This is a genomic window from Ramlibacter aurantiacus (assembly GCF_016722895.1).
In the GTDB taxonomy this organism is placed as follows: Bacteria; Pseudomonadota; Gammaproteobacteria; order Burkholderiales; family Burkholderiaceae_C; genus Ramlibacter; species Ramlibacter aurantiacus.
This window is the reverse complement of record NZ_JAEQNA010000007.1, coordinates 54845-109907: the sequence shown is the minus strand read 5'-3', so window position 1 is coordinate 109907 and position 55063 is coordinate 54845. Positions and strand designations below refer to the sequence as shown.

General features: G+C 68.7%; 55 protein-coding genes and 1 tRNA gene (2 of these 56 cut by a window edge). 38 read left to right on the top strand and 18 right to left on the bottom strand.

Translation table 11 applies throughout. From position 1 onward, the window contains the following. Positions 1-255, bottom strand: the start of a protein-coding gene (locus tag JI739_RS17705) for an exodeoxyribonuclease III (protein WP_201685265.1). Its footprint begins 540 nt before the window's first position; only the first 255 of its 795 coding nucleotides appear in the window; its start codon is at positions 253-255; its stop codon lies off the left edge, out of view. Positions 256-365: 110 nt separating this feature from the next. Here JI739_RS17705 and JI739_RS17700 point away from each other — a divergent pair, with 110 nt between their 5' ends. The 3 genes from JI739_RS17700 to JI739_RS17690 all read left to right on the top strand — a co-directional run bounded on the left by JI739_RS17700 (position 366) and on the right by JI739_RS17690 (position 2929). Further along, the gene (locus JI739_RS17700) at positions 366-1202 is read left to right on the top strand and encodes a TIGR02587 family membrane protein (RefSeq protein WP_354003748.1); all 837 of its coding nucleotides are present in this window, start codon (positions 366-368) and stop codon (positions 1200-1202) included. A 3-nt stretch (positions 1203-1205) separates the two neighbouring features. Beyond that, on the top strand, positions 1206-1640 hold the full coding sequence (locus JI739_RS17695; RefSeq protein WP_201685263.1) for a hypothetical protein: 435 nt from the start codon (positions 1206-1208) through the stop codon (positions 1638-1640). A gap of 68 nt (positions 1641-1708) precedes the next feature. Continuing rightward, complete coding sequence (locus tag JI739_RS17690; protein WP_201685262.1) at positions 1709-2929, top strand: multidrug effflux MFS transporter; 1221 nt, start codon at positions 1709-1711, stop codon at positions 2927-2929. Here the strand turns inward: JI739_RS17690 and JI739_RS17685 are convergent. From JI739_RS17685 to JI739_RS17675, 3 genes are all read right to left on the bottom strand, one after another. Continuing rightward, entirely contained in the window at positions 2926-3930 is a 1005-nt protein-coding gene (locus JI739_RS17685) for an SDR family oxidoreductase (RefSeq protein WP_201685261.1), read from the bottom strand. The genes JI739_RS17690 and JI739_RS17685 overlap by 4 nt on opposite strands. A gap of 150 nt (positions 3931-4080) precedes the next feature. Beyond that, positions 4081-4560: a YqaA family protein gene (locus JI739_RS17680; protein WP_201685260.1), complete on the bottom strand. Its 480-nt coding sequence runs from the start codon at positions 4558-4560 to the stop codon at positions 4081-4083. A 48-nt stretch (positions 4561-4608) separates the two neighbouring features. After that, positions 4609-5592 (bottom strand): LysR family transcriptional regulator, encoded by a 984-nt coding sequence (locus JI739_RS17675; protein WP_201685259.1) that lies wholly within the window; start codon positions 5590-5592, stop codon positions 4609-4611. A gap of 125 nt (positions 5593-5717) precedes the next feature. Here JI739_RS17675 and JI739_RS17670 point away from each other — a divergent pair, with 125 nt between their 5' ends. The 5 genes from JI739_RS17670 (at position 5718) to purH (ending at position 10854) form a co-directional block, all read left to right on the top strand. After that, positions 5718-6728: a dihydrodipicolinate synthase family protein gene (locus JI739_RS17670; protein ID WP_201685258.1), complete on the top strand. Its 1011-nt coding sequence runs from the start codon at positions 5718-5720 to the stop codon at positions 6726-6728. A 13-nt stretch (positions 6729-6741) separates the two neighbouring features. Then, positions 6742-7716 carry a Bug family tripartite tricarboxylate transporter substrate binding protein gene (locus tag JI739_RS17665; RefSeq protein ID WP_201685257.1) on the top strand — a complete coding sequence of 325 codons (975 nt, stop codon included), beginning with the start codon at positions 6742-6744 and terminating at the stop codon, positions 7714-7716. Positions 7717-7874: 158 nt separating this feature from the next. After that, positions 7875-8933 (top strand): tRNA dihydrouridine synthase DusB, encoded by a 1059-nt coding sequence (gene dusB / locus JI739_RS17660; protein ID WP_201685256.1) that lies wholly within the window; start codon positions 7875-7877, stop codon positions 8931-8933. Next, positions 8930-9166, top strand: a complete 237-nt coding sequence (locus JI739_RS17655; RefSeq protein WP_201685255.1) for a Fis family transcriptional regulator — start codon at positions 8930-8932, stop codon at positions 9164-9166. Before dusB ends, JI739_RS17655 begins: the two co-directional genes overlap by 4 nt. 116 nt (positions 9167-9282) lie before the next feature. Then, a complete protein-coding gene (gene purH / locus JI739_RS17650; protein WP_201685254.1) occupies positions 9283-10854 on the top strand; it encodes a bifunctional phosphoribosylaminoimidazolecarboxamide formyltransferase/IMP cyclohydrolase in 1572 nt (523 codons plus the stop codon). Positions 10855-10881: 27 nt separating this feature from the next. Here purH and hemL read toward each other — a convergent pair whose 3' ends face one another. Beyond that, positions 10882-12195 carry a glutamate-1-semialdehyde 2,1-aminomutase gene (gene hemL / locus JI739_RS17645; protein WP_201685253.1) on the bottom strand — a complete coding sequence of 438 codons (1314 nt, stop codon included), beginning with the start codon at positions 12193-12195 and terminating at the stop codon, positions 10882-10884. Continuing rightward, positions 12179-13117: a bifunctional hydroxymethylpyrimidine kinase/phosphomethylpyrimidine kinase gene (thiD, locus tag JI739_RS17640; protein ID WP_201685252.1), complete on the bottom strand. Its 939-nt coding sequence runs from the start codon at positions 13115-13117 to the stop codon at positions 12179-12181. The genes hemL and thiD overlap by 17 nt, the downstream gene beginning before the upstream one ends. Positions 13118-13231: 114 nt before the next feature. Between thiD and JI739_RS17635 the strand changes: the two genes are divergently transcribed. From JI739_RS17635 to JI739_RS17610, 6 genes are all read left to right on the top strand, one after another. Beyond that, positions 13232-13384 carry a rubredoxin gene (locus tag JI739_RS17635; protein WP_201685436.1) on the top strand — a complete coding sequence of 51 codons (153 nt, stop codon included), beginning with the start codon at positions 13232-13234 and terminating at the stop codon, positions 13382-13384. Between the two features lie 58 nt (positions 13385-13442). Then, positions 13443-13829, top strand: a complete 387-nt coding sequence (locus tag JI739_RS17630) for a response regulator (protein ID WP_201685251.1) — start codon at positions 13443-13445, stop codon at positions 13827-13829. A gap of 5 nt (positions 13830-13834) precedes the next feature. Beyond that, positions 13835-14200 (top strand): response regulator transcription factor, encoded by a 366-nt coding sequence (locus JI739_RS17625; RefSeq protein WP_201685250.1) that lies wholly within the window; start codon positions 13835-13837, stop codon positions 14198-14200. Between the two features lie 7 nt (positions 14201-14207). Beyond that, positions 14208-14738 (top strand): chemotaxis protein CheW, encoded by a 531-nt coding sequence (locus tag JI739_RS17620; protein WP_201685249.1) that lies wholly within the window; start codon positions 14208-14210, stop codon positions 14736-14738. 140 nt (positions 14739-14878) lie between these two features. Beyond that, positions 14879-16987, top strand: coding sequence for a methyl-accepting chemotaxis protein (locus JI739_RS17615; RefSeq protein ID WP_236589851.1), 2109 nt, complete (start codon positions 14879-14881; stop codon positions 16985-16987). Positions 16988-17005: 18 nt separating this feature from the next. Then, complete coding sequence (locus JI739_RS17610) at positions 17006-22873, top strand: hybrid sensor histidine kinase/response regulator (protein WP_201685247.1); 5868 nt, start codon at positions 17006-17008, stop codon at positions 22871-22873. Here the strand turns inward: JI739_RS17610 and JI739_RS17605 are convergent. Then, positions 22843-24339 (bottom strand): cryptochrome/photolyase family protein, encoded by a 1497-nt coding sequence (locus JI739_RS17605; RefSeq protein WP_201685246.1) that lies wholly within the window; start codon positions 24337-24339, stop codon positions 22843-22845. The genes JI739_RS17610 and JI739_RS17605 overlap by 31 nt on opposite strands. Before the next feature lie 32 nt (positions 24340-24371). On the opposite strand from JI739_RS17605, the gene JI739_RS17600 reads away from it, so the two are divergent. The 6 genes from JI739_RS17600 (at position 24372) to JI739_RS17575 (ending at position 29015) form a co-directional block, all read left to right on the top strand. After that, complete coding sequence (locus JI739_RS17600; protein ID WP_201685245.1) at positions 24372-24974, top strand: YqgE/AlgH family protein; 603 nt, start codon at positions 24372-24374, stop codon at positions 24972-24974. Between the two features lie 94 nt (positions 24975-25068). Next, on the top strand, positions 25069-25482 hold the full coding sequence (ruvX, locus tag JI739_RS17595; protein WP_201685244.1) for a Holliday junction resolvase RuvX: 414 nt from the start codon (positions 25069-25071) through the stop codon (positions 25480-25482). Then, the gene (pyrR, locus tag JI739_RS17590) at positions 25479-25994 is read left to right on the top strand and encodes a bifunctional pyr operon transcriptional regulator/uracil phosphoribosyltransferase PyrR (protein WP_201685243.1); all 516 of its coding nucleotides are present in this window, start codon (positions 25479-25481) and stop codon (positions 25992-25994) included. Before ruvX ends, pyrR begins: the two co-directional genes overlap by 4 nt. A 3-nt stretch (positions 25995-25997) precedes the next feature. Then, complete coding sequence (locus tag JI739_RS17585) at positions 25998-26960, top strand: aspartate carbamoyltransferase catalytic subunit (RefSeq protein ID WP_201685242.1); 963 nt, start codon at positions 25998-26000, stop codon at positions 26958-26960. A 2-nt stretch (positions 26961-26962) separates the two neighbouring features. Further along, on the top strand, positions 26963-28267 hold the full coding sequence (locus JI739_RS17580; protein WP_201685241.1) for a dihydroorotase: 1305 nt from the start codon (positions 26963-26965) through the stop codon (positions 28265-28267). A 10-nt stretch (positions 28268-28277) separates the two neighbouring features. Further along, a complete protein-coding gene (locus tag JI739_RS17575; RefSeq protein WP_201685240.1) occupies positions 28278-29015 on the top strand; it encodes a lysophospholipid acyltransferase family protein in 738 nt (245 codons plus the stop codon). Here the strand turns inward: JI739_RS17575 and JI739_RS17570 are convergent. Beyond that, positions 29012-30232 carry an ABC transporter ATP-binding protein gene (locus JI739_RS17570; protein WP_201685239.1) on the bottom strand — a complete coding sequence of 407 codons (1221 nt, stop codon included), beginning with the start codon at positions 30230-30232 and terminating at the stop codon, positions 29012-29014. The two genes, JI739_RS17575 and JI739_RS17570, sit on opposite strands and share 4 nt — an antisense overlap. A 66-nt stretch (positions 30233-30298) precedes the next feature. Here JI739_RS17570 and JI739_RS17565 point away from each other — a divergent pair, with 66 nt between their 5' ends. Next, positions 30299-31915, top strand: a complete 1617-nt coding sequence (locus JI739_RS17565) for an ABC transporter permease (RefSeq protein WP_201685238.1) — start codon at positions 30299-30301, stop codon at positions 31913-31915. Between the two features lie 16 nt (positions 31916-31931). Here JI739_RS17565 and JI739_RS17560 read toward each other — a convergent pair whose 3' ends face one another. Further along, the gene (locus JI739_RS17560; protein ID WP_201685237.1) at positions 31932-32165 is read right to left on the bottom strand and encodes a hypothetical protein; all 234 of its coding nucleotides are present in this window, start codon (positions 32163-32165) and stop codon (positions 31932-31934) included. Positions 32166-32575: 410 nt separating this feature from the next. Between JI739_RS17560 and JI739_RS17555 the strand changes: the two genes are divergently transcribed. The 5 genes from JI739_RS17555 (at position 32576) to JI739_RS17535 (ending at position 35742) form a co-directional block, all read left to right on the top strand. Continuing rightward, entirely contained in the window at positions 32576-32896 is a 321-nt protein-coding gene (locus JI739_RS17555) for a BON domain-containing protein (RefSeq protein ID WP_201685236.1), read from the top strand. Positions 32897-33047: 151 nt separating this feature from the next. After that, a complete protein-coding gene (locus JI739_RS17550; protein ID WP_201685235.1) occupies positions 33048-34145 on the top strand; it encodes a transporter in 1098 nt (365 codons plus the stop codon). A 65-nt stretch (positions 34146-34210) separates the two neighbouring features. Further along, positions 34211-34528: a DMT family transporter gene (locus JI739_RS17545; protein ID WP_201685234.1), complete on the top strand. Its 318-nt coding sequence runs from the start codon at positions 34211-34213 to the stop codon at positions 34526-34528. Positions 34529-34626: 98 nt separating this feature from the next. Beyond that, positions 34627-35430 (top strand): polysaccharide deacetylase family protein, encoded by an 804-nt coding sequence (locus tag JI739_RS17540; protein ID WP_201685233.1) that lies wholly within the window; start codon positions 34627-34629, stop codon positions 35428-35430. 141 nt (positions 35431-35571) lie between these two features. Further along, complete coding sequence (locus JI739_RS17535) at positions 35572-35742, top strand: hypothetical protein (RefSeq protein ID WP_201685232.1); 171 nt, start codon at positions 35572-35574, stop codon at positions 35740-35742. Here JI739_RS17535 and JI739_RS17530 read toward each other — a convergent pair. After that, positions 35682-36638 (bottom strand): LysR substrate-binding domain-containing protein, encoded by a 957-nt coding sequence (locus JI739_RS17530; RefSeq protein ID WP_201685231.1) that lies wholly within the window; start codon positions 36636-36638, stop codon positions 35682-35684. The genes JI739_RS17535 and JI739_RS17530 overlap by 61 nt on opposite strands. Positions 36639-36757: 119 nt before the next feature. Here JI739_RS17530 and JI739_RS17525 point away from each other — a divergent pair, with 119 nt between their 5' ends. The 4 genes from JI739_RS17525 (at position 36758) to JI739_RS17510 (ending at position 41916) form a co-directional block, all read left to right on the top strand. Then, entirely contained in the window at positions 36758-37930 is a 1173-nt protein-coding gene (locus tag JI739_RS17525) for an acyl-CoA dehydrogenase (RefSeq protein ID WP_201685230.1), read from the top strand. Between the two features lie 14 nt (positions 37931-37944). Beyond that, entirely contained in the window at positions 37945-39102 is a 1158-nt protein-coding gene (locus JI739_RS17520) for a CaiB/BaiF CoA transferase family protein (protein WP_236589832.1), read from the top strand. 154 nt (positions 39103-39256) lie between these two features. After that, positions 39257-39718, top strand: coding sequence for a (2Fe-2S)-binding protein (locus tag JI739_RS17515; protein WP_201685228.1), 462 nt, complete (start codon positions 39257-39259; stop codon positions 39716-39718). Continuing rightward, the gene (locus JI739_RS17510; protein WP_201685227.1) at positions 39715-41916 is read left to right on the top strand and encodes a xanthine dehydrogenase family protein molybdopterin-binding subunit; all 2202 of its coding nucleotides are present in this window, start codon (positions 39715-39717) and stop codon (positions 41914-41916) included. Before JI739_RS17515 ends, JI739_RS17510 begins: the two co-directional genes overlap by 4 nt. A gap of 65 nt (positions 41917-41981) precedes the next feature. Here JI739_RS17510 and JI739_RS17505 read toward each other — a convergent pair. The 4 genes from JI739_RS17505 to JI739_RS17490 form a co-directional block, all read right to left on the bottom strand. After that, a tRNA-Arg gene (locus JI739_RS17505) sits at positions 41982-42056 on the bottom strand. Between the two features lie 39 nt (positions 42057-42095). Further along, the gene (locus tag JI739_RS17500; RefSeq protein WP_201685226.1) at positions 42096-43286 is read right to left on the bottom strand and encodes a vWA domain-containing protein; all 1191 of its coding nucleotides are present in this window, start codon (positions 43284-43286) and stop codon (positions 42096-42098) included. Continuing rightward, the gene (locus JI739_RS17495; RefSeq protein ID WP_201685225.1) at positions 43280-43900 is read right to left on the bottom strand and encodes a GNAT family N-acetyltransferase; all 621 of its coding nucleotides are present in this window, start codon (positions 43898-43900) and stop codon (positions 43280-43282) included. Before JI739_RS17495 ends, JI739_RS17500 begins: the two co-directional genes overlap by 7 nt. Positions 43901-43916: 16 nt before the next feature. After that, positions 43917-44759: an AAA family ATPase gene (locus JI739_RS17490; RefSeq protein ID WP_201685224.1), complete on the bottom strand. Its 843-nt coding sequence runs from the start codon at positions 44757-44759 to the stop codon at positions 43917-43919. A gap of 75 nt (positions 44760-44834) precedes the next feature. Here JI739_RS17490 and JI739_RS17485 point away from each other — a divergent pair, with 75 nt between their 5' ends. Then, entirely contained in the window at positions 44835-45581 is a 747-nt protein-coding gene (locus JI739_RS17485; protein ID WP_201685223.1) for a c-type cytochrome, read from the top strand. A gap of 65 nt (positions 45582-45646) precedes the next feature. Here the strand turns inward: JI739_RS17485 and JI739_RS17480 are convergent, their stop codons facing one another. Beyond that, positions 45647-46087 (bottom strand): DUF1841 family protein, encoded by a 441-nt coding sequence (locus JI739_RS17480; protein ID WP_201685222.1) that lies wholly within the window; start codon positions 46085-46087, stop codon positions 45647-45649. 123 nt (positions 46088-46210) lie between these two features. On the opposite strand from JI739_RS17480, the gene pcaF reads away from it, so the two are divergent. From pcaF to JI739_RS17465, 3 genes are all read left to right on the top strand, one after another. Further along, positions 46211-47413 carry a 3-oxoadipyl-CoA thiolase gene (pcaF, locus tag JI739_RS17475; RefSeq protein WP_201685221.1) on the top strand — a complete coding sequence of 401 codons (1203 nt, stop codon included), beginning with the start codon at positions 46211-46213 and terminating at the stop codon, positions 47411-47413. After that, positions 47414-48196, top strand: a complete 783-nt coding sequence (locus JI739_RS17470) for a sulfite exporter TauE/SafE family protein (protein ID WP_354003747.1) — start codon at positions 47414-47416, stop codon at positions 48194-48196. It abuts the gene before it with no gap. A gap of 194 nt (positions 48197-48390) precedes the next feature. After that, entirely contained in the window at positions 48391-49578 is a 1188-nt protein-coding gene (locus JI739_RS17465) for a hypothetical protein (RefSeq protein ID WP_201685220.1), read from the top strand. Positions 49579-49652: 74 nt separating this feature from the next. On the opposite strand, the gene JI739_RS17460 is transcribed toward JI739_RS17465, so the two are convergent. The 3 genes from JI739_RS17460 to JI739_RS17450 are packed head-to-tail and all read right to left on the bottom strand — an operon-like array spanning position 49653 to position 51214. Further along, positions 49653-50105, bottom strand: coding sequence for a universal stress protein (locus tag JI739_RS17460; protein WP_201685219.1), 453 nt, complete (start codon positions 50103-50105; stop codon positions 49653-49655). Positions 50106-50125: 20 nt separating this feature from the next. Continuing rightward, positions 50126-50635: a tRNA (cytidine(34)-2'-O)-methyltransferase gene (locus JI739_RS17455; protein WP_201685218.1), complete on the bottom strand. Its 510-nt coding sequence runs from the start codon at positions 50633-50635 to the stop codon at positions 50126-50128. Positions 50636-50659: 24 nt separating this feature from the next. Further along, the gene (locus JI739_RS17450) at positions 50660-51214 is read right to left on the bottom strand and encodes a ComF family protein (RefSeq protein WP_354003746.1); all 555 of its coding nucleotides are present in this window, start codon (positions 51212-51214) and stop codon (positions 50660-50662) included. A gap of 198 nt (positions 51215-51412) precedes the next feature. Between JI739_RS17450 and JI739_RS17445 the strand changes: the two genes are divergently transcribed. The 4 genes from JI739_RS17445 to ctaD form a co-directional block, all read left to right on the top strand. Then, positions 51413-52300, top strand: coding sequence for a methyltransferase domain-containing protein (locus JI739_RS17445; protein ID WP_201685216.1), 888 nt, complete (start codon positions 51413-51415; stop codon positions 52298-52300). A 76-nt stretch (positions 52301-52376) separates the two neighbouring features. Next, positions 52377-52850 (top strand): DUF2244 domain-containing protein, encoded by a 474-nt coding sequence (locus tag JI739_RS17440; protein WP_201685215.1) that lies wholly within the window; start codon positions 52377-52379, stop codon positions 52848-52850. A gap of 56 nt (positions 52851-52906) precedes the next feature. Beyond that, a complete protein-coding gene (gene coxB / locus JI739_RS17435) occupies positions 52907-54067 on the top strand; it encodes a cytochrome c oxidase subunit II (protein ID WP_201685214.1) in 1161 nt (386 codons plus the stop codon). Positions 54068-54084: 17 nt separating this feature from the next. After that, a protein-coding gene (ctaD, locus tag JI739_RS17430; protein ID WP_201685213.1) for a cytochrome c oxidase subunit I crosses the window boundary here: on the top strand, positions 54085-55063 show its 5' portion. It continues 710 nt past the right edge of the window; 979 of the gene's 1689 nt are visible here — the first part of the coding sequence; its start codon is at positions 54085-54087; the stop codon falls past the right edge of the window.

The window sequence follows — 55063 nt, the reverse complement described above, 5'->3', positions numbered from 1 at the left end:
GGGGCCGCCCGGCAGCCCCCGGCGCAGCTCGCGCGGGCGCTGTCCGCGCGCCAGGATGGCCACCCCGTGCCAGGACGGCTGGCCGTGCCAGACCGCACCGTAGCCGGCGGCGGCAAGCGCGGCGCCGGGAAAGCGCTCATCGCTGGTCTTGATCTCCTGCAGGCAGGCCACGTCCGGCTGGCGCTCGGCCAGCCATTCGAGCAGCCGTGGCAAGCGCCCGTTCACCCCGTTGACGTTGAAGCTGGCGATCCGCATGGCTGCCGTGATGGTGCGGGCATCCGCCGCCAGCAGGTGAACCGTGCAACATCGCGTAATTCAGGTGCCTGCCGACCCCGTGCCCAGCTCGAGCTCGGTACCGTCGGGCCATGAGCGCGCCGGCGTCTTCGATGTCCCCGACCGCGGCCTTCGGTGTCGGGCTGGCGCGCGCCGGCGCTGGGGCAGTGATTTTCGGGCTCCCCATGTTCATGACCCAGGAGATGTGGCACCTGCCGGTGTACATGCCCGAGTGGAAGCTGATCGCGCTGCTGGCGCTGTTCTTTCCCTTCCTGGTCGCGCTGTCCTGGCACGCCGGCTTCGAGAACACTTTCAGCTGGCGTGACGATGTGGTGGATGCGCTGGTGGCCTATGCCGTCGGCTTCGCCATCTCGGGCGCCATGCTGTGGCTGCTGGGCGTGATCGACGAGCGCACCTCCCTGCGCGCCGGGGTGGGCCAGGTCGCCCTGCAGGCGGTGCCGGCCAGCATCGGGGCGCTGCTGGCGCAGTCCCAGCTGGGTGAGCGCGATCCGGCGCGGTCCACGCGAGGCGGCGTGAATCACTGGGGCAGCGACCTGTTCATCATGGCGGTGGGCGCGCTCTTCCTGTGCTTCAACATGGCGCCCACCGAGGAGATGGCCCTGATCGCGATGCAGGTGGGCGAGCCCCTGGCCATCGCGCTGATCGCGCTGTCCCTCGCGGTGATGCACGCCTTCGTCTACGGCGTCGCCTTCCGCGGCCGGCCGCGGCCGGCCCGGGGGCTGGCAGGGTGGCGGCTGTTCCTTCACTCCACGCTGTCGGGTTACCTGGTGGCGCTTGCGATCAGTGCGGGAATGCTCTGGATCTTCGGACGATTGGATGGCCTGTCCGTGTCGGCCGGCATCCAGGCCGTCGTGGTGCTGGGCCTGCCGGCGGCGGTGGGGGCGGCGGCAGCCCGCCTCATCCTGTAAGACATGGCCGACCCCCGACGCGACCAGCGAGCCGAAGACCCGGGAACGGCGCAGCGCGAGGGGCCGCCGCCGCTGCTGGAGTGGGTGGTCGCCGCGATCGGCCTGGTGGGGGTACTGGCCAGCATGGGGGTGCTGGGATGGCATGCCTGGCGCTCACCGGCTGAGGGCGCGCCGGAACCGCGCATCGAGGTGAACCGCATCGAGCCCCAGGGTGGCCAATACCTGGTGCAGCTGACGGTGCGCAACGCCGGCACCCGCGCGGCCGGTGACCTGCTGGTGTCCGGCGAGCTGTGGTCGCAGGACCAGCGGGTCGAACGCAGCGAGATGCGGCTGGACCACCTGCCGGCCGGATCGCTCGCGCGGGGCGGGCTCCTCTTCAGCCGCGACCCGCGCGGGCTGCGGCTGCAGCTGCGGGCCGAGGGCTACCAGCAACCCTGAAGCAGCTGCGGGAGCGCGGCGAGGCGGCCGCTACACTTCGTCGCCGGGCCCTGCCTGCCCTCGCCTTCATGAGTCCCGTTTCCTCTCGGCCGGCGCGTTCGCGCTGGCTCACCCTCAACATCGTCTGCCAGCTGGCCTTCGGGCTGGTGGCCATGACCGTCTGCCTGCCGTCGATGCAGGAGTGGCCGCGCCAGTTCGGCACCAGCCAGGCGATGGTGCAGCTCACGTTCAGTGCCTACATCGCCGCGTACGGGGGCCTGCAACTGGCCTACGGTCCGATCTCCGATCGCGTCGGCCGCAAGCCGGTGCTGATTTTCGGATTGCTGCTGTCGCTGGCCGGGTCGGTGATGGCGGCGCTGGCGCCGGACATCGGCCCGCTGATCGCGGCGCGCGCCCTGCAGGGCGCCGGCACCGCCGCCTGCATGGTGATCGCGCGCGCGCTGGTGCAGGACTTGTACGAGCCGCACGAGCGCACCCGCGTGATGGCCCTGTTCGGCATGGTGCTGGGGTTGTGCCCGCCGCTTGCCACGCTGCTGGGCGGGCAGCTTCACGTGCGCCTGGGCTGGCAGTCCAACTTCGTGCTGATGGCCGTGGTGTCCGGCCTGCTGGCGCTGGCGGCGTGGCGGGGTCTGCCGTCGACCCGCCCGGCCCGCCCGGGTGGCCGCTGGAGTGAGCTGGCCTCGGGCTACGCGCAACTCGCGCGCCTGCCGTCCTTCCTGGCCTATGTCGGCATCCTGGCCATGACCACGGCCACGTTCTACGCCTTCCTGGGTGGCGCGCCCATCGTGCTCGGCAGCTTCGGCGTGCGGCCCGAGCACATCGGCTGGTACATCATGGCCACGCCTCTGGCGTACATGGCCGGCAACATCCTCACCGTGCGGCTGACCGGCCGCGTCCGCGAGCGCCGCCTGATGCAGGTCGGCCAGGCGCTCACGGTGCTGGGGCCACTGATCACGGTGCTGGCGGCATTGGCGGGCGTGCACTCGCCCTGGGCACTGGCGCTGCCGATGATGGTGCTGGGCGTCGGCCACGGCCTGCTGGTGCCGCCGGCGCTGGTTGGCACGGTGGGCCTGGTGCCGACGCTGGCCGGGTCGGCCTCGGCACTGGCGGGGCTGTCACAGCAGTTCGGCGGTTCGCTGGCCGGGTACGCCGTGGGGCTGGTCGAGCACCAGGGCTCGCTCCACCTGGGCCTGATGATGCTGGGCTGGGCAGCCGTGGGCACCGGCTTCCTGGTGTGGATGCACCGCATCCGCAACCGCGACGCGCGGATCCGCGAGCCGGCGCGCTAGAGCCGGCGAGGGCCGCGTTGCGCGGCGATCCAGCCGAGCGCGAGCGCACCCGCCGCCCCCAGCAGCCATCCCTTGTTCAGGCTCAGCCAGAGGCTGGCGCTGCTCGAGCGGGCTTCGCCGTCGAACCGGCCGTGCGCACCCCAGGCTCCGGGCACCGGCTGGAACAGGTTGTCGGGCCGGTCGGGCGAGATGGGTTCGTCCATCTGCTGGCCCTCGTAGGCCGTGCGTGCGAGGTAGCGATCCAGCAGCCCCGGGAAAAGCTTGTCCGCCCAGATGGCCTTGGTGCTGGAGAACGCGACGAACACCTCGCGCCGCCGTCGCTCGACCGTCGCCAGCACGGCCTTGGCGATCACCTCGGGCTGGTAGACCGTGCCCATCGGCCGGGGGTGGCGCGGCATGCGCGTGCGGCACCAGTCGAACTGCGGCGTGTTCACCGCCGGCAGTTCGACCATGCCCAGGTGGATGCGGCTCTTGTCGTGCAGCAGTTCGCAGCGCAGGGCCTCGGTGAAGCCGTTGACGGCGTGCTTCGCGCCGCAGTAGGGCGCCTGCAGCGGGATCGCGCGATACGCCAGGGCCGATCCGATCTGCACGATGCTGCCGCGGTCGCGCGCCCGCATGCGGCGCAGCGCCGCCATGGTGCCCCAGACCACCCCGTGGTAGGTCACGTCGGTCGCCCGGCGGAATTCCTGCGGGGTGATCTCGACCATCGGCGCCACCACGGTGACCATCGCGTTGTTGATCCAGACATCGATGGGCCCGAGTTCCTGCTCCACCCGCTCGGCGGCCGCCTCGACCTGTTCCGGATCGGCCATGTCCAGCGGGATGGGCAGGGCCTGGCCGCCCAGGCCTTCGATCTCGCGCCGCGCCTCTTCGAGCCGGTCGGTATCGCGCGCCAGCAGGGCCACCCGCGCGCCTTTGCGGCCGAAAGCCGTGGCGATCGCGCGGCCCACGCCAGCGCTCGCGCCGGTGACCACCACCACCATGCCGGGTTGGATCTTCATCGTCTCGTGTCCTCGTGTTCGTTGCGGGCGCTCGGGTGGAGCACCCACCGTGAGCATTCGAGAGCCCGCGCCGGCATGGGGGTGCGATGTGCCCACGGGCGATGTAGGCCAATGCCGACTGACAGGCGGCCGCCGAGCGGCCGCGGCCGCTCATCCGATGCGGCCAGGAAAGAACTGCAGCAGCACCCAGGTCATGGTGAGGTAGCGCAGGAACTTGCCGATCAGCATGTAGAAGGTGCATGGCCAGAACGGCAGCTTCAGCCAGCCGGCCACCGCGCACAGCGGATCGCCCACGCCCGGCAGCCAGGACAGCAGGCAGGCGCGGGGGCCGAGCCGCTCGAGCCAGTCGAGCGCCCGCAGGTGGACGCTCGAACGCTTGTAGCGGTCGACCATGTGGTGCGCGCCGTACCCCAGCCACCAATCGACCATGCCGCCGAGGGTGTTGCCCAGCGTGGCGACCACGATGCCGGGCCAGAACATGTCGGGATTGATCTTGATGAGGCCGAACAGCGCCGGCTCCGACCCCATGGGCAAAAGCGTGGCCGAGATGAAGGCCACGATGAACAAGGTGGTGAGCCCGAATTCAGGTAGCGCGAGCCAGGCGAGCAGTGCGTTGAACCAGGCGTCCATGAGGCGCGCAGTATAGGCACCGGGCCCGCGCCGCGCGGTCTTCGCGATTCATCGTTGCGATCGTCCCGCCCCGGGCCGCGGGCCGCGCGCGGCCGCGTGCTCGCGGTCCCACCAGGTGGCCCACGGCTGCTCGGCGATGAGCGATCGCAGGGCCTCCATGAACGACGGCAGCAGCACGTGCTTGTCGCGGGCACGGGCCGTGACGGCATGGAAGGCCAGGCCGGACGGCTGGGCATCGCGGATGCGCCGCACCCGCACGTTGAAGCCGCCGCAGGCGGCCAGGGCGAACGAAGGCAGGATGGATGGGCCTGCGCCCGCGGCCGTCATCCCGATGATGGTTTCCAGGTGGTTCATGACCTGCGCGGGCGCGGCCGCCTGGATGCCGGCTTGCGCCTTGCGGCGGTTGATCACCTGCTGCATGCCGCTGTCCCAGGGCAGCTCCACGTAGGCCACCTTCGGGATCGCATCCCAGGCCACCCAGCGCGGTGCGGCGCCGTCGACGACATGCGGGGTCTCTCCGTGCGTGAGCAGGATGAAGCCGAGGGTGAAGAGCGGGTCGCGCTGCAGGCCGGGCGCGTTCGGACCGAAGATGCCGACCCCGCAGTCATGGTCACCGCGCCGAACCGCCTCGCCCACCTCGTCGCGGGACATCACGGTGAGCTTGAGCTCGACCTGTGGGTGGGCCCGTTGGAAGCGCTGGTACACGGCGGGCATGAGGGCCGACGAGAAGAGCGGGGTGGAGGCCACCGACAAGCGCCTGGCGGCCTGCGTGTCCGCATTCCTCAGGCGCGTGGTGGCGGCCTGGAATTCCTCGAGGATGCGCCGCGCCGAAGGCAGCAGCGCCTGGCCGGCTTCGGTCAGGCGCACCGCACGCGAGCTGCGGTCGAACAGCCGTTGGCGGAAGTGCGCTTCGAACTCGCGCACCATCAGGCTCAGCCCCGGTTGCGAGATGTGCATCTGGGTGGCCGCGTGGGTGAAGGAGCCCAGCTCCGCGATCATCACGAAGGCTTCGAATTGGCGGAGGGAGGCCATCGGATAAGTAATTGAAATCGAACGTTTTCAAAGATAAATTGGACATATTTTCAGCGAATTCCTAGCATCGTCGGCTTTGTGGCGGCACGGGTCCTGTGTGCGGCCACGTGCTCTGGAGGTCATCCATGAATGCAGGTTTTTCGGATCGCAGGGGTTTGAGCCACCGGCTCTACACGGCGCTGGTGCTGCCCTTGAAGGACGGCTACGACATCGATGAAGACGGGCTGCGCCGGCTGGTGCGCTACTACGTGCAGCACCGGTTTGCGCAGGTCGGCGGGCTGATCGCCAACCCGGAGGCGGGTGAGATCTCCTACCTCACGCGGGACGAGAAGCGCCGCGTGCTGGAGATCGTGCTCGAGGAGGCGGCGGGCAAGCTGCCGGTGCTGGCGGGCACCTTCGCCTGGACCACCCGCGAGGTGATCCAGACGGCCCAGGACGCGAAGGCGATCGGCGCCCACGGCATCTTCGTGATTCCGCCGGCCGGATCGATGGACGTGTCGGTGGCATGGGACGCGGCGCGTTACCCCGAGGTGTGGCTCGACCAGATCAAGGACCAGGATCGCGCGGTCGACTTGCCGATGTTCGCGCATCCCATCTCCAACATGACGCCCCAGTGGGGCCTGGGCCTGCCGCTGGAGCCCACGCTGAAGATCTGCCGCGAGGTGCCCAACATGGTGGGTTGGAAGATGACCTACTCGCCCCAGGGCGCGCGACTGATCGGCCGGGCCCTGCGCGAGCACGCGCCGGAGGTCGCCATCCTGCCGTCCAGCGCCCACTTCTTCCACGATTACCTGGCCTCGGGATGGCAGTTCGACGGAGCGATCAGCGGCTCGTTCAACTACGCCATGGAGTCGATGCTGGCCCACATCGAGGCCTTTGGTCGCAACGACCTCGTCGCCGCTCGCGAGGTCTGGAATTCGGGCATGGCCCGCCTGCACGAGTACGTCTACTCCGAGCCGGGCCGCCTGCATGTGCGCTACAAGATCGCGGCCTGGCTCCGGGGCCTGATCGACTCGCCCTTGATGCGGGCACCGATGCCGCGCCCCCGCGAGGAAGAGATCCGCGCTCTTGCCCGCCTGATGTCCGCCAGCGGCATCGAGGTCGTTCGCAAGGACCTCACGTCTTCGGCTTTCTGAACCCATGATGCATATGAACACTCGCCGACTCCTGATCCTGGGCGCGACGCTGTCCGCCGCCCTCTGCGCGATGCCCCTGCAGGCGCAGACCAGCTTCCCCACCAAGCCGATCCGCCTGGTCGTGCCGTTCCCTCCGGGGGGCTCCACCGACGTCGCCGCCCGGGCCTTGGGCGAGCGACTCGGCCGTGACCTGGGCCAGCCGGTCGTGGTGGAGAACAAGCCGGGCGCCGGCACCACCGTCGCCGCCGCGCACGTCGCCAGCTCGCCGGCCGATGGCCACACGCTCTACATCACCGGCACCATCACGCATGGCTCCGCGGCCGCGCTCTACTCGCGGCTGCCGTACGACCCGGTGAAATCGTTCGCGCCGGTGGCGTTGGTCACGCAATCTCCGTTCGTGGTGGTGGTGAACGCCGCCTCCAGGTTCAACAGCCTGGCCGACCTGGTCGCGGCGGGGCGTGCCGAGCCCGGCGGCGTCTCCTACGGCTCCAGCGGCAACGGTGCCGCGCCGCACCTGGCGACCGAAATGCTGGCCCGGTCGGCGGGGGTGAAGTTCCTGCACGTCCCGTACAAGGGCGTGGGGCCGGCGCTCACGGCGCTGCTGGGCAACGACGTGCAGTTCGCCATCTCCGACGTCGGGGCCGTGCCGCACATCAAGGCGGGCAAGCTGCGCGCGCTGGCGGTGTTGAGTGCCGGTCCGTCGCCGCTGATCGCCGGTGTTCCCGGCATGGCCCAGGCGGGCTTCAAGGACGTCGACATCTCGAGCAACCTGGGCATCATGGCGCCGGCCGGCACGCCCGCGGACGTGGTTGCGAAACTCAATGCCGCGATCAACCAGGCGCTGGGCGAGGAGGAGCTTCGGGCACGGCTGGTTCCGCTGGGGCAGGAGCCTTCCCCTCGCACCGCTGAAGAATTCGGCCGCATCCTCGCGGGCGATGTGGCGAAGTACCGCAACATCGTGAGGGACGTGGGAATCAAGATCGATTGATCGATTGATCGACAGCCGGCGGGCGGGGGGGCAAGGTCGCACGGCCCCCTGAGCCGCGGCGCGGGCCTGCTGCACTGCGGCAATAAAGCCGCAAAGATTTCGCAAGCCAAAAAGCGGAGCGCCTACAATCGCGCCTCTTTTTTCAGCACGCCCTTTGCATGAACATCGGCCCCTTCCCCCTGCCGAACAACGTGTTCGCAGCGCCGATGGCGGGCGTGACCGATCGCCCCTTCCGCCAGTTGTGCCGCCGCCTCGGCGCCGGCCATGCCGTGAGCGAGATGGTGACCTCGCGCCGCGAGCTGTGGAACAGCCTGAAGACCTCGCGCCGCGCCGACCACACGGGCGAGCCCGGCCCCATCGCCGTGCAGATCGCCGGCACGGAAGCGGCCGAGATGGCCGAGGCCGCGCTCTACAACATCGAGCGCGGCGCGCAGATCATCGACATCAACATGGGCTGCCCGGCCAAGAAGGTCTGCAACAAGTGGGCCGGCTCCGCGCTGATGCAGGACGAGCCGCTGGCCGTGTCGATTGCCCGCGCCGTGGTCGATGCCTGCGCCCCGCATGGCGTGCCGGTCACGCTGAAGATGCGGACCGGCTGGTCGCAGCAGCGGCGCAATGCGGTGCCGCTGGCGCGTGCCTTCGAGGACGTGGGCGTGCAGATGCTCACGGTGCACGGCCGCACCCGTGAGCAGGGCTACAAGGGGCGGGCCGAGTACGAGACCATCGCCGCGGTCAAGGCCGCGGTGCGCATCCCGGTGGTGGCCAACGGCGACATCGACTCCGCACCCAAGGCCCGCGAGGTGCTGGCCGCCACCGGCGCCGACGCCGTGATGATCGGCCGCGCGGCGCAGGGCCGGCCGTGGATCTTTCGTGAGGTGGTGCATTTCCTGGCCACCGGCCAGCCGCTCGCGCGGCCGCTGGTCGGCGAGGTCAAGCGCCTGCTGCTGCAGCACCTGCAGGACCACTACGGCCTCTACGGCGAATTCAGCGGCGTGCGCAGCGCGCGAAAGCACATCGGCTGGTACGTTCGCACGCTGCCCGGGGGCGAGGGCCTTCGGGAACACATCAACAGACTGGACGACTGCCAGGCGCAGCTTCGGGCAGTGGCCGACTACTTCGACCAGCTGGCGCTGTTCGGCGACCGGCTGCCCGAGGCCGCGGCCGAGGAACCACACGAGGAGAGCGCCGACGATGCGATCGGCGCGCAGGACGCATGAGCAAGAAGCACATCGAGGAGTGCGTGCGCACGAGCCTGGAAGGTTATTTCCGGGACTTGCGCGGCATCGAACCCAGCGACATGTACGAGATGCTGGTCAAGGTGGTGGAAAAGCCGCTGCTGGAGGTGGTGATGTCCAAGGCCGAGCACAACCAGTCCCGGGCGGCCGAGTGGCTGGGCCTGAACCGCAACACGCTGCGCAAGAAGCTACTGGAGCACAAGCTCCTGAAGTAAAGGTGGTCCACCCGGAAGCGCCTTCGGCAAAGCCGGTTCCGCGGTGGCCCTGGTGGTCGGTCACCTCTCGCGTGCCGCGCCGGTGCTCTCGAAGCTTTAAGAACTGAAGTGACCCTATGAACGCTCTGATTTCCGTATCCGACAAGACCGGCGTCCTCGAACTGGCTCGCGGCCTGCAGGCCCTGGGTGTGAGCCTGATCTCCACCGGCGGCACCGCGCGCCTGCTGCAGGACGCCGGGCTGCCGGTCACCGAAGTGGCCGAGGTGACCGGGTTTCCCGAGATGCTCGATGGCCGGGTCAAGACCCTGCACCCGATGGTGCACGGCGGCTTGCTCGCCCGGCGCGACGTGCCCGAGCACATGGCGGCCCTGCGGGCCCACGGCATCGGCACCATCGACCTGCTGGTGGTCAACCTGTACCCGTTCGAGGCAACGGTGGCCAAGCCCGGTTGCGCGCTGGAGGATGCGATCGAGAACATCGACATCGGCGGCCCGGCCATGGTGCGCAGCGCCGCCAAGAACTGGAAGGACGTGGGCGTGCTCACGGATGCCTCGCAATACGAGCCGGTGCTGGCCGAGTTGCGCGAGCACGGCAAGCTCTCGGACAAGACGCGTTTCGCGCTGTCGGTGGCGGCCTTCAACCGCATCAGCAACTACGACGCGGCGATCAGCGACTACCTCTCCGGCCTGCAGGAAGACGGCAGCCGCGCTCTGTTTCCGGCGCAGTCCAACGGCCGCTTCGTCAAGTTGCAGGACCTGCGATACGGCGAGAACCCGCACCAGCAGGCGGCGTTCTACCGCGACCTGTACCCGGCGCCAGGCTCCCTGGTGAGCGCGCAGCAGCTGCAGGGCAAGGAGCTCTCGTACAACAACATCGCCGATGCGGACGCGGCCTGGGAATGCGTCAAGAGTTTCGACACGCCGGCCTGCGTGATCGTCAAGCACGCCAACCCCTGCGGCGTGGCAGTGGGCGAGGGTGTGCTGCAGGCCTACGAGAAGGCGTTCAAGACCGATCCCACCTCGGCCTTCGGCGGCATCATCGCCTTCAACCGCGCCCTCGACGGCGCCACCGCGCAGGCGGTGAGCAAGCAGTTCGTCGAGGTGCTGATCGCCACCGACTTCACGCCCGAGGCGCTGGAGGTGTTCCGAGCCAAGGCCAATGTGCGGCTGTTGCGCATCGAGCTGCCACCCGGCGGGGCCACCGACTGGGCGCGCGGGCGCAATGCCGTGGACGTCAAGCGCATCGGCTCGGGGCTGCTGATGCAGACGGCGGACAACCGCGAGCTCTCGATCGATGAACTGAAGGTGGTGACGCGGCTGCAGCCCACGCCGCAGCAGTTGCAGGACCTGCTCTTCGCCTGGAAGGTGGCCAAGTACGTGAAGTCCAATGCCATCGTCTTCTGCAAGGACGGCATGACCATGGGCGTGGGTGCCGGGCAGATGAGCCGGCTCGACTCGGCCCGCATTGCCAGCATCAAGGCCCAGCACGCCGGCCTGTCGCTGCAAGGGACGGCCGTCGCCAGCGACGCGTTCTTCCCGTTCCGGGATGGCCTGGACGTGGTGGTCGATGCGGGGGCCAGCTGCGTCATCCACCCGGGGGGCAGCATGCGCGACGCCGAGGTGATCGCCGCGGCCGATGAGCGCGGCGTGGCGATGGTGTTCACCGGCGTGCGGCATTTCCGGCACTGAACCGGCGCGGCCGCCCAGCGGCGGCCGTCAGCCCGTGCGCAGGGTGGCGAAGACCTCGCGCGCGGCTTCCACGGTGGTGGCGATGTCGTCCTCGGTGTGGGCCGCGCTCACGAAGCCGGCTTCGTACAAAGCCGGCGCGATGTACACGCCGCGCTCCAGCAGGCCGTGGAACAGCCGGTTGAAGCGCGACGAATCGCTGGTCATCACGGTCTGGTAGTCCTGCGGCAGAGAGGACAGCAGGAAGAAGCCGAACATGCCGCCTTCGCAATCGACGCTGAACTCGACGCCTTCGGACCGGGCCACGATGGACAGGCCGTCGACCAGCGAACGCGTGCGAGCCGCCAGGGCGTCGAAGAAGCCCGGTTGCGCGATCTGCTCCAGGGTGGCCAGCCCGCAGGCGGTGGCGATGGGATTGCCCGACAGCGTGCCGGCCTGGTAGACCGGGCCCAGCGGCGCGAGCTGCTCCATCAGGGCGCGAGGGCCGCCGAAGGCCGCCAGCGGCATGCCGCCGCCAATGACCTTGCCGAGCACGGTGAGGTCGGGACGGAAGCCCGGGATCTGCCGCCCGTAGATCGACTGCGCGCCGCCGAGTGCCACGCGAAAGCCCGTCATCACCTCGTCGAACACGAGCAGCGCGCCATGCTGGTCGCACAGCTCGCGGCAGCGGCGCATGAAGGGCACGCTGGCGCGCACGAAGTTCATGTTGCCGGCGATGGGCTCGATGACCAGGCAGGCGATTTCGCTGCCGTACAGGCCGAAGGCCTGCTCCAGCTGATCGATGTCGTTGTAGGGCAGCACGGTGGTGTGCTGCGCGACCTCGGCCGGCACGCCGGCGCTGGTCGGATGGCCGAACGTGGCGAGGCCCGAGCCGGCCTTCACCAGCAGCGAGTCGGCGTGGCCGTGGTAGCAACCCTCGAACTTGACGATGCGCGAGCGGCCGGTGGCGCCGCGCGCGAGGCGGATCGCGCTCATGGCGGCTTCGGTCCCGGAGCTGACCAGCCGCACCATCTCGAGGCTGGGCATCAGGTGGACGATGGCCTCGGCCAGCTGCACCTCGCGCTCGGTCGGCGCGCCGAACGAAAAACCGTCCTGCACCGCCTGCTGCACGGCTTCGACCACGGCGGGATGGCCGTGGCCCAGGATCATGGGTCCCCAGGACCCGATGTAGTCGATGTAGCGCTGCCCGTTGGCGTCCCAGAAGTACGCGCCCTGCGCGCGCTGCACGAAGCGCGGCGTGCCGCCGACGGCGCGAAAGGCCCGCACCGGCGAATTGACCCCGCCGGGGATCAACTCGCGGGCGCGGTCGAAGAGTTCCTGGTTGCGGTCAATGCTTGGTGTCATGGGCGGGCATGTCGAAGACCTGCAGGGCCTGCGCTTCTTCTGGGGTCACGGACTCGCCTTCCGCAGCTTCCGGTTGCGCCCAGAACAGCCGGTCCGGCACGACGTGGCCCATGCCGGGGCGAAAGCCCGCGTCCAGGGACTGGTCGAGGTATTCGAGCGCTTCGGTGAAGGCGGACGTGAGGTCGGCGCCGTTGGCCACCAGGGCCGCCAGCGCCGCGCTGAGGGTATCGCCGGCGCCGCTGAACACGGCCTCGAAGCGCTCGAACCGCTGGCTGGCCAGCACGGCCACGGGCGTGCACAGCACGTTGTCGATGAACTGGTCGGGCAAGGGGATGCCGGTGACCACGGTGTAGGAGACGCCGGCATCGCCGGCCGCCTTCGCGATGTCGCGTGCGGTGGGGCTGCGCTCACCGCTCCAATCGGGCAGCAGCCAGCGCCACAGGGTGCTGTGGTTGCCGACCAACACGGTCGTCTGCGGTAGCAGGAGCTCCCGGAAGGCGTCGAGATAGAGGTCCGCCTGCGACTCGTCCCACCACGAAAGGCTGGGCATGTAGGCGATCACGGGCAGGTCGGTGTAGTCGGTGGCCACGCCGGCGATGACGCCGACGGCCTCGGGCGTGCCGGCGAAGCCGACCTTGATCACTTGCACCGGCACGTCCTCGAGGATGCCGCGCGCCTGTTCGGCCACGGCTTCATCGTCGAACGGGAAGTGGTCGAAGATGTCCGCGGTGTCGCGTGCGTACGCGCCACAGGTGACCGGCAGCGGATGGGCGCCGACCGACACGATGGCCGACACGTCGGCCGCCAGTCCGGCGGCCCCGCTCGGGTCGCCCGCATTGAAGCAGATCACGCAGGGCGGCCCGGCGTCGATGGACTCGTCGCCGGCAGCATCTTCAGGGGTGGGAGGAGTGGGCGTGGTCATGTGCCTGTGAGCATCACGCTTGTGCGCAACTTGCGAGTGCGAAGAAAGCGCGTCGATACAATCGTTGCATTCTATTGGAAGCCCTTTTAAGCTGTGACCGAAGCAAAAACCTGGATGTGTCTGATCTGCGGATGGATCTATGACGAGGCGGCCGGCGCACCAGACCACGGTATCCCTGCAGGTACCCCGTGGGCCGATGTCCCGATGAACTGGACCTGTCCCGAGTGTGGAGCCCGCAAGGAAGATTTCGAGATGGTCCAGATTTGACGGGGCTGCGCTGTGACGAATCGCGCCCGTTGACAAGAAGACGACAGGAGCGGGATCAGTGAGTACTCAATCGGCCCTGAAGGTGCTGGTGATCGACGACAGCAACACCATTCGGCGCAGCGCCGAAATCTTTCTCAAGCAAGGGGGGCACGAGGTGATGCTCGCCGAAGACGGCTTCGATGCCCTGTCGAAGATCAGCGAGTACCAGCCCCACCTGATCTTCTGCGACATCCTCATGCCGCGGCTGGATGGTTACCAGACCTGCGCGATCATCAAGCGCAACGAACGGTTCGCCGGGGTGCCGGTCGTGATGCTCTCCTCCAAGGACGGTGTGTTCGACAAGGCGCGTGGTCGCATGGTCGGCTCGCAGGACTACCTCACCAAGCCCTTTACCAAAGACCAACTGCTGCAGACGGTGCAGCAGTTTTCCCCCATCCCGGAGTGATTGAGATGCCCATCACCAACGTCCTCGTCGTGGACGACTCGAAGACCGAGTTGATGTTCATGACGGACTTGCTGCAAAGAAACGGCTATTCGGTGCGCACCGCCGAGAATGCCGACGACGCCATGCGGCGCCTCGACGAAGGCAAGCCCGACCTCATCCTGATGGATGTCGTCATGCCCGGGCAGAACGGTTTCCAGCTCACCCGCACCATCACGCGCGACCCGCGGTTCGCCGGCATGCCGGTGATCATGTGCACCAGCAAGAACCAGGAGACCGACCGCGTCTGGGGCATGCGCCAGGGTGCGCGCGACTACGTCACCAAGCCGGTCGACCCAGGCGAGCTGATCGCCAAGATCAAAGCCCTGGGCTGAGTCCGCCGTGGGCAATCGCGACGCGTTGCGCGAACTCCAGGCGCGCCTGGCCGATCGCCTGCAGGCGGCCCGCTCCGAAGGGATCCAGGCCTCCTGGCTTGCCGTCCAGGCGGGCGGCGTCAACTACCTGCTGCCACTCGCGCAATCGGGCGAGATCTTTCCCATGGCCGGTTGGCAGCCGGTGCCCTACACCCGGCCGTGGTTCCTCGGCGTGGCCAACCTGCGCGGTGGCCTCTGGGGCGTGGTCGACCTGGCCAGCTTCGTCTCGGGACAGCCGCCACAGCAGCGGGCCGACCACGTCAGGCTGCAGTCGCGGCTGGTTTCGTTGAACACCATCCTCGACGTCAACTGCGCCCTCCTGGTCGAGCGCCTGACCGGGCTGCGCGGGCTTGACGGTTTCGTTCAGTCGCAGCCGGCCGCTCCGGACGCGCCCGCCTACTTCGCCAGCCGTTACACCGACGCGCAAGGCGAGACCTGGCAGGAAATCAACCTGCAGGCTTTGTCGCAGCAACCGCAGTTCATCAGCATCAGCGCTTAACGAGAGAAGAGACATCCATGGCCTTGCTCGATCCCTTCAAGAGCCTCTTGCGACCTGCCGCGGCCGGCGCGTCGGCTGGCACGGGCGTGCGCGACAGCGACCCGACGCTGCCGGCGCGAACCTGGCGCCACCCCGAGGACATGCCGCTCGATTCCGGCTTCGGCTTCGAGGCCGAGGCGGCCGAACCGATCGAGGTGCCGCTGCTGGGACGGCGCACGGTGGTGGCCCACCAGCGCATGCTGTTCGCCGGGCTGGTGGTCAGCCTGCTCGTGCTGGGCGGCGTGGCCGCCGTGGCCGTCCGCCAGGCCGACCAGGTGGCCCAGCAGGTGGCCGCCACCGGGCAATCATTGATGCAGTCCCAGCGCCTGGCCAAGTCGGCATCGCAGGCGCTGGTGGGCAGCGCGCAGGCTTTTCCCGACGTGAAGGAGAGCGCGCAGGTGCTGGCCCGCACCGTCAAGGGCCTCAAGTCTGGCGACGACGGGCTGCGGCTCAAGCCGGTGGCCGGAAGCTATGCCGGCAACCTCGACACCATCATGCCGCTGATGGAACGCGCCGAGCGCAACGCCGGGGTGATCATGGGGCAGGAAAAGGTGCTGACCCAGGTCGGCAGTGCCTTGCGCATCATCAACCGCCAGACCGCCGATCTGCTGGAGATCAGCGAAACCGTCTCGTCCATCAAGCTGCAGCAGAACGCCTCGGCGGCCGAGATCTCTTCCGCCGGCCAGCTGATCATGCTCACCCAGCGCATCGGCAAGTCGGCCAACGAATTCCTCACCATGGAAGGTGTGAGCCCGGAGGCCGTGTTCCTGCTGGGGCGTGACCTCAAGACTTTCCGCGAAGTCGCCCAGGGGCTGCTCGACGGCAGCCCCGAGCTGCGCTTGCCGCCCACGCGCGATGCGCAGGCCCGCGAGCAGCTCAAGAACCTGATCGCCACCTACGAGGGCACCCGCACCGAGGCCGGCGCGATTCTCGACAACCTGCAGGGGCTGGTGGCGGCCCGCGAAGCGCAGCTGGCGGTGCTGGCTGACAGCGAACCCTTGCGCCGTGCGCTGGAAGAGCTCCAGGCGGAGCTGTCCGGGCACACCGGGCTGGGTGCGGGTGCGCTGGCGGCGCTCGTCATCGCGGCCATCATCGCCATCGGCTGCTCGGTCGGACTGGCCTTCGTGCAGTTGCAGGACAGCCGCCGCCGCCAGAGCATCGCCGAGTCGCAGAAGGCGGAAGCCGAGCGGCAGCAGCAGGAAGCGCGGCGGGTGAACGACGCCAACCAGGCGGCGATCCTGCGGCTGATGAACGAGTTGCAGACCGTGGCCGAAGGCGACCTCACGCAGGAGGCGACCGTGACCGAGGACATCACCGGCGCCATCGCCGACTCGGTGAACTACACGGTCGAGGAGCTGCGGCAGCTGGTGGGCAACGTGCAGAGCACGGCGACCCGGGTGGCGCAGACCACCGCACTCGTCGAGAGCACCTCCACCGAGCTGCTGGCCGCATCGACCGAGCAACTGCGCGAGATCCGGGAAACCGGCCAGTCGGTGCTCGACATGGCCAGCCGCATCAACCAGGTGTCCGGCCAGGCGCAGGAGTCGGCCCAGGTCGCGCGCCAGTCGCTGGTCGCCGCCGAATCCGGGCTGCGGGCCGTGCAGAACGCCATCGGCGGCATGAACGCCATTCGCGACCAGATCCAGGAGACCTCCAAGCGCATCAAGCGGCTGGGCGAGTCGTCGCAGGAGATCGGCGAGATCACCGAGCTGATTTCCGACATCACCGAGCAGACCAACGTGCTGGCCCTGAACGCCGCCATCCAGGCCGCGTCCGCGGGCGAAGCCGGTCGCGGCTTCTCGGTGGTGGCCGAGGAAGTGCAGCGCCTGGCCGAGCGCTCCGCCGACGCCACGCGCCAGATCGCGGCCCTGGTCAAGACCATCCAGACCGACACCCAGGACGCGGTGGCCGCCATGGAGCGCTCCACGCAGGGCGTGGTCGAGGGGGCGAAGCTCTCCGACAACGCCGGTGCCGCCCTGACCCAGATCGACCAGGTCTCGCGCCGGTTGGCCGAGCTGATCGAGCAGATCTCGGCCTCGGCCTCCAGGGAGGCCGATTCCGCCAACGTGGTGGCCGGCAGCATCCAGCACATCTTCGCGGTCACCGAGCAGACCGGGGAAGGCACCCGTTCGACCGCCCAGCAGGTGCGCGAGCTCTCGCGCATGGCCGACGAGCTGCGCCAGTCGGTCGCGCGTTTCAAGATCGTCTGACGCGGCGCGTCCCCTGCCATGCAAGCCCAAGACACCGGACACGATCTCGCCATTCACGACCTGGGTCCGTTGGCCTGGGTGCTGGATGAACTGCGCAAATCGCTCGAAGCCTCTTGTTCGGCGCTGCGACGGTTCCTGCGCGAGGCCGCCCAGGCCCAGGCCGAGCAGGCCGAGCAGGGGCCGGTCGACTCCGCGCAGTTGCGCATCGCGCGCCAGCACCTGCACCAGGCGTTGGGCGCCCTGGAGATGGTGGGGCTGCGCGCCCCCGCGCAGGTCCTGCGGGCCATGGAAGCCGCGCTGCAGGCCTTCGTGCAGCGCCCGCAGCAGTGCGATGACGTGGCCTTCCTCAAGATCGAACGCGCCGGTCTGGCGCTGATTGAATTCCTCGAGGCGCTGCTGGCGGGTAAACAGTTGTCGGCCGTGGCCCTGTTTCCGCAGTACCGCGACGTGCTGGCGCTCAGCGGGGCCGAGCGCGTGCACCCGGCGGACCTGTGGTCGCTCGACTGGCGCTGGCACCATCCCGAGCTGCCCGAGGGTGTGCAGCCGCTGGCCTATGCGCCGGCGCTGCGGTCCCGGATGGACCAGGCCGTGCTGCGCATCGTCAAGTCCTTCGACAGCGTGGCGGCGCTAGAGCTCAGTCGAATCACCCTGGGGCTGGCGGCGGCTCAGCCGCAGCGGCAGGCGCGGGTGTTCTGGCAGGTTTGCGCCGCCTATTTCGAGGCGGTGGCCCTGGGCCGGCTGCCGGCCGACCTGTACGTCAAGCGCGCCGCTTCGCGCGTGCTGGTCCAGTACGCCCAGTTGGCCAAGGGCGACCCCGGCGTCTCCGAGCGCCTGGCCCAGGACCTGGTCTTCTTCTGCGGCCAGGCCGGCGTGGCCTCGGCAGACGAGGCACCCCTGCTGCACGCCGTGCGCCGGGCCTGGGGCCTGGAAGCCCTGGCGTCCGTCGACTACGAACGCGAGCAGTTCGGCCGATTCGACACGGCCGGCCTGGCCCAGGTGCGCAAGCGCATTGCGGCGGCCAAGGACATCTGGTCGCAGCTGGCCGGCGGCGAGCCCGTGCGGCTGCGCAGCTGCGCCGATCACTTTCGCCAGCTCGGCGAGGCGCTGGTGCGGCTGCACCCCGGCTCCGCCCGGCTGGCCAAGGCCTTGCAGGCGGTCGGCGAGGAGGTGACGCAGTCCACGGTGTTGCCCGCGCCCGAACTGGCCATGGAGGTCGCGACGGCGGTGCTGTACCTCGATGCGGCCTTCCAGGACCTGGACCAGGACGAAGCGGTGCTGCGCTCGCGTGCCCAGCGGCTCGCCGAGCGGCTGGACCGCGCGCGGCAGGGCGGCTCGCCCGAGGCGCTGGAGACCTGGATGGAGGAGCTCTATCGCCGGGTCAGCGATCGCCAGACCATGGGCAGTGTGGTGGGCGAGCTGCGCGGCGTGCTCGGCGAGATCGAGAAGGACCTGGACGCCTTCTTCCGCGAGCCGCACGAGCGGGCTCCGCTCCAGGCGGTCCCCGCTCGGCTGGTGCAGATGCGTGGCGTGCTGTCGGTGCTCGGCCTGCACCAGGCCGACCAGGCCGTGTTGCGCATGCGGGCGGAGATCGACGCCCTGCTGATGGGCAGCGTGCAGCCGCCCGAAGGCTTCGAGACGCTGGGCAACAACCTTGGCGCCCTGGGCTTCCTCATCGACATGCTGAATTACCAGCCCGTGCTGGCCAAGAAGCTGTTCGTGTTCGATGCGGCGGTGGGCGAGCTGCGGCCGCTGATGGGGCGTGCCGCGCCGGCCGAACGGCGGGTGCCGCGCCCTGCGGCGATACCGGCGGACCAGCGGCCCGGGCTGCCGGCGCCGCCTGCGGCCGACGCTTCGACGACGAGTGCCGAGCAGCCGGTTGCGCAGGTGACGATGCCGTCCGCGCCGGACACCCCCGACACACCGGACACGGCCCCGGATGCCGCGCCGGATACCGGGGTCGACGACGAGCTACTCGAGATCTTCCTGGAGGAGGCTCGCGAAGTGGTGCAGGGCGCCAGCGCCTCGCTGGCCTTGTTGCGTCGCCAGCCAGGCGAGCTGGGCGAACTCACGGGCGTGCGCCGCGCCTTCCATACCCTCAAGGGCAGCTCGCGCATGGTCGGTCTGGCCGAATTCGGCGAAGCGGCCTGGGCGCTGGAGCAGGTGTTCAACGCCTGGCTGGCCGAGCACCCCTGCGCCAGCGAAGACCTGCTGGCCTTGGCCGCGCCCGCCTTGACGGGATTCGGACGATGGGTCGAGGACATCGCGGCCGGCCGCGATTCCGGCTGGCGCGCCGCGATGTTCAGGACGCCGGCCGATGCGTTTCGGCGCGGCGAACCGCTGCAGCCGCTGGTCTTCCCGGAGCAGGCCGAGGGGGCGGGCGAAGCTCCGCCGGCCGTGCTCAGCGACACGCCAGAGATGGTGGACGCCGCCGCATCCGCGCCCGCGTCGCCGTCGGCCGAAGAACCGGCGGTACTCGACTTCGACGGATTCGGCGAGGTCGAAGAGGTCGTGCTGGGCGGCGCCGAGCCGCTGGACGACACCCCTGTCGCCAAGCCGGCGGAGCTCCATGAATTCGAGGCGAGCATCGAGCCGCTTGCCTGGCCCGAGACGGCGGACGAACCCGCCGAGATGAAGCTGTCCGATGCCGGCGTCGAACGGACCCTCCACCAGGAGGGCCTGTCGTCGCACGACATGCACGGCCTCGAGGTGACGGAAGGCCAGGACGACGACGCGCTCGATGCCTGGACAGCCGCGCACCAGGAACCTGCATGGCCGCAGCCTGTCGAAGCGGTCGCCGAGCCGGTGGCGCAGCCGCCCGGACAATGGGTTGGGCAGGCTCTTGCCGAAGCTCCGTTCGCCGAAGCTGCGTTCGCCGAAGAGGCGCCGCCGATAGAGCCGTTGCCGTCGGCGCTGGAACTGCCCGAGCTACCGGCCACCGCAGCCGCTGCACCAGAGGCGCCGGAACTCGCCCAGGCGATCGACGAGTCCTCTGAGCCTGCGCCCGCCGTGAGTTCCGACATGCCTGAAGAGGCGCGGGTTGCAGACCTGCCGGAGGTCTTCGCGGGCGAGCCCGCCGAGGAGCACGTGCGGGTGATCGGTTCGCTGCGGATCGGCATCCCCCTCTACAACGTCTACCTGAACGAAGCCGACGAGTGGTCTCGTCGCCTGCAGCTCGAGCTGTCGGAGTGGGCGCTCGAAACCACCACCGAACTGCCCGAAAGCGCAGTGGCCATGGCGCATTCGCTGGCGGGCAGCTCGGCCACGATCGGCTTCCACGCCCTGTCCGGCGTCGCGCGCACGCTGGAGCACGCCCTGGTGCAGACCCGGGCGCGGGGTGTCGGCTCGGTACGGCACGGTGCGGTCTATAACCGCGCGGCCGAGGAAATCCGCCGCCTGCTGCACCAGTTCGCGGCCGGCTTCTTGAAGCAGCCCGACCTCAGCGTGGTCCAGGATCTCCTGGCGCTGGACACCGAGCCCGGCACGCCGGCCGCGGCCGCACCGGAGGTCACCACGCTGCCGTCCACGGCCGCACCGGTGATGCGCGTTGTGGCCAGCCTCGACGACCAGCGCGACGGGATCGATGCCGTCGACGCCGTCGACTGCGACCTCTTCCCGATCTTCGAGGAAGAAGCCGCCGAACTGCTGCCGCAGCTCGGCGGTGCGTTGCGCCAGTGGCATGCGCGTCCCACCAACCGCAGTGCGCGAGAGGCGGTGCTGCGCTGCCTGCACACGCTCAAGGGCAGCGCCCGCCTCGCGGGCGCGCTGCGCCTGGGCGAAATGGCGCATCGGCTGGAGTCGCTGGTGGAGCAGGTCGGCGCCGATGCGGTGACCGAAGCCGACATCGATCCGCTGTTGCAGCGCTTCGACGCGATGCAGTCCGCCTACGAGCAACTGCGGGTGCCCGCGAGCCATGTTCCGGCGGAGGTGGAGGCATCGGGAACTCCGCCCGAGCCGGCGCAGCCGCAGGAAACCGTCCCGGCGCCGGTTGCGCAGGCGGGCGGGCTGGCCGCGCCGGTCAGCACCTCGCTGGCCGCCCGGCGGGTCTCGGCCAGCCAGCAGGTCCGGGTGCGCTCGCACCTGCTCGATCGCCTGATGAACCAGGCTGGCGAGGTCATGATCAGCCGTTCGCGGCTGGAGGACGAACTGCGCAGCCTGCGTACCTCCCTGCACGAGCTCACGGGCAATCTCGAGCGCCTTCGCGGGCAGCTGCGCGACGTGGAGTTGCAGGCCGAGGTGCAGATGCAGACCCGGCTGGCACAGGCCAAGGACAGCACCTCCAACTTCGATCCGCTCGAGTTCGACCGCTTCACCCGCATGCAGGAACTCACCCGCATGATGGCCGAGTCGGTCAACGACATCGGCACCGTGCAGCGCAACCTGCAGCGCACCGTGGAGGCCACCGAGGACGACCTGGCGGCGCAGGCGCGTCAGACCCGTGAGCTTCAGCGCGACCTGCTGCGCACGCGGATGGTCGAATTCGAGGCGATCGCCGACCGGCTGTACCGGGTGGTCCGCCAGGCCAGCAAGGACACCGGGCGCCCGGTCAAGCTGGACATCGAGGGCGGCTCCATCGAAGTCGACCGCGGCGTGCTCGATCGCATGACGCCTGCCTTCGAGCATCTGCTGCGCAATTGCGTGGCGCATGGCATCGAAGAGCCGGCGATCCGGTCGGCGGCCGGCAAGGACGCGACGGGCCAGATTCGCATCGTGCTGGGCCACGAGGGCAACGACGTGTCCGTCGAGTTCCGCGACGACGGCGCCGGGCTCGACCTCTCGCGTATCCGCCAGCGCGCAGTCGAACAGGGGCTGCTCCCCGCCGACGGCACCCCGGGCGACGACGAGATCGCGCAGCTGATCTTCTCGCCAGGCTTCAGCACCGTGACCCACGTCACCGAACTGGCTGGCCGCGGCATCGGCATGGACGTGGTGCGGGCCGACGTCGACGCCCTGGGCGGACGCATCGAGATCGACAGCCGCCCGGGTGCGGGTGCCAGCTTCCGGCTGGTGCTGCCCCTGACCACGGCGGTCACGCAGGTGGTCATGCTGCGCAGCGGCCAGCTGTCGGTGGGGGTGCCCGCCAACCTGGTGGAGATCGTGCGCCGGGCCGGACCGGCCGAGCTCGAGCGGGCCTACGCCGAGTCGCGCTTCATCCACGACGGCGAGGAACTCCCGTTCTTCTGGGGCGGTGCGCTGCTGCAGTCGTCGGCCCGCAGCGCCGAGACCGGCCGCAGCCTGCCGGTGGTGATCTTCCGAAGCGCCTCGCGCCGCGTGGCGGTGCACGTCGATGAAGTGCTCGGCAGCCAGGAAGTCGTGGTGAAGAACCTGGGGCCGCAGCTCTCGCGCCTGCCGGGCCTGGCCGGCATGTCGGTGCTGCCCTCCGGGGCCGTGGTGCTGATCTACAACCCGGTGGCGCTGGCCGCCGTGTACGGGGAGCAGGCCCTGCAGTTCAGCGCGGGCCAGCCGGTCGCCGGTGAGGCGGGGCCGCTGGCGATGGCCGCGCCCCGCGTGCCCCTGGTGCTGGTGGTGGACGATTCCATCACCGTGCGACGCATCACGCAGCGCCTGCTGCAGCGCGAGGGCTACCGCGTTGCCCTGGCGGCCGATGGCTTGCAGGCATTGGAGCGGCTGGCCGAGGAGACGCCGGCCGTGGTGCTGTCGGACATCGAGATGCCGCGCATGGACGGCTTCGACCTGGCCCGCAACATCCGGGGCGACGTGCGCTGGGCCGAGCTGCCCATCGTGATGATCACCTCGCGCATCGCCGAAAAGCACCGCGAGCATGCGCGCCAGCTCGGCGTGCGCCACTACCTGGGCAAGCCGTACTCCGAAGATGAGCTGCTGGGCCTGGTACGGCGCTACTGCGCGGCCGCCTTGACCACCGCGTAGCGGCGCAGGGTGCGCTCCCGTGCGGCCGCGTGGTCCACCACCGGCCGCGGATAGTCCAGGCCCAGCCGCACACCCGCCTGCGCAAGCTGTGCGGAAGACGCGGTCCATGGGGCATGCAGCGCCGCCCCTTCCAGGCCAGCCAGCTCGGGCACGTAGCGGCGGATGAAACGGCCGTCGGTGTCGAATCGCCGGCTTTGCGTCACGGGGTTGAAGATGCGGAACCAGGGCTGCGCATCGCACCCCGAGGAGCTCGCCCACTGCCAGCCGCCGTTGTTCGACGCCAGTTCGAAGTCGTTCAGCAGGCGGGCGAACCAGCGCTCGCCCGAGCGCCAGTCCAGCCCCAGGTCCTTGCACAGGAAACTGGCGGCCACCATGCGCAGGCGGTTGTGCATGTAACCCGTGCTGGCCAGTTGCCGCATCGCGGCGTCCACCAGCGGGTAGCCGGTGCGGCCTTCGCACCAGGCTGCGAACAGCGCGTCGGCCCCGGGGCCGCGTTCCCATTCGATCGCGTCGTATTCACGGCGAAACGAGTGGCTGCCGCCGGAGGCGTCGGCCACATGCGCGAAGTTGGCCAGGATCTGGAAGTAGAACTCCCGCCAGATCAGCTCCTTGAGCCAGGTGGCGGCGCCGGCGCTGCCCCGTGCGGCGCGCTGCCGCGCCGCGCCTGCCGCCTGCCGGATCGACAGGGTGCCGAAGCGCAGGTGCACACCGAGGTAGCTGGGCCCGCGCAACGCCGGGAAATCGCGCAGCTCGTGGTAGCGGTCGATCCGTTCGGCGAAGTTCTCGAGGAGCTTGGACGCGCCCTCGATCCCCGCCGGGATCGGCAGCGCGGCAGGCTCGAACCCGATCTCGCTGAGCAGGGGAACGGGCCGGCCGTATGTCGCGGGCCGGTCCGCGAGCGCGTGGGCATGCGGCTCGACGGCATGCGGCTCGAAGTCGACATCGTCCGCCTTGGCCAGCCAGGCTCGCTGGTAGGGGGTGAACACCGAGAACGGGGTGCCCGCCTGGGTCAGCACCTCGCGGCGCTCGAAGATCGTGTGGTCCTTGAAGGTGTGCAGCGCGATGCCGGCCGCGGTGAGCGCGGCACGCACCCCGGCGTCGCGGGCCAGCGCGGCCGGCTCGTCATCGTGGTTGGCGAACACCGCCTGCACGCGCAGCTCGCGTGCCAGGCGCGGCACCTCGTCGGCCGCGGCGGCGTGGCGGACGATCAGCCCGGCCTGCGCCGAGCCGGCCAGCGTCCGCAGCGCCTCGTCCAGTTGCACCAGGGATTCGCGGATGAAGCTCACGCGCCGGTCCTGGCGCGGCAAGGGGTCGAGGATGGGGCGGTCGAAGACGAAGACCGCGTGCACGCGCGCGCAGTGGCGCAGGGCCTGGGCCAGCGCGACGTTGTCGTGGGCGCGCAGGTCGCGCCGGAACCACATCAGTCCGGCCGCGTGGGGCTTGTCTGGCGGGCCGGACGGGGGCATCGGATCAAGGGGGGGTGCGTAAAATCCGCATCATGCCCGCAACCGATGCCGACGCGATCAACCTGACGCATCACTTCCTGATCGCCATGCCGGGCATGGAAGACGCCCGCTTCGCGGGCAGCGTCATCTATCTGTGCGAGCACAGTTCGCGCGGCGCCCTCGGCATCGTGATCAACAAGCCCAGCGACATCAACCTCAAGCACTTGTTCGAGAAAGTGGACCTGCCGCTGGGGCGGGACGACCTGATGGCCGCGCCGGTGTTCCAGGGCGGACCCATCGCCACCGAGCGGGGCTTCGTGCTGCACGAGGCGGTCTATGCCGGCGGCAGCGAGCCGAACGAAACGGTGTACGCCTCGACCATGACCATTCCTGGCGGCCTGGAGATGACCACCTCCAAGGACGTGCTGGAGGCGCTGTCCACCGGCGCCGGGCCGCGCAAGGTGCTGGTCTCGCTGGGGTATTCGCAATGGGGCGAGGGGCAGCTCGAGTCCGAGCTCGCCGAGAACAGTTGGCTCACCGTCGGAGCCGACCCCGCCGTCATCTTCGACACACCGGTGGAGCAGCGTTACCAGAAGGCGCTCGGGCTGCTGGGTCTGGAGAGCTGGATGCTCTCGCGCGACGCGGGGCACGCATGAGCGCCGCCCGGCCGCCCGAAGGCGCTCGCCCCCTCCGCTTGCGCAGGGGGGAGGAGCAGCCCGCGCAGCGGGCAAGCCTGGGGGAGGTCACCCCGTGAGCGCCGCCCGGCCCGACGTTCCCCCGCATTTCCAGACCTTCCTTGCTTTCGACTACGGGCTCAGGCGCACCGGAGTCGCCGTGGGCAACCGGCTGATGCGCACGGCCACGCCCCAGCGGACCATCCGCGCCGAAGGGGCGTCGCGCCTGAACGAAGCCGAGGCCCGGGTTCGCGAGTGGCAGCCCGACGCGCTGGTGGTCGGGGTGCCGTTCCATCCCGATGGCGCCAGCCACGAAAATACCGCCCGTGCCCGCAAGTTCGCCCGCCAGCTGCATGGCCGGCTGGGCCTGCCGGTGTACGAGGTCGATGAGCGCTACAGCACGACCGAGGCGCGCTCGGACGGCGCGGCCGATGCCGACGCCGGCGCCGCCTGCGTGATCCTTGAACAGTTTCTGAGGAGTATTGGATGAACCGAACAGGCGAGGGCGCCTTGCTGCTCGACGCCGAGGCGCTGTACCGCGAGCTGCTTCGCGGCGTGCGCGGCCTGATGGGGGCCGACGCCCGCCTGGTGGGCATCACCTCGGGCGGCGCGTGGCTGGCCGAGCGGCTGCAGCAGGACCTGGGGCTGTCCGGTCCGCCGGGGGTCATCTCCTCGGCCATGCACCGTGATGATTTCGCGCGCCGCGGCATGTCGGGCGCGGGCCAGCAGACGCTGCTGCCCTTTGAGGTGAATGACGCGCGCATCGTCCTGCTCGACGACGTGCTCTACACCGGCCGCACCATCCGCGCGGTGCTCAACGAGTTGTTCGACTATGGGCGTCCGGCCCGCGTGCAGCTGGCGGTGCTGGTGGATCGCGGTGGGCGCGAGCTGCCGGTGCAGGCGGACTTCGCGGCTGCGCGCGTGTCGCTGCCGGACGCGCAATCGCTGGAGCTCGCGCGCGATGCGCAGGGCCGGTTCAGCTTCAAGGTGGAAGGCGCCTGACGCATGCTCTTCAAGCGAAACCCGCAACTCAATCGCAACGGCGAGCTGATCCACCTGCTGTCCACCGAAGGCCTGCCGCGCGACATCATCACCCACATCCTGGACACCGCCTCGAGCTTCGTGAGCGTGAGCGATCGCGAAGTCAAGAAGGTGCCGCTGCTGCGTGGCAAGAGTGTGTTCAACCTGTTCTTCGAGAACAGCACCCGCACCCGCACCACGTTCGAGATCGCGGCGACGCGGCTGTCGGCCGACGTCATCAACCTCGACATCTCGCGTTCGTCGGCGGCCAAGGGCGAATCGCTGCTGGACACCATCGCCAACCTCTCGGCCATGGCGGCCGACATGTTCGTGGTGCGGCACAGCGAGTCGGGCGCGCCCTACCTGATCGCCCAGCACGTGGCGCCGCACGTGCACGTGATCAATGCCGGCGATGGCCGGCACGCGCATCCCACGCAGGGGCTGCTCGACATGTACACCATCCGCCACTACAAGAAAGACTTCACGCAGCTCACCGTCGCCATCGTGGGTGACGTGCTGCATTCGCGGGTGGCGCGTTCGGACATCCATGCCCTCACCACGCTCGGCTGCGCCGAGGTGCGGGTGGTCGGGCCCAAGACCCTGGTGCCGGGCGACCTGTCGCACATGGGCGTGCGCGTGTTCCACAGCCTGGAGGAAGGCATCCGCGGTTGTGACGTGGTGATCATGCTGCGGCTGCAGAACGAACGCATGAGCGGCGCGCTGCTGCCCTCGTCGCAGGAGTTCTTCAAGAGCTTCGGCCTCACCCCCGACAAGCTGCGGCTGGCCAAGCCCGACGCCATCGTGATGCATCCCGGACCGATCAACCGCGGCGTCGAGATCGACTCGGCCGTGGTGGATGGCCGCCAGAGCGTGATCCTGCCGCAGGTGACCTTCGGCATCGCGGTGCGCATGGCGGTGATGAGCATCGTCTCCGGCAACGAAGCCTGACCATGAAGATCCTGATCAAGAACGGGCGCCTGATCGACCCGGCGAGCCGGCGCGACGAGACCGGCGACGTGGCCCTGGCCGCCGGCCGCATCGTGGGCCTGGGGCGGGTCCCGGCCAATTTCGCGCCCAACCGCGTGATCGACGCCACCGGCTGCGTCGTGACCTCGGGGCTGGTGGACCTGGCCGCCCGCCTGCGCGAACCGGGCCACGAGCACGAGGGCATGCTCGAGAGCGAAATGGCCGCGGCCGTCGCGGGCGGCGTGAGCTGCCTGGTGTGCCCGCCGGACACCGACCCGGTGCTGGACGAACCCGGCCTGGTGGAGATGCTCAAGATGCGCGCCGAGAAGCTGCACCAGGCGCGCGTGTTCCCGCTGGGTGCGCTCACCCGCGGCTTGCAGGGCGAGGTGCTGACCGAGATGGTCGAACTGGTCGAGGCGGGGTGCGTGGGTTTCAGCCAGGCCGAGGTGCCGCTGGCGAACACGCAGGTGCTGCAGCGCGCCCTGCAGTACGCATCCACCTTCGGCTATTCGGTCTGGCTGCGCCCGCAGGAGCTGCACCTGGGTCGGGGGGTCGCCGCCAGCGGGCCACTGGCCACCCGATTGGGCCTGGCCGGCGTGCCGGTAGCCGCCGAGACCATCGCCCTGCACACGATTTTCGAGTTGATGAAAACCACCGGCGCGCGCGTGCACCTGTGCCGCCTGAGCAGCGCGGACGGGGTGGAGCTGGTGCGCCAGGCCAAGGCGCGCGGCCTGCCCGTCACCTGCGATGTGAGCGTCAATTCGCTGCACCTGACCGACGTGGACATCGGCTACTTCGACAGCCGCGCCCGCCTGAACCCGCCGCTGCGCCAGCAGCGTGACCGCGACGCCCTGCGCCAGGGCCTGGCCGACGGCACCGTCGATGCCCTGGTGTCCGACCACACCCCGGTGAAGGAGGACGCCAAGACCTTGCCCTTCGCCGAGGCCGAGCCAGGCGCCACGGGGCTCGAGCTGCTGCTGAGCCTCGCGCTCAAGTGGGGCCAGGACAGCGGCGCCGGCATGGCTCGAGCCTTGGCCGTGGTGAGTTCAGAGCCGGCCCGCGTGCTGGGCGCGGCCCTGCGCACGCTGCAGGCCAGCTGCGGCCAGCTGGTCGAAGGCGGCGTGGGCGATGTCTGCGTGTTCGACCCGGCCGCGGCCTGGCAGCCGGAGCCCGCAAGCTTGCGCAGCCAGGGCAAGCACACCCCGTTCTCCAGCTATGAGCTGCCGGGGCGGGTGCGATGCACGATCGTGGGCGGCCAGGTCGCCTTCGAGCAGTGGGACCGCGCCTGAGGCGGGGGCGATGAAGGCCGGTCGCGCGGCCGTGCGGCTTTCGCGCACCCTGTGGGGGGTGCTGGCCGGCTACCTCACCGTGCTGCTGCGATTCCCGCGCCTGGATCCGCTGCAGCGCCAGCAGGAGGTGCAGGCCTGGGCCCGGCGCATGCTGCGGGCGCTGGACGTGCGGCTGGAGGTGCGCGGTGCGCCCGCGGCCGGGCCGGTGCTGCAGGTGGCCAACCACCTGTCGTGGCTGGACATCCTGGTGCTGCTGGCCGCCGGGCACTGCCGCTTCGTCTCGAAGGCCGACGTGCGCCACTGGCCCTTCATCGGCCGCATGGCCACCGGCGCCGGCACGCTCTACATCGCGCGCGAGTCGCGCCGGGACGCCATGCGGGTGGTGCACCGCATTGCCGCCAGCGTGCAGGCCGGCGAGGTGGTGGCGGTGTTCCCCGAGGGGGCGACCGGCGACGGTCGCACCGTGCTGCCCTTCCATGCCAACCTGCTGCAGGCGGCCATCTCGACGCAGTCGCCGGTCCAGCCGGTCGCCCTGGATTTCATCGACGCCGCCAGCCGCCGGCGCACCGACATCCCGTGCTTCATCGGCGACGACACGCTGGTCTCCTCGGCCTGGCGAACGATCACCGCCGAACCCCTGGTGGCGGTGGTGCACTATGGCCCCTTGCAGGCCGCAGGGGGCCGCGACCGGCGCGCCTGGGCCGAGGAGCTGCAACACGCGGTTGCAGAGCTGCGTGGGAAAGCCTAATCGGGCTTGCGCGAGCTGTGCGCCGGCATCGGCGCGGTGCGCGGCCGGGCGATGCCGCCGCCGCTGCCCGGCGCCGCAACGACCGTGGCGCGCGGGGCGGGCGGCTGCGCCGCTGCGCAGGGCATCTGGCACAGCTCACGGCCTTGCACGGGGCAACTGCGGTTGAACGTGACCACGTGGTCGACCTGCGGGCGAATGCCGATCCACTCGCCCAGCCGATGGTCGTGGTGGCTGGGCACATGCGCCAGCACCGTATGGCCACTGGCCAGGCGCAGCGTGTAGAGGAACTCCGAGCCGCGGAAGGCCTTGCGGACGATCTCCGCCTTCACGGGCGCGTCGTCGTCGTGGAGGATGTCGTCGGCGCGCAGCAGCACGTCACATTCGCCGCCCGCGTACGCGCAGGGCAGGGGGCATTCGGCCACATCGCTCAAGGGGCCGATGGGGGTGTCGACCACCACCTTGTCGTCGCACTGGCGGATGGTGGCGGGGGTGAAGACGCCGTGCCCGATGAAATCCGCCACGAAGCGGGTGGCCGGGCGGTGATAGAGGCTGTACGCGTCGTCCCACTGGTGCAGGTGACCTTCGTGCATCACGCCGATGGAGTCGGCGATGGCAAAGGCTTCGAGTTGATCGTGCGTCACGAAAAGTGCCGTGGCACCCGCGGCCTTCAGGATGCCGCGGACCTCATGGGCGAGGCGCTCGCGCAGGTCGACGTCGAGGTTGGAGAATGGCTCGTCCAGCAGCAGCAACTGGGGCCGTGGAGCGAGCGCGCGGGCCAGTGCGATGCGCTGCTGCTGGCCGCCCGAGAGCTCGTGCGGCATGCGCCGTTCGATACCCGGCAGGCCGACCAGCTCCAGCACCTCGGCCACCCGGCGTCCCCGGTCGGCACGCCCCAGCCGTGAGATGCCGAAGGCGACATTGCGCCCGATGTCCAGGTGCGGAAAGAGCGCGTAATCCTGGAAAACCATGCCGATCCGGCGGTCCTCGGCGGGCAGGTGCACGCCGGCGGCGCCGACGACCTTGCCCGAGACGCGGATCTCGCCCGCGCTGACCGACTCGAGCCCGGCAATGGCCCGCAGCAGCGTGGTCTTGCCGCAGCCCGAGGGGCCGATGAGCACCCCGATGCCGCCCGCCGGCAGGCCGAAGGACACGCCATCCACCGCCGGGTGGGCGCGACCGGCGTAGCGAACGGACACCTGCGACAGCTCGAGATGCATGAGGCGATTCTAGATGCTTACAATTCTCATTTGCATCGACCGGCTGTCGCAGGCCACTTGTTTTTCATGCAATCGCCTCGGCTTCCGGATTTCCTGCTGCTCGTGCTCGGGCTCGTGATCGTGGTGCCTGTGGGCGGCGTGCTGGCCGCCTGGCTGCAGTGGGACGCGCGCAGCGCGGACATCCTGCGCCAGATGGCGTCGACGGTGCTGGCCGAGTACGCCATGACCAGCTTGCTGCTGTGCACCGTGGTCGCGTTCGGAGTTGCCGTGGTCGGCACCGCATGCGCCGCCTGCGTGACGCTCTTCGATTTCCGCGGCCGGCGCACGTTCGAGTGGGCCTTGCTGCTTCCGCTGGCCGTGCCGGCGTACGTGGTCGCTTACGCCTATACCGACTTCCTGCAGTTCAGTGGCCCCCTGCAAAGCGGCGTTCGTGCGGCTTTCGGGCTCGAAGGGCGGGTCTTCCCCGAGATCCGGAGCCTGCCCGGCGCGGCCTGGGTGTTCGTCTTCGCGCTCTATCCGTACGTCTACCTGCTTGCCAGGGCGGCGCTGGGCGAACGAGCCTCGCACCTGATGGAGGCGGCCCGCCTGCTGGGCGCTCCTTTGGGCCGGCGCATCCGCAGCGTGGCGCTGCCGCTGGCGCGACCCGCTGTGGCGGCCGGGGTGGCGCTGGCGCTGATGGAGACGCTGGCCGACTTCGGCGTGACCAGCTACTTCGGCATCCAGACCTTCAGTGTCGGCATCTACAAGGCGTGGCTGGCGATGGACGACCGGATCGCTGCCGCCCAGCTGGCGACGAGCCTGTTGGCGGTGGTCGCGTTGCTGCTGGCGTTGGAATGGCGTTCGCAGCGGCGGCTTCGCTTCTCCACGGCGCGCGGCGGGCGCGCCGGCTCCTCCGATTCGCAGCCCACGCCGCTGCGCGGTGCGCCGGCACGCCTGGCCCAGGCGATCTGTGCCTTTCCGATCCTGATGGGCTTCGTACTGCCCGTGCTGTTCATGCTGCGCCCGCTGGCAGCGGACTGGTCGGTGCTGCCGTGGGACCGGTTCGTCCTGTGGGCGAGCAACAGTGTGCGACTCGGCTTGATCAGTGCGTCGTTGGCGGTCGCCATCGCCTTGCTGCTGGCCTACCGGTTACGGCGCCGGCCGGATCCCATCACCCGAGGCGTCGTTGGCCTGGCCGGGCTGGGCTACGCGGTGCCTGGGGCGGTCATCGTCGTCGGACTGCTGCTTCCGGTCGGCTGGTTGCAGCAGGTGGCGCCTGGCGTGCCGAGTTCGTATTGGGTCACCGGCACCATCGTGGGTGTGGTCTGGGCCTACCTGGTGCGGTTCATGTCGGTGGCGCTGCAGTCGGTGCAGAGCGGGTATGCGCGGATTCCTCCCAGCCTGGACGACTCGGCTCGCATGCTCGGCACCTCGGGCCTGCGCCTGCTGGCGCAGGTGCATTGGCCTTTGCTGCGGCGAGCCGCGGCAGCCGCGGGACTGCTGGTGTTCGTGGACGTGATGAAGGAGTTGCCTGCGACGATGGTGCTGAGACCGTTCAACACCGACACCCTGGCGGTGGTCGCTTATCAGTTGGCCCGCGATGAACGCCTGGGGGAGGCGGCCCTGCCGTCTCTGGCGCTGGTGCTGGTGGGTCTGCTGCCGGTGGTGTTGCTGAGCAAAACACTGCGCAGCCGGCCCGGGTGACCGGCTGCCGCGGGCTTCAAAGGTCTTCCGAAAAGGCTTCGGAACTTGCCTCTTCCTTGCGGAAGACGATTTCGCCGGTCGGTACATGGATCACGCGGATCTCCTGGCCGGAGCCGGGAACGAAGTTCTTGGCCGCCAACGAGATTGCCAGGCCTCGATCGCCTACCAGGACTTGGCGGCCACCGCCCAGAGCCAGCAGTCGTCCGGCCAAGGGGTGGTTGCTTTCGATCAGGTATTCGGCAGATGTCATGGGGTTCCTCGCTGTTCTCGGTATAGGTGCTTAGCAATATCCGGACCGTATCGGACTACGTGTACCTGCGTAGTACGGCCGAAGTGGGTGATAGGGTAGCCAGCGACCGTCGGGTGTATGTAGGACAAATCCTCAAGGCACTTCCTTCGAGCCGTTCCTGCCGCAGGCTACCTGCGAGGAATGACAAATGCGTGTCGCACCCTTTGCGGCAGGCGATGACGGGCAGCCGCGGCGCCACCTTCCATTGCCCATTCGCGGCGAGGTGCCTGGGGTAGGATGCGCCCGGGCGCTGCCGGAGCCTGCCTACGCGTGTCGGACAGCTGCCCGATTCGTTCGCGGACTTTTGCCTACCGGCCGGCCCAGCATCGCCCTATCGTTGCGGTGTTCAACAACTTCAAAGGAGATCCAAGATGAAGACACTTTTCGTTGCACTGGTCGTGACACTCGGACTTGTCGGCTGCGCCGGCATGGGAGGCGGCCCGGGCTCGGGTTCCCAGACCCGCTCGGTCGGCCAGGCAGTCGACGACGCGGTGATCGTGACCCGCATGAACGCTGCGCTGGCCGCTGACCCGGACCTGAGCGCCATCAAGATCAACGTCGACTCCACCAAGGGCGCCGTGCGCCTGCGCGGTGAAGTCAAGTCCCTGGCCCTGCGCCGGAAGGCGGAAGACCTGGCACGGCGCATGGACGGCGTGCGCTCGGTGGACAACCAGTTGGTCGTCACGGGCTGATCGGGGTCGTAGGGCCGCGCGGCGGCCCTACTCGCCGGCCCTCGGGCGCGGCGGTTTGTTCAGCTGTTTTCTCCTCTCGCCTTGGCGGGCCTGCCCATCTATAGTGGGCCGGCTGGCAATCGGCCGGTGTCGCTCAGCAGAGGAGACCTTCATGTCGTCTATCCGTGTGCGGGCGTTGACCCTCACGATCCTTTGCGCGGGCGCCGCGGCCCCGGGCCTCTCGGCAGCAGCCGAACGTTTCCAACTTCGCCATAACCTCGCCGGCACGTTGCCCGGCGAGCTGGTCGCCATTCCCGCCAGCAGCGGGTGGGTGGGCAGCATGACCTACACCCATTCGAACGTTCACAAGGTGACGGGCGCAGACGGAGAGCGCCTCAACCTGGCGATCCCGGGCGGCGTCGTGCCCTTGCCGGCGCCGGCTCCAGCAGCGCTTTATCCCACTTATCCAGCCACCACCGCGTCGGTCGACTTCCGAGCGAGGCTGCGACAAGTCAATCTGAGCCTGTCGTATGCAACCGAGGCGCGTCCGACCACGGGGCGCTTCGTGGTCGGCGCGAACCTGCCGTACCTGCAGCGCGAGCAAACCACGCGACTGCAGGCGCAGACTCCGGCCCTGAGCTGGCGGCCGGGGGTGCCCGCGGCTACGCAGGCAGCCGTCGGATCTTCCTTCAACCAGTCGTACCAGGCCGGGCTCGCCGCCCAGGCTGCCGCCGAATCGGGAGAGATCAGCGGCTTCGGGGACGCCGAGGTCTACGGTGGCTGGATCGCACCCGAGTCTCCCGTGCGGCTGGCTGCAACCGCCGCGCTCGTCGTGCCGACCGGAAGGTATGACGCGGCTGCCGGCGTCGACGCCGGCCAAGGCGACTTCTTCACTTTCAAGCCCTCGGTGCGAGCGGCCTGGCAGCTGGACGAGAAGCTGGTGACGGCCGGCAAGCTGGTGTTCGGGTTCAACAGCCGCAATCGCGATACCAACGTGCGCAGCGGCCACTGGGCGGGCTTCGAGGCCGCCGTCGCCTATCGGCTGCCGATCGCGCTGGTCGGGGTCAATGGCGTCCACGTGCAGCAACTGCGGGACGATGACAACAATCCTTTCGGCGCCAGCCGATTCCGGGCCACCAGCGCCGGCCTGTTCATCACGTCCGAGCTGCCGGCCATCGGATCCCTGACCTTTCAATACACGGCCATGCTGGAGTCGCGCAACGCCCGACATGGCAACGTGACGCAGCTGCGTCTGACCCGCGCCTTCTGAACGCCCCTGGTCGCGCAGGCGGCAGGCCATACTGGCTGCCGCTTGAGCATCGAGGAGCAGCGAACATGGCGTGGGTGTTGTTGATTGTGGCCGGCTTGTTCGAGATCGGTTGGCCCGTCGGTCTCAAGATGGCGCAGCAAGGCGAGACGCGAGTCACGGGCATCCTGTTGGCGATCACCTTCATGGCGGCGAGCGGCTTCTTTCTGTACCTCGCCCAGCGGGACATCCCCATCGGGACGTCCTATGCCGTATGGACCGGGATCGGTGCCGCTGGCACTTTCATCGTCGGCGTGATGTTTTACGGCGACCCGGGCACGCTGGGCCGCTATCTCGGGGTGGCGCTGATCGTGGCCGGGGTGGCAACCCTGAAGCTTGCGCATTGAGGGCGGTCGCACCGCTGCTGACGAGTGGATGCGGCCCCGGCCTACAAGCGCGGCAGCTCGTAACTGAAACCATCGAATGTTCCAAGAGGTTTCGAGCCATGAGCCACACGCACGATGACGCGGTCCGCATGACGCGCCCGATCCTGATCCTGATGTACCACCAGGTCGGCACGCTCGCGCCACTGGCCGGCAGCCTGGAGGAAGTCCTGATGCCCCGCGAACGCTTCGCGCGCCAGATGGCCGCCATGCACGCGCTGGGCTATCGCGGCCTGTCCCTGACCCAGCTGGAGCCTTACCTGCGAGGGGAGAAGAAGGGGCGCGTGTTCGGCGTCACCATGGATGACGGGTATGTCGACTGCCTGCACCATGCCGTGCCCGTCCTGCAGCGCCATGGTTTCTCGGCCACCTGCTTTGCCGTCAGTGGCGCTGCATTCAACGAGTGGGATGCTTCGGCCGGCGTGCCACGGCTGCAACTGATGGGCGCGCTCGAACTGAAGGCCTGGATCGCGGCCGGCAATGACGTCGGGGCCCACACCCGCACCCACCGCCGCCTGCCGGAACTCGACGACACCACGGCGCGCCAAGAGATCGTCGGCTGCAAGCAGGAACTCGAAGCCATGACGGGCGCCGAGGTGCGCCACTTCTCCTATCCGTTCGGTGACTTCCTTCCGCAGCACGAGGACATGGTCCACGAAGCCGGTTTCGTCACGGCCTGTACCAGCGTCGAGCGGCGCGCCTCCCGCTGGGATCCGCTGCTGGCCCTTCCCAGGATCACGGCCTACCCGGATACGGCGCCGTGGCAGTTGTGGCGCCATGCGCTGCTCGGTACCGAGAATCTGCGCGGATGGGTGCGCCAAGTGCGGGATCGACGCCGCGCGGCCGTGGCCGTGCCAGCGGCGTGAGACGCGTGGTCCAGCCGTGCTGTCGTCCCCAGGCAACTGGAGCCGATTGCCGCTCTTGTCCTACATGTCGGCTCGTCCGACAGCCCGATGCTTGCGACCCATCGAAGCGATGGGGTGGCGCGAACAATGGATAACGGCAGCATGAATCAGGCAACGCAGGCAGGCCGACCCCTGGAGGTGCCCGTGCAGCCCGAACTCGCCGAAGCGCTGTTCGAAAGCTTCCGATGGTCCGACACGCCGCAGGGGCATGCCTACTGGGAGGAGCGCTTCTGGGCCTTGCTGGGCGCGGCCGAGCCCATGGCCGGCGCCTGATCCGCCGCGGCCTCGTCCTTCAACCACTGCCTCAGTCGCGCCACCGCAGGGCGTTCGAGGCCTTCTGGTTCCACCAGGTAGTAGGCCCGCTGCCCGCGCAGGGGGCGGTCGCAGGCAATCGCGAGCAGGCCGGATTGCAACTCCTGCTGCACCAGCAGCGTCGGCACCAGCGCGACGCCCAGGCCGCTCACCGCGGCGGCCACCTGCATGGAAAACAACTCATAGCGCGGCCCTGCCAGCGCGGCCTCGGCCTGCACGCCCTGCGCATCGAACCACTGCCGCCAGGCTTCGGGACGGGTGGATTGCTGCAGCAGCGGCACCTGCGCGAGGCGAGTCGGTGACAGAGGCCTTCCCGCAGCCAGGAAGGCCGGGTTGCACACCGGGATCACGTCTTCGGCCAGCAGGAGCACCGACCGCGTGCCCGCCCATTGCCGAAGCTGCTCGGGTGTTCCGGCGAACAAGGCGGCATCGAAGCCCGCCTCGCTGAACAGGAACGGCCGTGAGCGTGCTTCGATGTGCACCTGCAGTTGCGGATGCAGCCGCGCCAGCCCCGGCAGCCGCGGGATGAGCCAACGCGTGGCGAAGGTGGGCACCGAGGCGATGAGCACCGAGTCGAGCTGACCCTGCCGGCTGCGCAGGTCCAGCGTGCCACGTTCGAGCGCATCGAGCTGGCGGCTGACCTGTCGCGCGTAGTCCGCGCCGGCGGGGGTGAGCTCCATCCCATGCCGCGTGCGGCGGAACAGGGGAACGCCCACCAGCGATTCGAGGGAAGCCACCTGCCGCGACACCGCCCCCTGCGTGAGGGCCAGTTCCTGGGCCGCCCGGGTGAAGCTTTGGTGCCGCGCGGCCGCTTCGAAGCAGGCCAGTGCCTGGGTGGATGGCAGGTGTCGTCTCATTCGTTTGGCCGGGTAGAAATGAGCCTGGAGCATATCTGCATGCGGGATCTTCGCTTGCCACTTCTCAGCAACCGCGCCTAGCATGCGCCCATTCGACGATTACCTTGTGAGGCTCTTGCATGACTTCATTCTCCTGGGAAGACCCGTTCCTCCTCGACCAGCAGTTGGACGCCGACGAGCGCCAGGTGCGTGACGCCGCCAGACAGTACGCGCAGGAGCGCCTGCTTCCGCGCGTCCTCGAGTCCTTTCGGCACGAGCGCACCGACCCCGCGATCTTTCGTGAAATGGGCGAGCTGGGGCTGCTGGGCGCGACCATCCCGGAGGCCTACGGCGGCGCCGGGCTCAACTACGTGTGCTATGGCGTCGTTGCGCGCGAGGTCGAACGGGTCGACTCCGGCTATCGCTCGATGATGAGCGTGCAGTCTTCCCTGGTGATGGTCCCGATCAACGCCTTCGGAACCGAGGCGCAAAAGCAGAAATACCTGCCCAAGCTGGCGCGCGGCGAATGGATCGGCTGCTTCGGCCTCACCGAGCCGAACCATGGCTCCGATCCTGGCAGCATGGCCACGCGGGCGCGCAAGGTGCCTGGCGGCTGGCGCCTGAGCGGCTCGAAGATGTGGATCACCAACAGCCCCATCGCCGATGTGTTCGTGGTCTGGGCCAAGGACGACGAAGGCGCCATCCGCGGCTTCGTCCTCGAGAAGGGCTGGACAGGCCTGAGCGCCCCCGCGATCCACGGCAAGGTCGGGTTGCGCACCTCGATCACCGGCGAGGTGGTGATGGACGAGGTCTTCTGCCCCGAGGAGAACGCCTTCCCCGAGGTGCGCGGCCTCAAGGGGCCCTTCACGTGCCTCAACTCCGCGCGCTACGGCATCGCCTGGGGCGCCCTGGGCGCAGCCGAGGACTGCTACCACCGTGCCCGCCAGTACGTGATGGACCGCCGTCAATTCGGTCGCCCGCTGGCGGCCAACCAGCTGGTCCAGAAGAAGCTGGCCGACATGGTCACCGAGATCTCGCTGGGGCTGCAGGGCTGCCTGCGCCTGGGCCGCATGAAGGACGAAGGCACGGCCTCGGTCGAACTCACCTCCATCCTCAAGCGCAACTCCTGCGGCAAGGCGCTGGACATCGCCCGGGTGGCGCGCGACATGATGGGCGGCAACGGCATCAGCGACGAATTCGGCGTCGCGCGACACCTGGTCAACCTCGAAGTGGTCAACACCTACGAGGGCACGCACGACGTGCATGCGCTGATCCTGGGCCGCGCGATCACCGGTATCGCCGCGTTCTCCTGATGCAGTCCGCCGCCATGCCGCGTCCGCTGGCCGGGGTGCGCGTGCTCGACCTGTCGCGGGTGCTGGCCGGCCCCTGGGCCGCGCAGATGCTGGCCGACTACGGCGCCGAAGTGATCAAGGTCGAGCGCCCCGGCAGCGGCGACGACACCCGCGCCTGGGGGCCCCCCTGGTGGGGGCAAGGCGAGGACCGGGTGGCCGCCTATTACGTCTGCGCCAACCGGGGCAAGCGCTCGGTGGCGCTGGACCTCGCCAGCGCGGAAGGGCTGGCCTGCGTGCGCGAGCTGGCGCGAGACGCCGACATCCTGATCGAGAACTACAAGGTGGGGCAGCTCGAGCGCATGGGCCTGGGCTATGCGGCGCTGTCGGCCCTCAACCCGCGACTGATCTACTGCTCCATCACCGGCTACGGCCAGACCGGACCGATGGCGGCCAAGGCCGGCTACGACTTCGCCATCCAGGCCGAGGCCGGCCTCATGAGCATCACCGGAGAGCCCGGTGGCGAGCCGCAGAAAGTGGGCGTGGCGGTGACCGACCTCATGACCGGCGTGTACGCCGCCAGCGCGATGCTGGCGGCGCTGCACGAGCGGCACGCCACGGGGCGCGGCCGCCACATCGACGCCGCGCTGTTCGACGTGCAGGTGGCCATGCTGGCCAACCAGGCCAGCAATCAGCTGATCGGCGGTCGCACGCCCACCCGCATGGGCAATGCCCATCCCAACATCGTTCCCTACCAGGCGTTCCCGACGCGCAATGGGCAGTTGGTGGTGGCCGTCGGCAACGACAGCCAGTTCGCGAAATTCTGCGACGCCGCGGGCCATCCGGAAGTCGCGCGCGATCCGCGCTTCGCCAGCAACCAGGGCCGTGTCGAGAACCGGAACGAACTGGTTCCCCAGGTCGCGAGCTGGTTGCTCGCGCGTGACGCGGCCGACTGGGTGCGCGCACTCGACGAGCGTGGCGTGCCCTGCGCCCCCGTCCTCGATGTCGCCCAGGTGATGGCCCATCCGCACGTTGCCGCGCGCGGCATGCGCGTCGAAGGGCACGACGGCCAGCCGCCGATGATCGCCAACCCGATGTGCATCGATGGCTGGCGCATGCAGTCGGACCTGCCGCCGCCCCGCTTGGGCGAGGACGCGGCCGCCTGGCAAGACACCGCCGGGCGCCCCCGATCCTGATCGCTTCCTCCATGGGCGCGGCGGCGCCTTGGTGATTTCCATGCTTGACTCGGCCGCGGGCCAAACCGAGACTGCGCGGCGGCGCGGTCCGGGGGTCGTACATCCTCGGTCAGCCAGGCTGGACGCGCCCACACAACCCGAGGAAGCAGTAAAAGTGATTGATCTAAAAGTTAACGGCAAGCCCGTGTCCCTCGATGTCGACGCGGACATGCCCCTGCTGTGGGCCCTGCGAGATGAAATGGGCCTGACCGGCACCAAGTTCGGCTGCGGGCTGGCCCAGTGCGGCGCCTGCACGGTGCACCTGGACGGAGAGGCCACCCGCTCGTGCGTGCTGCCGGTATCGGCTGCCGCGGGCAAGAACGTCACCACCATCGAAGGGCTGTCGCCGCAGGGCGAGCACCCCTTGCAGAAGGCCTGGGTCGCCGAGGGCGTGCCGCAGTGCGGCTACTGCCAGTCGGGCCAGATCATGACGGCGGCCTCGTTCCTGAAGAAGAACCCCAAGCCGAGCGACGCCCAGATCGTCCAGGCCATGAACGGCAACCTGTGCCGCTGCGGCACCTATGGACAGATCTGCGCGGCCGTCGCGCGCGTCGCCAAGGAGGGCAGCCAGGCATGAAGCTCACCATCGACAACCGCTCGCGTCGCTCCTTCTTGCTGCGCACCGGAGGCGTGGCCCTCGGCGTCGCATTCGGCGCTCCCGCGCTGGGCATTGCCGAACAGGCGCTCGCCCAGTCCGCGGCACCGGCCGCCGGGGCCAAGCCGCTCACCGCCTGGGTCGCGATCAGCCCGGACGGTACGGTGACCATCTTTTCGCCGGCCGCCGAAATGGGACAGGGCACCTCCACCGCCATGCCTCGACTGCTGGCCGAAGACCTCGATGCCGACTGGTCGCGCGTGGTGGTGCGCCAGGCTCCGCACCGGCCCAAGGAATTCGGCAACCCGATGTTCGGGGGCGGCCAGATCACCGGGGCCAGCCGCACCACCCGGGGCTACTACACGCCGATGCGCGTGGCCGGGGCCCAGGCCCGCCAGGTACTCCTGCTCAATGCCGCCGAGAAGTGGGGCGTCAGCGCCTCCGAGTTGTCCACCGAACCCGGCGTGGTCGTGCATGCGGCCAGCGGTCGGCGCATGGGGTACGGCGAAGTGGCCGCCTTCGCGCGCGTGCCCGACAACATGCCCGAGATCACCGCCGCGCAGCTCAAGCCGCTGTCGCAATGCAAGCTGATCGGCAAGGACGTCGAGCGCGTCGATCTGCGCGACAAGGTCACCGGCCGCGCCGTCTACGGCATCGACGTGCGGCTGCCCGACATGCTCCACGCCGCCGTGCTGCGTGCGCCCGTGCAAAAAGAGAAACCGCTGTCCGTGGACACCACCGAAGCGGCCAAGGTCAAGGGCTTCGTGCGGGCCGTCACCCTGCCGCACGGCGTGGGCGTGGTCGCCACCAACACATGGGCGGCACGCAAGGCCAAGGACGCGCTCAAGGTGAGCTGGTCCAGCGAGTCCCCTGCGCGGGGCTACTCCTCCGACGCGGTGAAGAAGGACTACCTCGCGGTCGTACGGGATGCGTCCAGGCAGGGCGTGGTGGTTGAGAAGCATGGCGATGCACCGGCCGCCCTGGCCGGCGCCAGCAAGGTGCTGCGCGCTGATTTCGTGGCCGGCCACATCACGCACGCCGCGCTGGAGCCGTTCACGGCCACCGCTCGCTTCCAGGACAACAAGCTCGAACTCTGGGCACCCACGCAGGCGCCCTCCATCCTCACCGGCGCCCTGGCCGGCGGCCTCAAGCTCGCACCGACGGACGTGACCGTGCACAGCACCTTGATCGGCGGCGGCTTCGGCCGCAAGCTCGAGCCCGATGCCGCGCTCGACGCCGCCTTGCTCTCGCGGGCCATGGATGGCCGGGCCGTCAAGGTGACGTGGTCACGCGAGGACGAAATGCGCCACGGCAAGCCGCGCCCGCTCAACGCCCAGCGGGTCGAGGTCGGCCTGGATGCCCGCGGCAACATCGTCGGCGTGCAGCACCGGCTGGCCGGCGAGAGCATCTATGCGCGCGCCAACCCCGCCGCGTTCAAGGCCACGGGCCAGAAAGATGCGCCTTTCCACGAGGGCGCCGAGGCGCTGTACGACCTGCCGGTGCACCACATCGAGTACCTGCGCCAGGAGCGTGGTGTCGATGTCGCGTTCTGGCGTGGCGTGGGCGGCGGCTACACCAAGTTCGCGCTGGAAAGCATGATCGACGAGGTGGCCGCCAGCCGCCGCGCCGATCCGTTGGAAATGCGCGTGCAGATGCTGCACAAGCACCCGCGCGCCCAGGCGGTGCTGCGCGAGGCTGCCAAACTGTCCAACTGGAGCGGCAAGCGTCCGGCGGGACGTGCCCTGGGTGTCGCCTATTCGGAAATCTGGAACACGCACGCGGCCTTGGTGGCCGAGGTCTCGGTCGACCGCAAGGCGGGTGACTTCAAGGTCACCAACCTATGGGCCGTGGTCGATTGCGGCGTGGCCGTGCTGCCGGACAACGTGATCCATCAGGTCGAGGGCGGCCTCATGTGGGGCCTGGAGTCGCTGCGGGCCGAGCTGGTCCTGAAGGACGGCGCGGTGGTGCCGTCCAACTTCCACGACTACCCCCACCTGATGCGCGCGGCCGACATGCCCAAGGTGCAGGTGCGGCTGGTGAAGAGTGAAGCGGGGCCCGGAGGGGTGGGCGAGTGCGGCGTGCCGCTGGTGGCGCCGGCGGTGGCCAACGCCATCGCGCGTGCCACCGGGCAGCGCTTGCGCACGCTGCCCTTCGATACGTCCGCGCTCAAGCGGGCCTGACAAGCGCCACGTGCAAGACGGCCGCCCGATTGAAACCGGGCGGCCGTTTGCTTGGAGTGTGAGCTTGGTACCACCGACAGGAATCGAACCTGTATCTAGCGCTTAGGAGGCGCTCGTTCTATCCATTGAACTACGGCGGCGAAGGGCGCCCATTGTAGTGGCGCCGGTGCGCGGGGCAGCTACTTGGACAGCAGCCGCATGGCCTCTTCCAGCCCCTTGACGGTCAGCGGGTACATGCGCTGCCCCATGAGCTGCTGGATGATGCTGATGCTTTGCCGATAGCCCCAGACGCCGTGCGGTTCGGGGTTGATCCACGCCGACTTGGGGAAGGCGTGCGTGAGGCGTTGCAGCCACTCGGCGCCGGGCTCCGGGTTGTGGTGCTCGACGCTGCCGCCGGGCTGCAGGATCTCGTAGGGGCTCATGGTGGCGTCGCCCACGAACACCAGCTTGTAGTCCTTGTTGAACTTGCGGATCACGTCCTGCGTGGGGAACTTCTCCGCGAAGCGGCGCCGGTTGTTCTTCCAGAGGAACTCGTACACGCAGTTGTGGAAGTAATAAAACTCCAGGTGCTTGAACTCGGAACGCGCGGCCGAGAACAGCTCCTCGACGCGATGCACGTGCTCGTCCATCGTGCCGCCCACATCCATCAGCAGCAGCACCTTCACGTTGTTGTGCCGCTCGGGGACCATCCGCAAATCGAGCCAGCCCGCATTGGCGGCGGTGGAGCGGATGGTGCCGTCCAGGTCCAGTTCCTCGGCGGCGCCTTCACGCGCGAAGCGCCGCAGCCGGCGCAGGGCGACCTTGATGTTGCGCGTGCCCAGTTCCTGCGAGTCGTCGTAGTCCTTGTAGGCGCGCTGGTCCCACACCTTCACCGCGCTCCTGTTGCGTCCCCGGTCCTGGCCGATGCGAATGCCCTGCGGGTTGTAGCCATAGGCGCCGAAGGGCGAGGTGCCGCCGGTGCCGATCATGCGACTGCCGCCTTCGTGGCGCTCTTTCTGTTCCTCGAGCCGCTTCTTGAGCGTCTGCATCAGCTCGTCCCAGCCCATCTTCTCGATGCGGGCCTTCTCCTCGGGGCCGAGTTCGAGTTCGAGGTGCTTGCGCAGCCACTCCAGCGGCAGCTCCCGCGTGAAGTCGGCCACCATCTCCACGCCCTTGAAATATGCGGCGAAGGCGCGGTCGAACTTGTCGTAGTGCTTCTCGTCCTTCACCATCGCGGTGCGGGCCAGGTAGTAGAACGCGTCGAGCGACCAGCCGTCTTCGCTGCGCGGGCCCACCACCCCGGCGGCGAGCGCTTGCAACAAGGTGAGGTACTCGTTCACCGAGACCGGCAGCTTGGCCGCGCGCAGCGTGTAGAAGAACCCGATCAGCATGGCCGTTCCGTGTCGCGGTCCGCCCCGTGGCGGGCCAGCAGGTCGAGCAGTTGCGCCTTCGATTCGGGCCACTCGCCAGCGGTCATGCTGTACATCACCGTGTCGCGCACCGTGCCGTCGCGCCGCGGCGCATGGTGGCGCAACACGCCATCCCGGCGGGCGCCCAGGCGCTCGATGGCGCGTTGGCTGGCGTGGTTGAAGTGGTCGGTGCGCCATCCCACCAGCTTGGCGCCCAGCGTCTCGAAGGCATGCTGCATCAGCAGCAGCTTGCACGAGGTGTTGACGTGGCTGCGTTGCACGCTGCGGGCGTACCAGGTGTAGCCGATCTCCAGGCGCTCGATGGCCGGCACGATGTCGTGGAATCGCGTCGTTCCGCACACGGCCTGGCTGCGCAGGTCGACCACGGCGAAGGGAAGCATGTGACCCTCGCGTTGCCCCGCCAAAGCGGCGGCGACATAGGCCTCGGTCTCACCGGGCGCGGGCACCGAAGTGATTCGCAGCTTCCACAGCTCGCCGTCACGCGCCGCGGCTTCCAGCGCTGGCGCATGGGCCTGCGTCAGCGGCTCCAGCCGCACCAGCCGGGTTTGCAGCGTGCAAGGCTCGGGGATGCGCATGCGAGGGCCCGGACGTTCAGCGGTGGTGCTTCTGCATGAACACCAGTTTCTCGAACAGGGTGAGGTCCTGCTCGTTCTTCAGCAGTGCTCCCACCAATGGGGGTACGGCCACCTGCTCGTCACGGGTTTGCAGCGTGCTGGCCGGGATGTCCTCGGCCACCAGCAGCCGCAGCCAGTCGAGCAGTTCGGAGGTGCTGGGCTTTTTCTTCAAGCCGGGCAGGTTGCGCACGTCGTAGAAGGTCTTCATGGCCGCGGACAGCAGGTCCCGCCGCAGGCTCGGGAAGTGCACCTCCACGATCTGGCGCATGGTGTCGGGCTCGGGAAACTTGATGTAGTGGAAGAAGCAGCGGCGCAGGAAGGCGTCGGGCAGCTCCTTCTCGTTGTTGGAGGTGATGAACACCAGCGGCCGGTGCCGAGCCTGCACCAGCTCGCGCGTTTCGTAGACGAAGAACTCCATGCGATCGAGTTCGCGCAGCAGGTCGTTGGGAAACTCGATGTCGGCCTTGTCGATCTCGTCGATCAGCAGCGCCACCGGCCGATCGGCGGTGAAGGCCTGCCATAGCACGCCCTTGACGATGTAGTTGTGGATGTCCCGCACGCGCTCGTCACCCAGTTGCGAATCACGCAGTCGGCTCACCGCGTCGTATTCATAAAGGCCTTGCTGCGCCTTGGTCGTCGACTTGATGTGCCACTGCAGCAGCGGCATCTCGAGCGCCTGTGCCACCTGCTCGGCGAGCATGGTCTTGCCGGTGCCCGGCTCACCTTTCACCAGCAGCGGGCGCTGCAGCGCAATGGCCGCGTTCACGGCGAGCATCAGGTCTTCGGTGGCGACGTAACTGTCCGATCCTTTGAATTTCATGGGTGCGCGCAAGGGGAGTGGTCCGAAAGCCGAGCCATATAATCGCCGGTTGCTTTGACGATTGTGCTCGCAAAAATGATCAAGTTGTCCACCTCGGGTCCTCGGCTCGCCCAGCTCCTGGCCGCGCTGGCCCTCACGACATCCAGCCTGGCGCTTGCGCAGACTGCTGCCCCGGCACCTGCGGCACAAGCCAAGCCGACCCAGGGCGCCACCGCGCCCGCCGCTCCCACGCAGCAAGCGCCCGTGTCCATCGAGGCGCAGGTGGCCATGTGCATCGGCTGCCACGGCATTCCGGGCTATCAATCGAGCTTTCCCCAGGTGCACCGCGTGCCGTATATCTCGGGCCAGAACGCCAAGTACATTGCCGCCGCGCTGACCGCCTACAAGAACGGCGACCGCAAGCACCCGACCATGCGCAGCGTCGCGGCCGACATGAGCGAGCAGGACATCGCCGCGGTCTCCGCCTGGTACGAAGAGCAGGCCAAGGGCAAGGTCGAGGCCAAGGAACCCAGCCGCCAGCCGACCGCCCAAGTGGCGGCCCTGCTGCAGAAAGGCGCCTGCGTCTCCTGCCACGGCTCCAACTATTCCAACCCCATCGACGCCAGCTATCCCAAGCTCGCCGGGCAGCACGCCGATTACCTCTTCGTCGCGCTCAAGTCGTACAAGGCCGCCCCGGGTAACAGCCAGGTCATCGGCCGCAACAACGCCATCATGGGTGGCATCGCGCGCCAGTTCAGCAATGCCGAACTCAAGGCCATGGCCGACTACATCGGCTCGCTGCAGGGCGAGATGCAGACGCAGCCGCAGGGCCGCTTCCGCTGAGCCTTGTTGCCATCCAGCAAAAAGCCCCGCTGCGCGGGGCTTTTTCACATCGCCGCGAATCGCGGTCAGCCGCGATCCGCCGTCGCCCGGCGCTGCACGCATTCCACATAGGCCTGGCCGTCGGGCGGCCTGCCGGCGCGTTGGCTCTCCCAGAGCATCTGGCCCAGGCATTCCATGGTTTCGTGATGCGCATCGTGCAGCGAGTTGCGGCGCGCGGCGAGCAACTCCACGGCCTGGCGGATGCCCCGCGGCTGGTCGATCGAGCACTGCTCGCTCACCGACAGGTGCATGGCCAGGTGCAGGAACGGATTGGCCTGTCCGTCGCTGCCGTCATAGACGCGGGCCACGGCGGCTTCGGCGTCCGCCAGGTGCGGGTCGTATTCGGGGTGCTGCTGCAACCACTGGCTGGCCAGCGTCTCTAGCGCGTCCATGGGTTGAGCAGCGCGGGCCTTGGCATGCACGCCGCAGAAGAAGCGGCGCACCTCTTCCTGGGAAGGGTTGAACATGCGCGGCAGGGTAGCACGCGGCCACCGACCAGCCGCCCCCCCCCGCGGGCATCGAAGCGGCGGCCGGGCGGTAAGCTACGCCGTTTCGTCCCACGCGCCGCTGCCTCGGCTAGAAGTTCCGCCATGACCCACGCGTTCATCTGCGATGCCGTTCGCACCCCCTTCGGCCGCTATGGCGGCGCCCTCTCCGGGGTGCGCGCCGATGACCTGGCGGCCATCCCTTTGAAGGCGTTGATGGCGCGCCATCCGGGGTTGGACTGGCAGGCCGTGGCCGACGTCATCTTCGGTTGCGCCAACCAGGCCGGCGAAGACAACCGCAACGTGGCGCGCATGGCTTCCTTGCTGGCCGGGCTTCCCGCCGAGGTGCCGGGATCCACCATCAACCGGCTCTGCGGCTCCGGCCTGGATGCGGTGGGCACCGCCGCGCGCGCCATCAAGTCCGGCGACGCCCAGTTCATGATCGCCGGGGGTGTCGAGAGCATGAGCCGCGCGCCCTTTGTCATGCCCAAGGCCGAGTCGGCGTTTTCGCGCAGCCACGCGGTGCACGACACGACCATCGGCTGGCGCTTCGTCAACCCGCTGATGAGGGCGCAGTACGGGGTGGACTCCATGCCCGAGACCGCGGAGAACGTGGCGGTCGAATTCAACATTTCCCGCGCGGACCAGGACCGCATGGCGCTGGCGTCGCAGAACAAGGCCATCGCGGGACAGAACTCGGGGTACTTCGATGCCGAGATCGTGCCCGTCACGATTGCGCAGAAGAAGGGCGAGCCGCTGGTAGTCGACCGCGACGAGCACCCGCGCGAGACCAGCCTGGAGGCGCTGGCCCGTCTCAAGGGGGTGGTGCGGCCCGAGGGCACGGTGACCGCCGGCAACTCCAGTGGCGTGAACGACGGCGCCTGCGCCCTGATCCTCGCCAGCGAAGCCGCGGCCGCGCGCCATGGCCTGACCCCCCGGGCGCGGGTGGTGGGCATGGCCACCGCCGGCGTGCCGCCGCGGATCATGGGCATCGGCCCGGCGCCGGCCACGCAGAAGTTGCTGGCGCTGACCGGCATCGGTCTCGACCGGATCGACGTCATCGAGCTGAACGAAGCCTTCGCGGCGCAAGGCCTGGCGGTGCTGCGACAACTCGGCGTGGCCGACGACGATCCGCGGGTCAATGTGGCCGGCGGTGCCATCGCCTTGGGGCATCCCCTGGGCGCCTCGGGCGCGCGGCTGGTCACGACGGCGGTGAACCAGCTGCACCGGGGCGGCGGTCGGTATGCGCTGTGCACCATGTGCGTCGGGGTGGGGCAGGGCATCGCCGTGCTGCTCGAGCGGGTCTGAGTGACGCAGCCAGAGGCGCTGACCATTCTCGTCACCGACCCCTTCTTCTACGCCGTCGCCATCCCGGCCGTTTTCCTGCTGGGCCTGAGCAAAAGCGGCTTCGGCTCCGGCTTCGGTGCCTTGGCGGTTCCCATGATCGCCCTCGCCGTGCCCGTGCCGCAGGCGGCCGCCATCCTGGTGCCGGTGCTGCTCGTCCTGGACATCCTCGGTCTGCATGCCTGGCGCCGGCACTTCGATTGGGGCCTGATCCGGTTTCTCTTGCCCTTCGGGCTGCTGGGCACCGCCATCGGAACGCTGCTGTTCCGCTCGCTCGATGCGCGGCTGGTGGCCGGAATCGTGGGCGCCTTCACGCTGGCTTTCCTCGCGCAACGCTTGGTGTTTCCGCCCAGAGCCGACGCACCCCCGCCCCCGCGCTGGCAGGGGGGGCTGTTCACCACGCTGGCGGGCTTCACCAGCTTTATTGCGCACGCGGGTGGGCCGCCGCTGAACGCCTATGTGCTCAAGCTGAAGCTGCGGCCGCAGACGTACACCGCCAGCATGGCCGTCTTCTTCTTCGCGATCAACGTGGCCAAGTGGGGGCCGTATGCCTGGCTGGGCCTGCTGGACCTGCGCAATGTCACCACCTCATTGGCGCTGCTGCCGCTGTCCCCGCTGGGCGTATACGTGGGCGTGCGCATCGCCAATCGCATGGACGCCACGCTGTTCTATCGGCTGATCAACCTGGGCATGTTCCTGGCGGGATGCAAGCTGGTGTGGGATGGGTTCCTGGCAGGTCGAATCTGAGGGGACCGGGTGTCGATGGCGATCGCGCCTACCACATTAAACTGACTGTTTACTTACCTGATATTTATTTATAGCTACATTGAACTCACATCAACCGGCTGAGCTGAGTGTCAGTGGTTCGGGCAGCGCCAGGACCCGGTTGGTTGGCGGCTCGATGGTCGCTTTCAGCTCAACGTTGTCGTGAGGAGTGAGTCATGTTCAGTTCGATCAGGAATTCCCTTGGCGCCCTGGCGAGACAGGGTTCTCAGGAAGCAGCCAAGACAACCCCGGCCCTTGCCAGGCAAAGAACGCCTCCCGGCCGCGAGCAGCTGGTCGATCCGCAACAACCTCAGGCCCGGAAGTCGACCGACCGCGGCGTGGAGGAGGCGGGGTTTCTGGCAGACGCCCTGGTCGTCGGACCGCAGAAGCGGGTTCGCGTGAATCTGACTCATTTGTTGAACCATCCCAAGTTCGACGCATCCGCATTGGCGGAGAAGATTGCCTTTGCATCCCCCGGCACGGTTGCGGAAGTAAGGCTTCAACTGCAGAACTTCGCCAGAGAAGACAAATTCAGTCAGCGCGCAACAGCGCTGAGTACGGCCATGAACCAGGGTTCGGCCCCGTTAACGGCGGGCAGTAAAGTGAGCTCCTTGGCCGTACTTCATGAAGGCACTTTTCCAGACAAGAAGTTCACGGGCTTGAGGCAATACAAGGAATTGATTGGTGCGCTGAAGGAACCGGTCAAGCAACTTGTCGCCCACGAAGTTGCCGCCAGCGACATCAAGAGCAAGAAAAACCAAGAGAGCGCCGAAGAAGGAGCCTTGCGGCGGCTGGATTACCCTGGGGCTCGCGAGAAAGCGAAGCAGGCGGGCGTAGAACTTGTCGTCGACAAGTTCTTTAAAAGCGCCGATTTGCCTGATTCGGTCAAGGCTCGGATGATCTGCATTGCAGCTGTCGAGTTGGGCAAGGACGATGCCGGCGCCATGGCCCTGAGTGCGGCTCAGAAGTCACCGGGGCTGGAGAAGATGGCGTACATGATGGGTGCGTACGTGGAGAGGGGCCAGCAGAGGGCAGCGCTGCTGAGCGAGCAAACCAGCATTGCCAAGCTCACGGACGAATACAGGGCCATCAGTGCAACCAGTCCCATTCCGCAGAGTCGTCTTCAGAATCTTCTGCGGCCCCATGGAGAAAATGGATTCGAGAAAGCCAATCTTTCGGCGTTGTCTTTGATGTTGAGTCCCAGTGGTTTGCCGGTGAATCGTCTCGCTGACGAAACGCTCCGGTCTGCGTTGACGAGCATGATCGGGAGCAACGAGGCAAGACTGGCGCAGATCGATGCCCAGCTAGAACAGCTCTCGGGTTCGAATGCCCCCCAGCAAGCAGAGGACCACGCTCGCTTGTGATAGGCGCCCTTGCAACAAGGATCGCTGTGGCGATGGCCGGCCGTCTGCGAGGCGGGAGATGCGCAGTTAGCCTGTCAGTGCGACCGCTGCCTGGCCACCAGCACCGGCACCGGCGCCGTCCGGATGATCTGCTCGGCCCCACTGCCCAGCATCAGCCGGCTGAGTCCGCGGCGGCCGTGCGTGCCCACCACGATGAGGTCGGCGCCCCAGTCCTTGGCGGCGGTGGCGATGGCATCCGGCAAGCGGTCGCCAAAGCGATCCACGAACAAGGTCTCGGCCTGCAGGCCGGCGGCCTGCACCCTGGCGGCGGCGTCCTTGACGATCTGCTCGCCGCTCTCGCGTGTGGCCTGGTACAGCTCGCCGGCGGCGGCGCCGGCGGGGTCGTAGCCGGCCAGGTAGGCCGCGTCTTCCAGCACATGGATCAGCCGCAGCTGTGCCTTGAAGGCCCGCGCCAGGCCAATGGCCGTGTCGAGTGCGTGCAGCGATGCATCGCTGCCGTCGATGGGAACGAGGATGCGTTGGTACATGGCGTCTCCTTGTGGATGGATCATGTGGTGGGCGGGCGCGTGCCGCCACCGTAGTCGGCTTCGGCGGTGGTGGCAAACCCGTTCTGCCGCCAGGCCTCGAACACGGTCACCGCGACCGCGTTCGACAGATTGAGGCTGCGCTGCCCCGGGCGCATGGGCAGCTTCAACCATTGCTGCGCCGGAAACGATTCGCGCAGCTGCGGCGAGAGCCCGCGAGATTCAGAGCCGAACACCAGCCAGTCGCCGGGGCGGAAGGCCACCTCGTGCACAAGGCGCGTCCCGCGCGTGGTGAGCGCGAACAGGCGCTGCGGGTCCGGGTTCATCGCCGCCAGGAACGCCGGCCAGCCGCCATGCCGGCGAACGTCGGCCCACTCGTGATAGTCCAGGCCCGCGCGGCGCATCAGGCGGTCTTCCATCGAGAACCCCAAAGGCTCGACCAGGTGCAGCGTGCAGCCCGTGTTCGCGGCGAGCCGAATCACATTGCCGGTGTTGGGCGGAATCTCGGGCTCGACCAGGACGATGTGGAACATGCGGCGAGTATCGCGATGGCTGCGTCAGGCGGTTCGGGCGAGCACCACGCCCGTGACGCGGGCGGCGCCCGCCTGCCGCAGCGCCCGGGCCGCTGCGGCAAGTGAGGCGCCGCTGGTCATGACGTCGTCCACCAGCAGCACGTGCGAGCCGGCCAGGCAAGCCGCGCGCAGCGGGTCCACGGCGAATGCCTGGGCCACGTTGGCCCGGCGTCGCGACAGATCGAGCGAGGCTTGCGGCAGGGTGTCGCGCACCCGCAGCAGCAGCCGCGCATCGACGCACCCGGCGCCGAGCCTCCGAGCCAGCTCCAGCGCCTGGTTGAAGCCGCGTTCGGACAGGCGCCGGCGCGACAGCGGCATCGGCACCACCCGGTCGGCTGTGGACACGGCATGGGCGATGGCCGGCACGGCCCGCATGAGGTCGGCCAACGGTCTGGCCCAGCCGGGCTCGTCCTGGAACTTGAAGCGGGCGATCAGGCCGGTCCAGGGAAAGGCATAGTCGACGGCCGCATGGCAGGCGTCCAGCTCTGGTGGTTCGCGCAAACAGGAGCCGCAGACCTGCAGGCCACCGGGGAGGATCAAGGCGCACCGTCCGCAGCGCGAAACGGTTTGGGCGAAGCGATATCGACAGGCCTGGCAGACCGGGCGCGCGGGCCATGCGCGGCAGACCTCGCACCGGGACGGCGCGGCGAGTGCGAGTCGGTCGAACCAGGGACGCCACATGCGGCTCAATATACTGGCTCGCTCCCGCGGCAGGCCTTGGCCTGGCCGCGCAGTCTCATGCCCGACACCAGACCCCCCACCATCGACCCTCCCGCTGCCGCACGGTGGCAGCTGCGCGCACCGCCACGTTCACCGTGGTTGCACGAGGAGGTGGGTCGACGCATGCAGGAGCGCCTGCAGTGGATCCGCCTGCAGCCGCGCGTGTGGGCCGACTGGGAGCCGGTGCGCGGTGGGCTGCAGGCGCAACGCCTGGTGGCCGCGCAGTATCCGCAGGCCGAATCCTTGGTGGCCGAGCCCGATCCGATCCGGCGGGAGGTTGCCGCCCGGGAGTTCGCGAAGCCATGGTGGAAAACCTGGGGTGGGGGTCGGGTGCGCGTCGTCGACGGCCTGGCCGATGGACAGGCGCAAATGCTCTGGGCCAACATGGCCCTGCACCCGAGTGCCGATCCCCAGGCCCTGATCTGGCAATGGCACCGAGCGCTGGCAGTCGACGGCTTCCTGATGTTCTCCTGCCTCGGCCCGGACAGCCTGAACGAACTGCGCCAGGTGTATGCCCGCCACGGCTGGCCCCCGCCCGCGCCCGAGTTCACCGACATGCACGACTGGGGCGACATGTTGGTGCACGCGGGTTTCGCCGAGCCGGTGATGGACATGGAGCGGCTCACGCTCACCTGGTCTGACGCGGACGCGCTCCTGGCCGAGCTGCGTGAGCTGGGCGCGAACCTGCATCCAGGGCGTTTCCCTGGTTTGCGGGGCAAGCGCTGGCGCCAGGAGCTTCGGGACGCCCTCACGCACGAACTCGCCGGCCCCGACGGACGGCTCGCGCTCACCTTCGAGATCATCTACGGCCACGCACTCAAGCCCCAGCCGAGGATGCGCCTGGGTGCCGAGTCGTCGCTCTCTCTCGAGGACATGCGCAGCCTGCTGCGCAAGGGGGGCGGCTAGGCCCCGCGCAGGCTCAGGAGCCTCTCGGGCGCACGCTACAATCGCGCGTTGATCTTGTGAGCGGCCAGCATCTTCCATGCGGGGATATCGATTCGCCACGATTCAGGGCCAGTCCATCGAGTGGGCGCTGAAGCGGAACTGCTCGATATCGCCCGCGCAATTGGGCTGGGTTTACGCATCGTTGTGCGTCGTCTCCATGGGCATCGCCATCGGGTTCTGGTTCCAGGGTGCCACCTTCGTCGTGCCCATCGCCGGGCTGGAGCTGCTGGTGGTGGGCCTGGCCTTCCTGGCGTATGCCCGGCATGCCGGAGATGGCGAACGCATCAGCCTGACCGGGCCCCTGCTGGTGGTCGAGCTGGAGAGTGCGGGCCGCCGCGAGCGAGCGGAATTCAACCGGGAGTGGGTCCGCGTGGGGCCACGCCTGGACGAGCGGTCGCTCATCGAGTTGTCGGCGAACGGCCGCTCGGTGTGCATCGGCCGCTACGTGCGCCCCGAATTGCGCGCGCAGCTCGCCCAGGAGATCAGAAGAGCCTTGCGCGAATCTGCGTGAGGCAGCGGGTCGCGATGCTGGCGGTTTGTCTTGAAGGTGGATACGAAGTGAAAACGATGAAGAGCATTTACCAGAAGCTGGCCGCCTTGCTGGCTGCCGGGGCCGCTGGTGGCAGTGCGCTGGCGCAGGTGCAAGACCTGCCGGGTGGTCCCGGCGTTCGCCAGCTGAACCTTCACGAAGCCGTCACCCGGATTGCCGCCGAGCAAGCCTGGCTGCACTGGTTCATGCTGATCACCTGCATCGTGATCTTCCTGCTGGTCTTTTCGGTGATGTTCTATTCCATCTGGAAGCATCGCCGCTCGAAGGGTGCCAAGCCGGCCAACTTCCACGAGTCGGTCACGGTCGAAGTGATCTGGACCGCCATCCCCTTCCTCATCGTCATCATCATGGCCCTGCCAGCCACCAAGGTGCTGGTCGCGGCCAAGGACACGAGCAACGCCGACCTCACCATCAAGGCCACCGGCTACCAGTGGCGCTGGGGTTACGACTACCTCAACGGCGAAGGCGCCGGCATCTCGTTCCTGTCGTCGCTCGATGCGACCCACCGCCAGATGTCCGACGAGGGTGCGAAGGGCCAGATGCCCAACGACTACCTGCTCAAGGTGGACAACCCGCTGGTCGTGCCCGTGGGCAAGAAGGTTCGCATCATCACCACCGCCAACGACGTCATCCACGCCTGGGGCGTGCCGGCTTTCGGCGTCAAGCAGGACGCCATCCCCGGCTTCGTGCGCGACACCTGGTTTCGCGCTGAGCGGGTGGGTGATTTCTACGGCCAGTGCTACGAACTCTGTGGCAAGGAGCACGCCTACATGCCCATCCACGTGAAGGTGGTCTCGAATGGCGACTACGCCGCGTGGGTCGAGGCCGAGCAGAAGAAGATGGCCGCCCGCATGGACGACCCGAACAAGGTCTGGGAGCTGGCCGACATCACGGCCCGCGGCGAGAAGGTGTACGCCGCCAATTGCGCCGCCTGCCACCAGGCCAACGGCAAGGGCGCGGGCCCGATCAAGGCGCTCGACGGTTCGCCCATCGTGACCGCCGCCGACAAGACGCCCGCGATCGAGATTGTCCTGAATGGCAAGGGAGCCATGCCCGCCTGGAAGCAGCTGTCCGACACCGACATCGCGGCCGTGATCAGCTACACCAAGAACGCCTGGGGCAACAAGACCGGGCAGGTGGTGCAGCCCGCCGAGGTGCAGGCGATCCGCGCCAAGTAATCGCAGAGGTAATCAAGATGAGCGCAGTCCTCGACAACCACCCCCACGGCGGCGAGCACGCCCACGACCATCACCACGACCACCACCCGGCCGGGTGGCGGCGCTGGGTCTATGCGACCAACCACAAGGACATCGGCACGATGTACCTGTTGTTCGCGTTCTTCATGCTGATGTTCGGTGGCGTGCTGGCCCTGGGCATCCGCGCCGAGTTGTTCCAGCCCGGGCTGCAGTTGGTGAACCCCGAGCTGTTCAACCAGCTCACCACCATGCACGGCCTGATCATGGTGTTCGGCGCCATCATGCCGGCCTTCGTGGGCTTCGCGAACTGGATGATCCCGCTGCAGATCGGGGCGTCCGACATGGCCTTCGCGCGCATGAACAACTTCAGCTTCTGGCTGATGGTGCCCGCTGGCGCGATCCTGGCCGGCTCGTTCTTCACGCCCACCGGCGCGCCTTCGGCCGGCTGGACCCTGTACGCGCCGCTCACCCTGCAGATGGGGCCTTCCATGGACCTGGCGATCTTCGCCATGCACATCCTGGGTGCCAGCTCCATCATGGGCTCGATCAACATCATCGTCACCATCCTCAACATGCGCGCCCCCGGCATGACGCTGATGAAGATGCCGATGTTCTGCTGGACCTGGCTCATCACCGCCTACCTGCTGATCGCCGTGATGCCCGTGCTCGCCGGCGCCATCACGATGACGCTCACCGACCGTCATTTCGGCACGACCTTCTTCAACCCGGCCGGCGGTGGTGACCCGGTGATGTACCAGCACATCTTCTGGTTCTTCGGCCACCCCGAGGTCTACATCATGATCTTGCCGGCCTTCGGCATCGTCAGCCAGGTGGTGCCGGCCTTCGCCCGCAAGCGCCTGTTCGGCTACGCGTCCATGGTGTACGCCACGGCTTCCATCGCCATCCTGTCGTTCATCGTGTGGGCGCACCACATGTTCACGACCGGCATGCCGGTGACCGGTCAGCTGTTCTTCATGT

Excerpts from the sequence above, each read along its gene's own strand:
- JI739_RS17700 (WP_354003748.1), top strand. The coding sequence starts at position 366 with ATGAGCGCGCCGGCGTCTTCGATGTCCCCGACCGCGGCCTTCGGTGTC.
- JI739_RS17695 (WP_201685263.1), top strand. The coding sequence starts at position 1,206 with ATGGCCGACCCCCGACGCGACCAGCGAGCCGAAGACCCGGGAACGGCG.
- JI739_RS17690 (WP_201685262.1), top strand. The coding sequence starts at position 1,709 with ATGAGTCCCGTTTCCTCTCGGCCGGCGCGTTCGCGCTGGCTCACCCTC.
- JI739_RS17685 (WP_201685261.1), bottom strand. The coding sequence starts at position 3,930 with ATGAAGATCCAACCCGGCATGGTGGTGGTGGTCACCGGCGCGAGCGCT.
- JI739_RS17680 (WP_201685260.1), bottom strand. The coding sequence starts at position 4,560 with ATGGACGCCTGGTTCAACGCACTGCTCGCCTGGCTCGCGCTACCTGAA.
- JI739_RS17675 (WP_201685259.1), bottom strand. The coding sequence starts at position 5,592 with ATGGCCTCCCTCCGCCAATTCGAAGCCTTCGTGATGATCGCGGAGCTG.
- JI739_RS17670 (WP_201685258.1), top strand. The coding sequence starts at position 5,718 with ATGAATGCAGGTTTTTCGGATCGCAGGGGTTTGAGCCACCGGCTCTAC.
- JI739_RS17665 (WP_201685257.1), top strand. The coding sequence starts at position 6,742 with ATGAACACTCGCCGACTCCTGATCCTGGGCGCGACGCTGTCCGCCGCC.
- dusB (WP_201685256.1), top strand. The coding sequence starts at position 7,875 with ATGAACATCGGCCCCTTCCCCCTGCCGAACAACGTGTTCGCAGCGCCG.
- JI739_RS17655 (WP_201685255.1), top strand. The coding sequence starts at position 8,930 with ATGAGCAAGAAGCACATCGAGGAGTGCGTGCGCACGAGCCTGGAAGGT.
- purH (WP_201685254.1), top strand. The coding sequence starts at position 9,283 with ATGAACGCTCTGATTTCCGTATCCGACAAGACCGGCGTCCTCGAACTG.
- hemL (WP_201685253.1), bottom strand. The coding sequence starts at position 12,195 with ATGACACCAAGCATTGACCGCAACCAGGAACTCTTCGACCGCGCCCGC.
- thiD (WP_201685252.1), bottom strand. The coding sequence starts at position 13,117 with ATGACCACGCCCACTCCTCCCACCCCTGAAGATGCTGCCGGCGACGAG.
- JI739_RS17635 (WP_201685436.1), top strand. The coding sequence starts at position 13,232 with ATGTGTCTGATCTGCGGATGGATCTATGACGAGGCGGCCGGCGCACCA.
- JI739_RS17625 (WP_201685250.1), top strand. The coding sequence starts at position 13,835 with ATGCCCATCACCAACGTCCTCGTCGTGGACGACTCGAAGACCGAGTTG.
- JI739_RS17615 (WP_236589851.1), top strand. The coding sequence starts at position 14,879 with ATGCCGCTCGATTCCGGCTTCGGCTTCGAGGCCGAGGCGGCCGAACCG.
- JI739_RS17610 (WP_201685247.1), top strand. The coding sequence starts at position 17,006 with ATGCAAGCCCAAGACACCGGACACGATCTCGCCATTCACGACCTGGGT.
- JI739_RS17605 (WP_201685246.1), bottom strand. The coding sequence starts at position 24,339 with ATGCCCCCGTCCGGCCCGCCAGACAAGCCCCACGCGGCCGGACTGATG.
- JI739_RS17600 (WP_201685245.1), top strand. The coding sequence starts at position 24,372 with ATGCCCGCAACCGATGCCGACGCGATCAACCTGACGCATCACTTCCTG.
- pyrR (WP_201685243.1), top strand. The coding sequence starts at position 25,479 with ATGAACCGAACAGGCGAGGGCGCCTTGCTGCTCGACGCCGAGGCGCTG.
- JI739_RS17585 (WP_201685242.1), top strand. The coding sequence starts at position 25,998 with ATGCTCTTCAAGCGAAACCCGCAACTCAATCGCAACGGCGAGCTGATC.
- JI739_RS17580 (WP_201685241.1), top strand. The coding sequence starts at position 26,963 with ATGAAGATCCTGATCAAGAACGGGCGCCTGATCGACCCGGCGAGCCGG.
- JI739_RS17575 (WP_201685240.1), top strand. The coding sequence starts at position 28,278 with ATGAAGGCCGGTCGCGCGGCCGTGCGGCTTTCGCGCACCCTGTGGGGG.
- JI739_RS17570 (WP_201685239.1), bottom strand. The coding sequence starts at position 30,232 with ATGCATCTCGAGCTGTCGCAGGTGTCCGTTCGCTACGCCGGTCGCGCC.
- JI739_RS17565 (WP_201685238.1), top strand. The coding sequence starts at position 30,299 with ATGCAATCGCCTCGGCTTCCGGATTTCCTGCTGCTCGTGCTCGGGCTC.
- JI739_RS17560 (WP_201685237.1), bottom strand. The coding sequence starts at position 32,165 with ATGACATCTGCCGAATACCTGATCGAAAGCAACCACCCCTTGGCCGGA.
- JI739_RS17555 (WP_201685236.1), top strand. The coding sequence starts at position 32,576 with ATGAAGACACTTTTCGTTGCACTGGTCGTGACACTCGGACTTGTCGGC.
- JI739_RS17550 (WP_201685235.1), top strand. The coding sequence starts at position 33,048 with ATGTCGTCTATCCGTGTGCGGGCGTTGACCCTCACGATCCTTTGCGCG.
- JI739_RS17545 (WP_201685234.1), top strand. The coding sequence starts at position 34,211 with ATGGCGTGGGTGTTGTTGATTGTGGCCGGCTTGTTCGAGATCGGTTGG.
- JI739_RS17540 (WP_201685233.1), top strand. The coding sequence starts at position 34,627 with ATGAGCCACACGCACGATGACGCGGTCCGCATGACGCGCCCGATCCTG.
- JI739_RS17535 (WP_201685232.1), top strand. The coding sequence starts at position 35,572 with ATGAATCAGGCAACGCAGGCAGGCCGACCCCTGGAGGTGCCCGTGCAG.
- JI739_RS17530 (WP_201685231.1), bottom strand. The coding sequence starts at position 36,638 with ATGAGACGACACCTGCCATCCACCCAGGCACTGGCCTGCTTCGAAGCG.
- JI739_RS17525 (WP_201685230.1), top strand. The coding sequence starts at position 36,758 with ATGACTTCATTCTCCTGGGAAGACCCGTTCCTCCTCGACCAGCAGTTG.
- JI739_RS17520 (WP_236589832.1), top strand. The coding sequence starts at position 37,945 with ATGCCGCGTCCGCTGGCCGGGGTGCGCGTGCTCGACCTGTCGCGGGTG.
- JI739_RS17510 (WP_201685227.1), top strand. The coding sequence starts at position 39,715 with ATGAAGCTCACCATCGACAACCGCTCGCGTCGCTCCTTCTTGCTGCGC.
- JI739_RS17500 (WP_201685226.1), bottom strand. The coding sequence starts at position 43,286 with ATGCTGATCGGGTTCTTCTACACGCTGCGCGCGGCCAAGCTGCCGGTC.
- JI739_RS17495 (WP_201685225.1), bottom strand. The coding sequence starts at position 43,900 with ATGCGCATCCCCGAGCCTTGCACGCTGCAAACCCGGCTGGTGCGGCTG.
- JI739_RS17490 (WP_201685224.1), bottom strand. The coding sequence starts at position 44,759 with ATGAAATTCAAAGGATCGGACAGTTACGTCGCCACCGAAGACCTGATG.
- JI739_RS17485 (WP_201685223.1), top strand. The coding sequence starts at position 44,835 with ATGATCAAGTTGTCCACCTCGGGTCCTCGGCTCGCCCAGCTCCTGGCC.
- JI739_RS17480 (WP_201685222.1), bottom strand. The coding sequence starts at position 46,087 with ATGTTCAACCCTTCCCAGGAAGAGGTGCGCCGCTTCTTCTGCGGCGTG.
- pcaF (WP_201685221.1), top strand. The coding sequence starts at position 46,211 with ATGACCCACGCGTTCATCTGCGATGCCGTTCGCACCCCCTTCGGCCGC.
- JI739_RS17465 (WP_201685220.1), top strand. The coding sequence starts at position 48,391 with ATGTTCAGTTCGATCAGGAATTCCCTTGGCGCCCTGGCGAGACAGGGT.
- JI739_RS17460 (WP_201685219.1), bottom strand. The coding sequence starts at position 50,105 with ATGTACCAACGCATCCTCGTTCCCATCGACGGCAGCGATGCATCGCTG.
- JI739_RS17455 (WP_201685218.1), bottom strand. The coding sequence starts at position 50,635 with ATGTTCCACATCGTCCTGGTCGAGCCCGAGATTCCGCCCAACACCGGC.
- JI739_RS17445 (WP_201685216.1), top strand. The coding sequence starts at position 51,413 with ATGCCCGACACCAGACCCCCCACCATCGACCCTCCCGCTGCCGCACGG.
- JI739_RS17440 (WP_201685215.1), top strand. The coding sequence starts at position 52,377 with ATGCGGGGATATCGATTCGCCACGATTCAGGGCCAGTCCATCGAGTGG.
- coxB (WP_201685214.1), top strand. The coding sequence starts at position 52,907 with ATGAAGAGCATTTACCAGAAGCTGGCCGCCTTGCTGGCTGCCGGGGCC.